We start from the raw sequence: 52,329 nt of genomic DNA on the forward strand, positions 1-52,329 counted from the left end.
TCCTGGTAGATGTGGGGCTCAACTACCTAACTCTGAATCGCAGCGCAGAAACTCTATCTGGCGGTGAGGCACAGCGGATTCGCCTGGCCAGCCAGATCGGGGCCGGCCTGGTGGGCGTAATGTATATCCTCGACGAGCCTTCTATTGGCTTACACCAACGGGACAACGAACGCCTACTTAACACTCTTACCCATCTACGCGATATCGGTAACACAGTCATTGTCGTTGAGCACGATGAGGACGCTATCCGCAGTGCCGACTTTATTGTCGATATAGGCCCCGGTGCCGGTGTTCACGGTGGCGAAGTAGTCGCGGCTGGTACCGCGGATAAAATCACCAAGTGTAAAAAATCTCTCACCGGACAGTACCTGTCCGGAAAAAAGAAAATTGCTGTACCGGAAGAGCGCTACATCCCCAACGAGGACTATATGCTGCGCCTCGAAGGTGCCAGCGGCAACAATTTGCAAAACGTAGACCTGGAAATCCCCGTAGGCCTCTTTACCTGTGTCACTGGTGTCTCGGGCTCTGGTAAATCTACCCTAATCAATACCACCCTCTACCCTCTTGCAGCCACAGCACTCAATAAAGCCACCACCTTGAAGGCCTCCCCATATGAGTCCGTTCATGGGTTAGAGCATTTCGATAAATGTGTGGATATCGATCAGAGCCCTATAGGCCGCACCCCAAGGTCTAATCCGGCCACCTACACAGGTATTTTTACCCCGATTCGAGAGCTATTTGCCGGTACCCAGGAAGCGCGCTCACGTGGCTACAAGCCAGGCCGTTTCAGCTTTAATGTAAAAGGCGGTCGCTGTGAGGCTTGTCAGGGCGACGGTGTGATCAAAGTCGAAATGCATTTTCTACCGGATATCTATGTGCCCTGCGACACCTGCCATGGTAAACGGTACAACCGCGAAACCCTGGAAGTACATTACAAAGGCAAAAATATCCACGAGGTATTGGAAATGACAGTGGAAGATGCGCGAGAGTTTTTTGACCCCGTGCCCGCAATTGCCAAGAAATTACAAACCTTGATGGATGTCGGTCTCTCCTATATCAAACTTGGCCAGGCGGCCACCACACTTTCCGGTGGCGAAGCGCAGCGAGTAAAACTCTCTCGTGAACTGTCCAAGCGCGACACCGGCCAAACCTTGTATATCCTTGACGAACCCACCACTGGCCTGCATTTTGCCGACATCCAATTATTACTGGATGTCTTACATCGCCTGCGCGATCACGGCAATACCATCGTGGTTATCGAACACAATCTGGACGTCATTAAAACTGCCGACTGGATTGTGGACCTGGGCCCGGAAGGCGGCTCCGGTGGAGGACAGATTATTGCAGCAGGGACTCCAGAGGATGTGGCAGAAATGAAAGTTTCCCATACCGGCCGCTTCCTAAAGCCGATGCTTGGGTAATCAATAGTACGGAGCTGGATCGCAATCTGGCTCCTATATCAATAAAACCACCGAATACATGCCGCGACGGAACGTGGGAAATGATAAAAAAATTGGATCAAGAAAAGTTAAACTTAATTATTGCACTATGCGCAATGATGGTTTCCCTTGCCTCCTTCTATGCAACTTATCTGCAGGCCGAAGCAGCAAATAAACAAGTCAAAATAATGACCATGCCTGTAATTCAATTTTCACAGAGCAATTACGACCTTGAGGATAACAAACCATCAATTTACTTTGAACTTCACAATGTGGGGGCAAGCCCAGCTCTGTTGAAGAGTTTCAGCATCAACTATGAGCAAACTACCTATCATACCGCCAGGGAATTTCTGAATGCTTGCTGCCAACAGGAATATCAGGAATTCACAAAAAAATTGACAGGTGATGACGACACCACCAGCCTAGATAAAGGAAATATACTCACCTCAACTTTATCCAACAGCTTAATCCCAGCGAACTCCAAGCGCCGAATATTTGCATTATTTTATGGTGAGCGATCTTACAACCTTTGGGAAAAGCTAGACAAAGAAAGAGGGAAAATATCAGTCGACTTCTGCTTCTGCTCACCCTTGGGTGGATGCTATCGTTCAGAGGACGAGGGAACCTCTATGGAGGTTGAAGCATGTACAACAAACCGCACTTAGTCAATTTTCATTAGATAGAATTCTAACAGAGTTTTCCCTAATCGTGAGCTGCGACGAATGAAAATCGATATCAACTGCGATCTAGGTGAAGGTAGCGATCTAAAAAGCTGTATTAGAGACACGCAAATCATGCCCTTTATTTCCCGCTGCAATATCGCCTGTGGCGCTCACGCAGGAAATCGGGACATTATGCGCCTTTCCATTTTCAACGCACAAAAACATCATTTAAAAATTGGAGCACACCCCGGCTACCCAGATCGGGAAAATTTTGGAAGAAAGTCTATCAAACTCCCAACAAATCTATTACTTGACTCATTGTTTCAACAGATCGAGCAGCTGCAATTCCTGACTACTGAAGCAGGTGTACTGCTGGATCACGTTAAACTACATGGCGCTTTATATAACGATGCCGAAGCAGATAGGTTACTCGCTAAAGAAATTATCTCACTCTTCGCCAAAGAGTATCCCTCTCTGAAAATTATCGGTTTAGCCAACGGTGCGATGGAGTCTGTAGCAATAGAGAAGCAGTGCACCTTTTATCGGGAGGGTTTTATAGATAGGCACTACTTAAACAAAGACAAATTAGCCCCACGTAATCTACCTGGCTCAGTGCTAAACAATATTGAAAACTGCCTAGAACGAGCTGTCGCATTGGCAAAGGGTACAGACTTCACAAGCTATTATGGCACACCGCTGAAATTCTCTGTGGATACGATTTGTTTACATGGTGACAATCCTGCCGCTCTAAAAATCGCAAAAGCACTAGTCAAGCACCTACAACATCATGGCCTGAACATACAATCGTGACATCCTCCAAACAAAGAAATCACTCGACTATGCTCGATTTTAGTGTTTACCCAAATGGAGATAGTGCGTTAGATATCCGTTTCAACTCAGAGCCAAGTGAAAACCTTAGCCGTTATATTATTGGGCTTAAAGAATATCTCCTTAATAAAAACCCCAATAACTTTATTGAATTAATTCCTGCCTATCAATGTCTGACTCTGATTTTTAACCCTGCTTTATTTGATAGCGAGATGCTCTCACAGAAAGTTCAACAATCAATTCAAGACTTCCTTAAAGCCCACAAAAACATCTCACGAAAACCCCGTACTATTCGCATTCCTGTGTGCTATGAATCAATTTTTGCTCCAGATATTTCAATATTGAGCAAACACACTGGCTTATCCAGCAAAGAAATTATTAAGCTGCATACAGCACCCTCTTATCTCGTACATATGTTGGGCTTTACTCCCGGATTTTTGTATCTCGGCGGTCTCAACCCTAGACTGGAATGTCCTCGCAAAAAAAATCCACGGGTGCGCATTCCTGCAGGAGCTGTTGGCATCGGCGGCAGCCAGACAGGAGTTTACCCACAGGCCACACCAGGAGGGTGGCAAATTATCGGCCAGACTCCCATTCAATTATTCCAACCCTACAGCAGCCATCCATTTATTGCAGATCCATTAGATATCATTAAGTTCTATTCGATCAATCAAGCAGAATTTGACGATATTCATCAGTCTATAATGTGAAACTGATCTAACTATGAGTATCTATTTTATTCGTCCAGGACTACAAACAAGCATTCAAGACTTTGGACGCCCAGGTCTAATGCACTGTGGAATTCCCCAGGGGGGCGCAGCCGACATCCTGTCCATGCAACTTGCCAATCTGCTATTGGGTAACTGCCTTAACAACCCTGTATTGGAATTAACGTTAACTGGTCCAGTTATTAGGTTCGAATGTGATATCTCAATAGCTATCACAGGAGCACAATTCAATGTTCTGTTAAATAAAATAACTGTAGAAAATTACAAGGTCATCAAAGTTAAGCGGGGAGATATTTTAGAGTTTGGTCGACTACTAAGTGGCACCAGAGCATATATTGGCTTATCCGCCAAAATTTCTACCCCCCAGGCTTTCAACAGCGTATCAACACACTTAATCAGTCACTTTGGAGGCAACAAAGGAAAGGCTATCAGTTACGAAGAACGCTTTAATTTGAAAAATATTCGCATCGCAAAATCCGCTCACATAGATCGAAGCCTACAACCCTGCTATCAATCTCGACCACTTTTGAGAGTCATCTACGGACCAGAAAAAAAGCGATTTACAGAGTTAACATTAAATAATTTTTTTAGAAAAACCTTTCAAGTATCCGCCCAGAGCAATCGTATGGGGATTCGCCTATCCCCATCAATCATTGTAGACTCTAAAGCTATTACGGACAGTTCGGATGAAATGATTTCCTCCGGACTTTACCCAGGCAGTATTCAGATACCTAACAATGGCGAACCCATTATTTCTTTTATTGAGGGGCAAACTATCGGCGGATATCCTCGTATTGCCCATATCATTCGAGCCGACCTGCATAGATTAGGACAACTCAAGGCTCAGGATAAAATTAATTTTCAACTAGTCAATCAAGCACAGGCAAGAGAGATACTATTAAAAAAAATGAAGTATCTTGAGAACCTTAAAAATTATCTAGCACCAGAAAATAATGAGTCTTTCATCCTCTAAAGCAAGGCTTAGGTTAACGTTTTTCACTTTATGTAAGAAAAACAATTAAACTACGAAAGTCGCCCCCTTATGTAGCAGCCTGGTCACACATTGTGACTAAGCAATATTTATCCAAACCAACCAACGCGCACTCCAAAAACCATCGACACTCCCAACTTAATAAAATATTTTTCACGAAATCTGTCAGACCAATTGGTCCAGCATGACTTAGTAGTTTTAATTAGTCTTTAGCTAGACCAAAAGTCCATTATTAACTAGTCTTCTTGGGTTTTACCTAAAGCGCGATTTGGACGAGTGTCCTACTTAGCTAACTGCAAGCGTTGAAGTGACGTTATTTTCTACAACTTGTGTTCGCGATGCGGCCTGGTCCAGAGAGAAAACACCAATTACCGAAAGGGGATTAATAATGATAAAAATTCTCCGTGGTTTAACTATGGCATTTATTGCCAGCTCACTCCTTATCACCTCATATGCACAAGCAGAACCAGGTGATTACAATTTTTGGAAAACCCTCAAACACCTCTTTGACCCTCCCAACGCTGATGCACCGGTCTCTACCCAGCAAGCTCAGGGGATGTATCCTCTGACCATGCACGACCCAAGCTTTAACGATGACTTCGAGCCTAAAGATTTTAATACTTGGCAAAAAGTAGATGTTCCTGCCAGTACCGGCGCCATGTGTGGCAATGGCTCCCCCTATAAATTTTTTGTTTATCGGGTGCCCGATACCAGCAATACCATTTTTTATTTTGAAGGTGGCGGTGCCTGTTGGGACTACGAAAGCTGCTCCGGCCAGGCTGGTATTCGCGGGGCACGCAACCCTAATGGCATCCCTGATGACTATCTCAGTAATGTACACCTCCTAGATTTCACAAATTTCGATAATCTCACTACCGCAGGTGTTTCACCCCTTATTTATACTCACCATCCTTACAACCAGTATAAAACTGGCGAGTGGAACATGGTTTACGTTCCATACTGTACTGGTGATATTTATGTTGGTGATAAGACAGAGATATATAAGGATAAGACTGGACAGAATTCGGATCTAATTTGGCATCATAATGGCCTGCGCAATGTGCAGGCAGTAACCTCATGGGTAAAGAATAATTTGCAGAAACCCAAGCAAATGCTTGCCGCTGGTTGCAGTGCAGGCAGCGTAGGGGCTCTGTTAAATTACACGAAGCTTCGTGAGGATATGGATGTCGAATACGGCTATCTGATAGATGATTCCGGCCCGCTTTACAAAGCGCCTCTGGACAGTGAAAACAACACTCAATACCCATCCTTACCGTTACACAACGAAGTGCTTCATTCCTGGACTACTTATACAACTGATGGGGATCCCAATGAAGAGAACCCTATTAATGCGATAAAATCTTTTACTCCAGGATTTGACAGCAATCAGTTGGCTTCGATATACCGCGCACTGTCAGATAAATTCCCTACAGATCGCCTGGGTATCACGCACTTCCTGGCGGATGGTAACTTTTCTTCATACTCCTATGAGCGCTTCTACGAAGATATTTACAACGACCCAGATGCCAACTCTCGTTTAGATAAACTACGCCAGCGCTGGCAAAAGGACACCCATGAAAATCTAATACCACTCTTGGATCAAACCAGTAATTGGGGCTACTACTTCCCAATGTTTCGCAACCTAAATGAGAGCCACTGCACCACTATTATTGACCTCAAGTACGGTGAAATTGCTGAGCATGGATTGGAGTTAGAGGACTTCCTAAACAACATCGTGAACCACAACGGTGGTGGAATGATTCGCGCCTATGAGACAGATAAAGTATCTGACTTTGATAACAACAGTAATTGGTTCTATGACTTGATTGGCTTATTTATGTAAGAGAGCTAAGCGGAAGACAGTGCTGCTGACTAACAGCAGCACTGTTATTTGATTAGCTACCGTACACTGTTTCCCGAGCTTCCTGTAAGCGTTGTCGCAAATATTCTTGCTTATTCATTCCATTGGGAAAAGATGTCATTTGCTGAACCTCTTCAACAATAGAGCGCTCTAGATCTTTATAGGTAGAGAAGCCTGGCACTTGAGTATGTGGGTCATAGCGGCTAATCACTGACTGAGCCTTTTCTCGATAAATATTAAAAAGTTCTTCGGCGCGCTGCTTGAAATCGGCTTCGTTAAGGCTATTTTTTTCTAACCAGGCTAGTTTCATCGACAGTGCTTCATAACCCGTTACTCGTTTCTCACTCTCCACCTGCTCAATTGCGTCCCAGGCCTCAGCACTGGATAAGTTCCCAAGGTCGGCAAAGTAATCTTTTAACTCCTGCTTTAACTTCTCACGATCGAGATAGGCCTTCACCCTAGGATGGTCCAGTAGTTCCACCATCTCCGTTGTATCCAGCTCTGACCAAGGTATTTTTTCAGAGATATCCTGTGCCAACCCATTATTTTCCTTTAATGGCTGCACAAACTGTTGCACTCTCGCCACACTTTCTTTGACATTAATATCGTAATGATCAATGCCGACAACAGCTAGGCTTACTGCACCGGCAAGCAATATCAGTTTTTTCATATCCAATTACCGAGCAAATTTAAATTTATATTTCGTTATGTCGGTAACTATATAAGCAGAGAAAAGCGGGGGGATGAATGGGAAGGGCGTCCCAGCTGAAGAGATATGCGCCAATATCTATTAAACAGCTGGAAAGTAAGTAAATCAGCTAAAGCGACTTATACCCAGCTCAAAGGTTGTTCATCACCTTTTTTAGCAGAACAGGGGTCTTTGGAGGTCTTTGGTGCGACATAGCCTAGCTGCTGCTCTTTAGGCAGATTTTGGGCCTCCCAGCTGGCAACCGCCTCTGCACAGAGAATACGTTGCTCTGCAGTAATCACAACACCACTGGGCCATTTGCCCAACTCAATTGCTCGCCGCAGGCTGGCAACAATTTGCGGGTTCAAATTATTTAACAACTGCTCAAAAGACATACAAAATTCTCCTGTATATACAAAAAAGGCCGGTCTATGACCGGCCTTCCGTAGCAAAATTGCTAGTGCAACTTATGCTTCAGCAGCTTCGTCTTCAACTTGTGGACGATCCACCAGTTCTACGTAAGCCATCGGTGCTTTGTCACCAGCGCGGAAACCACACTTCAGGATACGGATATATCCACCTGGACGGGCTTCGTAACGAGGACCCAGCTCATCGAACAACTTGCGCACAGCATCCTTATCACGGATACGAGCGAAAGCCAGACGACGGTTGGCAACACTGTCTTTCTTAGCCAGGGTAATCAGCGGCTCGGCGACGCGACGCAGCTCCTTGGCTTTTGGCAGTGTAGTTTTGATCAGTTCGTGCTCTACCAGAGAAGCGGTCATGTTCTTGAACATGGCCTTGCGGTGAGCGCTGGTACGGCTGAATTTACGGCCACTATAGCGATGACGCATGACTCAATTCCTTACGACCACAGTTGCTGTCTCAGCAGGTCGTTCTGGAGCGGTGTCGCGCTAAGCTGTGGCACCGCTCGGGTTCTTTCTACTAGTCGCGACATCGCCGCGACTACCAAATGCTTACAGGGGGCTTAATTTGCTATCGCCTTTAAGGCTGGCCGGTGGCCAGTTTTCCAGACGCATACCCAGTGACAAACCACGGGAAGCCAGTACATCCTTGATTTCAGTCAGAGACTTCTTGCCAAGGTTCGGAGTCTTCAGCAGCTCTACTTCAGTGCGCTGAATCAGGTCACCGATGTAGTAGATGTTTTCCGCTTTCAGACAGTTAGCCGAACGTACGGTGAGTTCCAGGTCGTCAACCGGGCGCAGCAATACTGGGTCAACTTCGGGCTCTTCCGCCTTCGGTTGCGCATCTTTCTCGCCTTCCAGGTCCACAAATACTGCCAGCTGTTGCTGCAGAATAGTGGCTGCACGACGAATAGCTTCTTCTGGGTCCAGGGTACCATTGGTCTCCAGGTCCAAAACCAGCTTATCCAGATCGGTACGCTGCTCTACACGCGCGCTTTCCACGCTGTAAGATACACGGCGAACCGGGCTGTAAGATGCGTCCAGTTGCAGACGGCCAATCGCGCGGCTTTCCTCTTCCTCATCACGGCGAGCGTCGGCGGGCTGATAACCACGCCCACGCGCAACAGTGAGTCGCAGGTTGAGTTCTACATCACCTGTGATATTGGCAATCACGTGTTCAGGATTCACAATCTCGATATCGTGATCTACCTGGATATCTCCAGCGGTCACTGCACCCGGGCCCTTCTTGCTCAGGCTTAATACCGCCTGATCTTTGCCGTGCATAACAACCGCGATTTCTTTCAGGTTGAGCAAGATTTCAATAACATCTTCTTGCACACCTTCAATCGCGCTGTACTCGTGCTCGACACCGTCGATTTCTACTTCGGTGACGGCGCAGCCCGGCATGGAGGACAGCAGGATGCGACGCAGCGCATTGCCAAGAGTGTGGCCGAAACCACGCTCCAGGGGCTCCAGAACCACTTTGGCGTGATTCGGATTGTACTCGGTGACGTCAATACGACGCGGTGTCAAAAACTCGTTGACAGCAGTCTGCATAGCCATACCTGTTTACAGTTGCATTCCTTAAAGTGGACTAATTGTTACTTGGAGTACAGTTCCACAATAAGGTTTTCGTTGATCTCTGCCGGCAGATCGACACGATCCGGAGTGCGCTTAAAAGTGCCTTCCAGTTTGCTCGCGTTTACGTCTACCCACTCGACATCGCCACGCTGGGCAGCGAGGGAAACGGAATTCTGGATACGCAGCTGCTTCTTGGCTTTCTCACGTACAGCGATAACGTCGCCTTCTTTAACTTGGAAAGAAGGAATGTTAACGGTAGTGCCGTTTACAAGAATTGCTTTGTGGGAAACCAGCTGACGCGCTTCAGAGCGAGTTGAGCCGAAGCCCATGCGGTAAACCACGTTGTCCAGACGCTGCTCGAGAAGTTGCAGCAGGTTTTCACCTGTAGCGCCCTTCAGACGTGCTGCTTCCTTATAGTAGTTACGGAACTGCTTTTCCAGTACGCCGTAGATACGACGAACTTTTTGCTTTTCACGCAGCTGGATGCCGTAGTCGGACAGACGGCCGCGACCAGCGCCATGCTGGCCGGGCTTAGATTCTGCGCGACACTTGGAGTCGTGCGGACGTACACCACTCTTCAGCTGCAGGTCAGTCCCTTCACGACGGGACAGTTTACATTTTGGTCCAATATAACGTGCCATTCTATCAGCCCCCTCTTACACGCGACGTTTCTTGGGCGGACGACATCCGTTATGCGGGATAGGCGTCACGTCGGTGATGTTGGTGATTTTGTAGCCGCAGTTGTTCAGTGCGCGAACAGCGGATTCGCGACCGGGGCCAGGGCCCTTCACTTCTACGTCGAGGTTTTTCAGGCCGTATTCCTGAGCTGCAGTACCTGCGCGCTCAGCGGCAACCTGGGCTGCAAACGGGGTGCTCTTACGTGAGCCACGGAAGCCAGATCCACCTGCGGTGGCCCAGCTGAGGGTATTACCCTGGCGATCAGTGATCGTCACGATCGTGTTGTTGAACGATGCGTGGATGTGGGCAATACCGTCGACAACGGTCTTTTTGACCTTTTTGCGAACAGTAGTTTTTGGCTTAGCCATACCAGTATCCTAAATCCTGTATCAAATCCCCGCGGCGATTAGCCGGCCGGGGCATCTTGAACCGCGATTTCGCGCCTTAGTTAAGGCTTACTTGCGAATCGGCTTGCGCGGACCCTTACGGGTACGAGCATTGGTCTTGGTGCGCTGACCACGCAGCGGCAAGCTGCGACGGTGACGCAGACCGCGATAGCAACCCAGGTCCATCAAACGCTTGATGTTCATGGATACTTCACGGCGCAGGTCGCCTTCTACGGTAAGCTTTGCAACTTCACCGCGGATGGTTTCGATCTGCTCTTCAGACAGGTCGCGGATTTTGGTGGATTCAGCGATACCAACCGCTGCCAAAATAGACTTAGCCGTAGTAAGACCTACCCCATAAATGTGGGTCAGGGAGATCACGGCGTGCTTGTGGTCTGGTACATTGACACCAGCAATACGTGCCATAGAGGCGTACTCCACGTATTGGGAGCCACTGCTTTATATTAAGTATGTGACTCTACTTTGATTTCGGCGCTGACAGCGACTAAAAAACCGACAGCGCCACCAAAAAGGCGCGCAAGAATAGCTTTTCAGACACCAAATTGCAATAGCCCACGGCCACCACGACCTCCCGCAGCGGATGTGGACGACAGTCAACGCCCCCTAGCGGAGGTCCAACCTTTAGGCTGACCTCCCACCACAAAGAAATTCTTTATGGTGTTGCCATTCATTACGGGGCTGTAACAAATAGCGAATTTTTCCAGCTTTTACAGAGGCGCCCAACGGACGCTCTCTGTAAGGGGCTGGCCCCTATTAGCCTTGACGCTGCTTGTGACGTGGCTCAGCGCTGCAGATTACCCGCAGAACGCCCTTGCGACGCACGATTTTGCAGTTACGGCAGATCTTTTTTACAGAAGCGCGTACTTTCATGACCTTACCTCAATTCAATCAAACTGCGAGCAGGTGACGCACTAGCGACGACCGTAGCCTTGCAGGTTCGCTTTTTTCATCAAGCCCTCGTACTGGTGTGACAACAGATGCGATTGTACCTGTGCCATAAAGTCCATCACTACTACTACAACGATCAGCAGTGAGGTACCCCCCAGATAGAAGGGAACGTTAAACCCAACCACCAGGAACTGCGGCAGCAGGGATACCAGTGCGATATACACAGCACCTACCAGAGTGAGTCGGGTCAACACACTATCGATATAGCGGGCTGTCTGCTCACCTGGACGAATACCAGGTACATAGGCACCAGACTTTTTCAGGTTATCTGCAACTTCATTCGGGTTGAACATCAACGCCGTATAGAAGAAACAGAAGAAACCAATCAGCAGTGCGAACAGAATAATGTTCAGCGGCTGCCCTGGCCCCAGCTGCAATGCCATCCACTGCAGAATTTGGGCACCGACACCTTCACCACCCTGTCCAAACCACTGTGCCAGCGTCGCTGGGAACAGCAGGATACTGCTGGCGAAGATCACCGGAATAACACCGGCCATATTCACCTTCAGAGGCAGGTGGCTCGCCTGCGCAGCTGGTGCTGCGGAGTAGCGACCGGCTTGTCGCCTAGCGTGGTTGATCGTAATTCGGCGCTGACCGCGCTCCATTACTACAACAAAGAACACCACAGCTAAAGCGATAACACCGATGATAAGCAGCATAAGAATATGCAACTCACCCTGTCGGGCCTGCTCGAACGCCTGTCCGATAGCGCCGGGTAACCCAGCAACGATACCGGCAAAAATCAGCATGGAAATGCCGTTGCCCACACCGCGCTCAGTGATCTGCTCACCGAGCCACATCATGAATACGGCACCGGTCACCAGCGACGTTACCGCCACAAAGTAAAAACCAAACGCAGGCTCAGATGAGTAAGCCAGATTTTGCCCTGCCAACCCAAAGGTCATGCCGATACCCTGAATCAGGGCCAACACCACCGTCAGATAACGGGTGTACTGGTTGATCTTACGCCTTCCGGCCTCCCCTTCTTTCTTCAATGCTTCCAGAGAGGGAGTCACCGCACTCATCAACTGCATAATGATGGATGCGGAGATGTAGGGCATGATGCCCAGAGCCAGAATACTCATCCTTTCCAGGGCGCCGCCTGAAAACATGTTAAACAGACCAAGGATGGTTCCCTGATTCTGATTAAACAGATTTGACAGCTTTTCCGGATCAATGCCGGGCACCGGAATATGTGTTCCCAAGCGATAAACAAGTATCGCTAGAAACAGAAAACGAAGGCGAGCCCAGAGCTCGCCCAATCCCTTGCTGTTGCCCAGGGGATTTCCACCGGATCCTGGTCGTGCCATTGGCGCCTCGATTAGTCTTCTATTTTACCGCCAGCAGCTTCGATAGCCGCCTTTGCACCTTTGGTCACTCCCAGCCCCTTTACGGTTACAGCTTTAGTCAGCTCACCTGAGAGAAACACTTTGGCGCGTTTAATATGGCTGCCGATGATATCGGCATTCTTCAGCGCTGCCAAATCGATTACGTCACTTTCTACCTTGGCCAGCTCTGCCAGACGTACTTCTGCGGTGAAGCGAGAAACACGAGCGGTGAAACCGTACTTAGGCAGACGCTTCTGCAAAGGCATCTGACCGCCTTCGAAGCCCGGACGAACGCTGCCGCCGGAGCGCGCTTTTTGACCTTTGTGGCCGCGGCCACCGGTCTTACCTAAACCACTACCAATACCACGGCCAACGCGCTTGGCGCTGTGCTTGTGGCCTTGTGCGGGAGACAGGTCATTCAAACGCATGTTATTCCCCCTCAACCTTAACCAGGTAGTTTACTTTGTTGATCATGCCGCGCACGGAAGGAGTATCTTCCACTTCCACTGTGTGGCCGATGCGGCGCAGGCCCAGACCCGCAACGCACGCCTGATGACTTTTCAGGCGTCCGTTGATGCTTTTGGTCTGGGTGACTTTAATGGTCTTCTTAGCCATGGTCTTAACCCACCAATAACCTTAAATCTGGGCTGTGATTAGCCCAGAATCTCTTCGACTGATTTACCGCGCTTGGCAGCTACATCTTCCGGGCTCTGCATTTGATCCAGAGCTTTGAAAGTTGCACGTACTACGTTCACCGGATTGGTAGAGCCGTAGCACTTAGCCAGTACGTTGTGTACACCAGCCATTTCCAGTACGGAGCGCATGGCACCGCCGGCAATTACACCGGTACCCTGGGAGGCGGGCTGCATGTAAACCTTGGAACCGCCGTGGCGACCATTGGTAGCGTACTGGATGGTGTCACCATTCAGCTCTACCTGGATCATATTGCGGCGTGCAGCTTCCATCGCTTTCTGGATCGCAACAGGCACTTCACGCGCCTTGCCACGTCCGAAACCGACACGACCATTGCCGTCGCCAACTACGGTCAGTGCGGTAAAGGCGAAGATACGACCACCTTTAACAGTCTTGGCAACGCGGTTGACCTGGACCAGCTTCTCCTGCAGGCCTTCGTCGTTGCTTTTGTCTTTCTCTCTAGCCATAACTCAACCCTTAGAATTTCAGACCGGCTTCGCGGGCAGCGTCAGCCAGAGCCTTTACACGGCCATGGAACTTGAAGCCACTGCGATCGAAGGCAACTTCTTCAACGCCAGCGGCTTTCGCGCGCTCAGCGATCAGTTTGCCAACCGCAGAAGCGGCGTCGACGTTACCGGTTTTACCTTCGCGCAGGTCCTTGTCCAGGGTAGAGGCAGAAGCCAATACCGCATTGCCTTCGGCAGACAGGATCTGTGCGTAAATGTGACGCGGTGTGCGGTTCACGGTGAGGCGAACGGCGCCCAGCTCACGGATCTTGGCGCGGGCACGACGTGCACGACGCAAGCGAGATGCTTTCTTAACGTTCATATCTATGCCCTATTTACTTCTTCTTGGCCTCTTTGCGATACACGCGTTCATCGGCATAACGGACACCCTTACCTTTGTAGGGCTCCGGCGGACGGAACGCACGGATCTCAGCGGCCACTTGGCCCAGCAGCTGTTTATTGCTGCTCTTAAGTACGATTTCAGTCTGGGATGGCGTTTCCGCAGTCACACCTTCCGGCAACTGATAATCGATCGGATGGGAGAAGCCCAGGGTCAGGTTAACCGCTTTACCGGCGGCTTTCGCACGATAACCAACACCCAGCAACTGCAGCTTCTTCTCGAAGCCCTTGCTTACGCCTATCACCATGTTATTGACCAGAGCACGGGTAGTACCCGCCAGCGCTTTGGCCTGTTTGGAGTTATTGCGCGCGGCAAAAGTCAGCTGGCTTTCAGCCTGGCTTACTTCTACATCACCGTGAATAACCATATCCAGGTTACCGATACCGCCTTTAACAGCGATGTTCTGACCTTTCAGGTCTACGGTAACACCTGCGGGGAGAACTACCGGACTATTTGCTACTCGAGACATTGCAACCCCCGCTTAGAATACGGTGCAAAGCACTTCGCCACCAACACCAGCCTGGCGTGCAGCGCGATCAGTCATCACACCATTAGAGGTGGAAACGATCGCGATACCCAGGCCACCGCGTACGGTAGGCAGAGCTTTTTTACCAGTGTAAGCGCGCAGGCCCGGACGGGAAACGCGATTCAGCTCGGCAATAACCGGCTTGCCCTGGAAGTATTTCAGAGCAATGGTCAGTTCCGGCTTTGCGCCTTCGCTTACATTTAAATCAGTAACGTAACCTTCGTCTTTCAGGACTTTGGCCACTGCTACTTTCAGTTTGGATGATGGCAGGGTGACTTCCGCCTTTCCGCGTGCCAGGGCATTGCGGATGCGAGTCAGCATATCTGCCAACGGATCTTGCATACTCATCTTATGAGACTCCTCAAATCTGCCTTAAACCAGCTGGTAATTACCAGCTGGACTTCACGAGGCCAGGAACATCACCACGCATCGCAGCTTCGCGAAGCTTGTTACGGCACAGGCCGAACTTGCGGTATACAGCGTGGGGGCGACCAGTAATACGACAGCGGCGTTGCTGACGTACCGGGCTTGCATCGCGCGGCATTTTCTGCAGCTTGAGTTGAGCCTCCCACTGCTCCTCTTCGGAAGCAGTGGAACTGGCGATGATCGCCTTCAGCTCTTGACGCTTTTCGGCGTACTTAGCTGCGGTTCGAGCGCGCTTGTTTTCGCGCGCAATCATGGATTTCTTCGCCATGGAATCCTCTTAACCCTTAAAAGGGAAGTTGAACGCTTTCAGCAGCGCACGACCTTGATCGTCGTTTGCAGCTGTAGTGGTAATACAAATATCCAGACCGCGGAGCTTGTCTACTTTGTCGTAGTCAATTTCCGGGAAGATGATTTGCTCAGTCACGCCCATAGAGAAGTTACCGCGGCCGTCGAACTGCTTCGGGCTAATGCCACGGAAGTCGCGGATACGCGGAATCGCGATATCAACCAAACGCTCCAGGAACTCATACATGCGCTCACCGCGCAGAGTTACCTTGCAGCCGATCGGCCAACCGTCGCGAATCTTAAAGCCCGCAATAGACTTGCGCGCTTTAGTAACGATGGGCTTTTGACCAGTAATTGCTGTCATATCGTTGACAGCGTGCTCCAGCACCTTCTTATCACCAATCGCTTCACCAACACCCATGTTGATGGTGATCTTGGTGATGCGCGGCACTGCCATCACATTCTCGAGACCAAGCTCTTCTTTTAGCTTGGCCACGAGGTCCTTAGTGTAGAGCTCTTTAAGCTTTGCCATGATCTACCAACCTGCTTTTGCGTCAAGAGCCTTAGATGGCTTCGCCGCTGGATTTGAAGACGCGAATCTTAGTGCCGTCTTCCAGTACTTTAAAGCCCACCCGGTCAGCCTTCTGGGTGTTAGGGTTGAAGATGGCTACGTTGGAAGCTTGGATAGCAGCTTCTTTCTCAACGATGCCACCAGCAATACCCATCTGTGGGTTTGGCTTTTGGTGCTTTTTGATCATCTGTATGCCGGAGACAATCAGGCGGCCGTCGTTCAGTACTTTACGTACTGAACCACGTTTGCCCTTGTCACGACCGGCGATAACGATCACTTCGTCGTCACGCTTGATCTTGCGCATAACTCTTCTCCGCTCGAGGCCTAGATAACTTCGGGAGCGAGGGAGATGATCTTCATGAACTTCTCACCGCGCAATTCGCGAGTTACCGGACCAAAAATACGGGTGCCAACCGGCGCCAGTTGCTGGTTCAGCAGCACCGCTGCGTTATCGTCAAATTTAATCAGGGAACCGTCCGCGCGACGCACACCTTTTTTGGTGCGAACCACAACGGCGTTCATTACCTGACCTTTCTTCACTTTACCGCGGGGAATGGCTTCCTTAACGGTTACCTTAATAATGTCGCCCACGCCGGCATAACGACGATGGGAGCCGCCCAGCACCTTGATGCACATGACGCGGCGAGCCCCACTGTTGTCAGCTACTTCTAAGTAGGATTCCGCTTGAATCATTGTCTCTCTCCGAAACCTTTCAATTCGGCAGTCAATGCGCTAGGGGTTATACCTTCGCCGCACGCTCTACAATTTTCTGCAAAGCCCAAGATTTGCTCTTGGACAGCGGACGAGATTCCTCGATGGTTACAACATCGCCGATGCTGCAATCATTGTTCTCGTCATGTGCCTTAAGCTTTGTGGACTTGTTTACAATTTTGCCGTAGATCGGGTGCTTAACACGGCGCTCGATCAAAACGGTGATGGTTTTATCCATCTTGTCACTCACGACCTTACCGGTCAGAGTACGCTTCAGTTTTGCTTCAGCCATGATTAGTTACCTGCCTTCTCGGTCAACACAGTCTTTATGCGAGCAATGTCGCGACGAGTCTGCTTCAGCAGATGAGTCTGAGCCAGCTGACCGGTGGACTTTTGCATACGAAGCTTGAATTGAGCTTCGAGCTGGTTCAGCAGTTCCTGGTTCAGCTCTTCAACTGACTTTTCGCGTAGATCTGCAGTCTTCATTACATCACCGAACGCTTAACGAAAGTTGTTTTTACAGGCAGCTTGGCCGCAGCAAGTGCGAAAGCCTCACGAGCCAGCTCTTCGGACACACCCTCCATCTCATAGAGGACTTTGCCCGGCTGGATCTGAGCTACCCAGTATTCAACGCCACCTTTACCTTTACCCATACGGACTTCGAGGGGCTTATTGGTAATTGGCTTGTCCGGAAACACGCGAATCCAGATTTTGCCGCCACGTTTAACGTGACGAGTCATTGCGCGACGAGCCGCTTCGATCTGGCGCGCAGTAATGCGACCGCGACCGATGGCCTTGAGGCCAAACTCGCCAAAGCTCACTTTAGAGCCGCGCTGAGAAAGACCGCGGTTGCGACCCTTCTGTACCTTGCGAAATTTTGTACGCTTTGGTTGCAGCATCTGCGTACCCCTTATTTAGCAGCTTTCTTGCGGGTCTTAGCCGGCTTCTCATCGGGCATTTCGTCACCGATGACTTCGCCTTTAAAGATCCACACCTTGATACCGATGATGCCGTAGGTAGTCATCGCTTCAGCAGTGGCGTAGTCGATGTTGGCACGCAGGGTGTGCAGAGGCACACGACCTTCGCGGTACCATTCGGTACGTGCGATTTCCGCACCACCGAGACGACCACTTACCTGAATTTTGATACCTTCAGCGCCCTGACGCATAGCGTTCTGTACGGCACGCTTCATCGCGCGACGGAACATTACGCGGCGTTCCAGCTGCTGGGCAACGTTCTGGCCAACCAGAGCGGCGTCCATATCAGGCTTGCGCACTTCTTCGATGTCGATGTGCACAGGTACGCCCATCTGCGCACTTACGTCGTTGCGCAGACGTTCTACGTCTTCACCTTTTTTACCGATCACGATACCCGGACGCGCAGTGTGAATAGTCACACGAGCGGTGTTCGCCGGACGTTCGATCTCGATACGGCTCACAGAAGCGTGGGCCAGTTTTTTGCGAATAAATTCGCGAACTTTCAGATCCGTGTACAGCTTGTCTGCGTACTCGTCGCTGCCGGCATACCAAACAGAGGTATGCTTTTTAACGATACCCAGACGAATGCCGGTAGGATGTACTTTTTGTCCCATGGTTTTCTCGCCTGCTCTCTTATTTCTCGGCCACTTTCACAGTGATGTGACAAGTACGCTTAAGAATGCGATCTGCACGACCTTTCGCACGCGGTTTAATGCGCTTCATGGTCATACCTTCGTCCACAAAAATTGTGGAAACCTTCAGCTCGTCAACGTCAGCACCTTCGTTGTGCTCAGCGTTGGCAATGGCCGATTCCAGTACTTTCTTGACGATCGCCGCACCCTTTTTATTGCTAAATGCAAGAATATCCAGGGCTTCTTCAACGCCTTTGCCGCGAACCTGATCAGCTACCAGTCGCGCCTTTTGCGCCGATAGACGTGCGCCGCGTAATTTTGCTGCTACTTCCATCTTTTTAACCTCGGCTTAGCGCTTCTTCGCTTTCTTGTCCGCAGCGTGACCGCGGTAAGTGCGGGTAGCAGCGAACTCGCCCAGTTTATGGCCAACCATTTCTTCGTTAACCAAAACGGGCACGTGTTGACGACCGTTGTGAACGGCAATCGTCAGTCCAACCATTTCCGGCATAATCATGGAACGGCGGGACCAGGTTTTAATCGGTCGACGATCGTTTGCTTCAATCGCCGCCTCCACCTTCTTGATCAAGTGCAGATCAATAAAGGGACCTTTTTTTAATGAGCGTGGCACTGTCGATTCCTCTCTAGCTGCTCAGACATCGCGCGGCTTACTTGCCGCGACGACGTACAATCATCTTATCGGTGCGCTTGTTCTTGCGCGTTTTCTTACCCTTGGTCGGAACGCCCCACGGAGTAACAGGGTGACGGCCACCAGAGGTACGACCTTCACCACCACCGTGCGGGTGATCTACCGGGTTCATCGCCACACCGCGAACGGTAGGACGAACACCACGCCAGCGTGCAGCACCAGCTTTACCCAGCTTGCGCAGGCTGTGCTCGGAGTTGCTCACTTCACCCAGGGTTGCGCGGCACTCAGCGAGAACCTTGCGCATTTCGCCGGAACGCAGACGAATAGTCGCGTACTGGCCTTCACGGGCTACCAGCTGTACAGAAGCACCCGCAGAACGGGCCAACTGAGCGCCTTTACCAGGCTTCAGCTCGATACCGTGAATTACAGAACCCACCGGAACGTTGCGCAGAGGCAGGGTGTTGCCCACAGCAATCGGTGCGGCATCGCCGGACTGAATGGTGGCGCCAGCCTTGAGGCCTTTCGGTGCGATAATGTAACGACGCTCACCATCCGCGTAACAAACCAGAGCGATATGTGCGCTGCGGTTGGGATCGTACTCCAGACGCTCAACTTTAGCCGGGATACCGTCTTTGTTGCGCTTGAAGTCGATTACGCGGTAGTGCTGCTTGTGACCACCGCCGATATGACGAGTGGTGATACGACCGTTGTTGTTACGGCCACCGCTTTTACTCTTGCTCTCTAAAAGAGGAGCGTAAGGAGCACCCTTGTGCAGGTCGGGGTTAACAACCTTAACCAGGTGTCGACGGCCGGCGGAGGTCGGTTTTGTTTTTACAATTGCCATTGTAACAGTCCCCTTTACTCAGCAGCTTCAAAGTTGATGTCGCTGCCTTCGGCCAGGCGAACGTAGGCTTTTTTCCAATCGCTGCGACGGCCCATGCCGTAGCGGGTACGCTTGGTTTTACCTTTAACGTTCACGGTGCGAACCTGCTCAACAGAAACGTTAAACAGCTTTTCAACCGCGGCCTTGATCTCAGCTTTTTCGGCATCGGTGGAAACCTTGAAAACTACCTGGTTGGCGCTATCGGCCAGCACAGCAGCTTTTTCGGAAATTACCGGGCCCAGCAGTACTTTGTAGAGTCGCTCTTGGTTCATCCCAGCACCTCTTCAATTTTCTTGAGCGCAGAAACGGTAACCACGACCTTATCAAAGCGAATCAGGCTTACTGGATCGATCGCCTGCACATCACGAACATCGATTTTGTGCAAGTTGCGAGCGGCCAGGTACAGGTTTTCGCTAACCTCTTCAGTCACGATCAGCGCATCGGACAGGTCAAACTGAGCCAGTTTGCTAACCAGTTGCTTGGTCTTGGGCGCGTCCACATCGAAGGACTCAACCACTATCAAGCGCTCCTGACGAGCCAGCTCAGACAGGATGCAGCGCAGTGCAGCGCGGTACATCTTTTTGTTCAGCTTAACGCTGTGATCACGCGGGTCAGCGGCGAAAGTTACACCACCGGAGCGCCACAGCGGGCTGCGGATAGTACCGGCACGTGCGCGGCCAGTACCTTTTTGGCGCCAGGGCTTTTTACCACCACCGGAAACATCAGAACGGTTCTTCTGCGCCTTGGTACCCTGACGAGCGCCAGCCATGTAGGCGACAACTGCCTGGTGTACCAGATCTTGGTTGAACTCACGTCCGAAAGTCACTTCAGAGACAGCTACTGTGCCTTTAGCGCCTTCGGGAGTAGCGATATTCAGTTCCATATCTAATTCCCCTCAGACTTAGGCTTTTACTGCCGGACGAACGATAACGTTGCCACCGGGAGCACCGGGAACAGCGCCTTTAACCAGCAGCAGGTTGCGTTCGGCATCGACACGAACTACTTCCAGGTTCTGCACGGTTACACGCTCAGCACCCATGTGTCCGGCCATTTTCTTGCCTTTCCATACGCGGCCAGGAGTCTGGCACTGACCGATAGAACCGGGAGCGCGGTGAGACAGAGAGTTACCGTGGGTTGCGTCCTGAGTACGGAAGTTCCAGCGCTTAACGCCACCCTGGAAGCCTTTACCCTTGGAAGTGCCGGTTACGTCGATCTTCTGGCCAGCTTCAAAGCTGCTTACAGTGATTTCAGAACCGATTTCGAAAGTCTCTTCGGAAGCGTCAGTACGCAGTTCGAAAAGATTAGTGCCAGCCTCTACATTGGCTTTGGCGAAGTGGCCCGCTTCGGGCTTGGAGACACGGGAAGCCTTACGGTTACCCACTGCTACTTGAACAGCGGCATAGCCATCGGTTTCCACAGTTTTCACCTGGGTGACGCGATTCGGAGCAACCTCAACAACGGTTACCGGAATGGATACGCCATCTTCAGTGAAGACGCGAGTCATGCCGCTCTTGCGGCCGACAATACCTATAGTCATCTTATTAACCTCTCAGTGCACGGGGCTTTAACCCACTGCGGCCGCCCAATTTCAGAGCGTTACACTACCCAGACCTTTTTCGCCTGGGGTTCGGTAGTTAGTTAAAAGTGTTTAGCCGAGACTAATTTGGACCTCAACACCGGCCGCCAGATCGAGCTTCATCAGCGCGTCGACGGTTTTCTCGGTAGGCTCAACGATGTCCAGCAAACGCTTGTGAGTACGGATCTCATACTGGTCGCGAGCGTCTTTATTAACGTGCGGGGAAATCAGTACGGTGTACTTCTCTTTGCGAGTCGGCAGCGGGATAGGACCGCGAACTTGTGCGCCAGTGCGCTTAGCCGTCTCTACGATCTCCTGAGTAGACGCGTCGATCAGCTTGTGATCGAAGGCCTTCAGGCGAATTCGGATACGTTGACCCTGCATGGAATCAAACTCCAACTTATGAACTAAAGAACGTCCTTTCTCGCAACCCCGAGGGCGGGCGAAAAGGAGCGCGAATTCTACGGGGCGTACAAGAGGCTGTCAACTGTACAGCATGATCAAATTTCAATCGGCTCAAACTACAATGGAGTACCTTAGGTAAATCGAGGGTAACGACATGACTATTGCTGCGAGATTGAGTCAATACTTGAATGACCAGTCAGTTGACTACCACCTAATACAGCATCCCCACACTCGCACCAGTCGAGAAAGCGCCCACGCTGCTCATGTGCGCGAAGACCAGGTAGCCAAGGCAATCCTGTTGCGCGATAAGGAGGGGTTCGTGATGGCGGTAATACCCGCCAGCAGCAGCCTGGATCTACGCGCAGTGCACACTGAAACTGGCCGCAACGACCTGGAGATGGTCGCAGAAAATGAGCTGGGATCGGTCTTCCCAGACTGCGAGCTGGGCGCCCTACCCCCTGTCGGCCAGGCTTATGGCATTACTACTCTGATAGACAGCGGGCTCAGCCGCTGTGAGACGATCTTTTTTGAGGCGGGTGACCACGAAGAACTGGTAGAAATGAATGGACCACAATTCAATAAACTGTTTGCCGGGTGTCGAAGCGCTGATCTTAGTAAGGACTGGCCATAAGCAACCCTAGAAGCAGAAGGATTTGAAATATCAGCCTGAATAAGGCGCCACAAAGAAATGTAATCCTGTGGTGCTGCTCAAGCCAGAGCCACAGGATTCTGACCAGCAAACACTGCCTTCCACCAACCTATCCAATTAGATAAGCACCCCACCAGCTACCAGGCTAGACCAGCAAATCGCTGGGCACAGGGATATTTGTTTTAACTACCACAAACATCTCTGCAAAACACAAAACAAATACATACCCTGAAGAGGTTTTAGCTTGTAAAGCAGGACACCTACGCTACTTAAAGCCCTGCAGAGCCACAATGAGAACACAGCAAATGCTAACGCTCAAAAAGCTATACACAAGATAAAACAACCCCCAATTTAACTCTCTCCAATACGCTATCGCGAATAAATATCCCTCAAATAAAGCCTTTATAAATCTTTATCAAATTGCACAACTACAGCTACGCTCATCATAAATTACGAGGCTAAACTTGAACCTCTCCGACAACCTTTTTTACGGTTTTTCTTTGCAAGCACTTGCCCACAAAACTCTCCCGAGCAGCCAATTCAAATAAACACTTAACAGGCTGCATTGGCGAGAAAAAACAAAAAAATATCGGCAAAAAAAAACCGCAGCGCGTCCGCTGCGGTTTTTTATTTAGATCAAAAGTAACTATTACTCAATGATCTTGGCAACAACGCCCGCACCTACGGTACGACCACCTTCGCGGATAGCGAAGCGCAGGCCGTCTTCCATGGCGATCGGAGCGATCAGGGTAACAACCATTTGAATGTTGTCGCCCGGCATTACCATTTCAGTGCCTTCCGGCAGCTCAACCGCACCAGTTACGTCGGTAGTACGGAAGTAGAACTGAGGACGGTAGCCTTTAAAGAACGGGGTGTGACGACCACCTTCGTCCTTGGACAGGATGTACACTTCCGCTTCAAACTTGGTGTGCGGAGTGATGGAGCCCGGCTTAGCCAGTACCTGACCACGCTCTACTTCGTCACGCTTGGTGCCACGCAGCAGCGCACCGATGTTCTCACCAGCACGACCTTCGTCGAGCAGCTTGCGGAACATTTCAACACCAGTACAGGTAGTGGTGGTGGTTTCTTTAATACCAACGATCTCAACTTCGTCGCCAGTGTTGATTACACCACGCTCTACACGACCGGTTACTACGGTACCACGACCAGAGATGGAGAATACGTCTTCGATCGGCATCAGGAACGGCTGATCTACTGCACGCTCCGGCTCAGGGATGTACTCGTCCAGAGTTTCTACCAGCTTCTTAACAGCGGTAGTACCCATTTCGTTGTCGTCTTCGCCGTTCAGGGCCATCAGAGCGGAACCAACGATGATCGGAGTGTCGTCACCTGGGAACTCGTACTGGTCCAGAAGTTCGCGAACTTCCATTTCTACCAGCTCGAGCAGCTCTTCGTCGTCTACCATGTCCGCTTTGTTCAGGAATACAACGATGTAAGGTACACCTACCTGACGGGACAGCAGGATGTGCTCACGAGTCTGCGGCATGGGGCCGTCAGCAGCGGAACATACCAGGATAGCGCCGTCCATCTGAGCAGCACCGGTGATCATGTTCTTAACGTAGTCGGCGTGTCCCGGGCAGTCTACGTGCGCGTAGTGGCGAGTCGGGGACTCGTACTCAACGTGAGAAGTAGCGATGGTGATACCGCGCTCACGCTCTTCCGGAGCATTGTCGATACCGTCAAAAGCAACAGCGTCACCGCCCCATACTTCCGCACATACGCGGGTCAGAGCAGCGGTCAGGGTGGTTTTACCGTGGTCAACGTGACCGATGGTGCCCACGTTCACGTGGGGCTTGGAACGTTCAAACTTTTCTTTTGCCATCTTTAGATGTCCTCTAGCTAAAAGTTTGCCAAAGGGGCCCCAGCTGTTGGCCCGGCCCCCTTTGAGCAGAAGTTAATTAGGCTTTGTTCTTGGCGATGATCTCATCGGCAACGTTTTTCGGCGCTTCGGAGTACTTCAGGAATTCCATGGTGTAGGTAGCACGGCCCTGAGTAGCAGAACGCAGGTCGGTTGCGTAACCGAACATCTCTGCCAGAGGCACTTCTGCGTTTACCACCTTACCAGCGGGGTTGTCTTCCATACCCTGGATAAGGCCGCGACGACGGTTGAGGTCGCCAACTACGTCACCCATGTTCTCTTCTGGAGTTACTACTTCCACCTTCATCATCGGCTCAAGCAATACCGCGCCACCCACAGAGGAGAGCTTCTTGGTCGCCATAGAACCGGCGATTTTAAACGCCATTTCACTGGAGTCCACATCGTGGTAGGAACCGTCATACAGAGTCGCTTTCAGGCCTAGCAGCGGGTAGCCAGCCAGAACACCGTTTTGCATCTGCTCTTCGATACCTTTTGATACCGCAGGGATATATTCCTTAGGTACTGCACCGCCCACGATTTCGTTAACGAATTCCAGGCCTTCTGCGGACTCATCCTCAGCGGGCTCGAATTTCACCCAAACGTGTCCGAACTGACCGCGACCACCGGACTGACGAACGAACTTACCTTCGATCTCAGAGGTGTTACGGATCGCTTCGCGGTAGGCCACCTGAGGCTTACCGATGTTCGCTTCAACATTGAACTCGCGACGCATACGGTCGACGATGATGTCCAGGTGCAGCTCACCCATACCAGAGATAATGGTCTGGCCAGTTTCTTCGTCGGTCTTCACGCGGAAAGACGGGTCTTCCTGGGCCAGCTTGCCGAGGGCAATACCCATTTTTTCCTGGTCCGGCTTGGACTTGGGCTCAACCGCTACGGAGATTACCGGCTCTGGGAATTCCATGCGCTCCAGAACAATTTTGTTGCTCTCGGCACACAGGGTGTCACCAGTGGTCACGTCTTTCAGACCAATCGCAGCTGCGATGTCACCCGCCAGTACTTCTTTAATCTCTTTACGATCGTTGGAGTGCATCTGCACCATACGACCAACGCGCTCTTTCTTCATTTTTACGGAGTTGTATACCGCAGTACCGCTCTCCAGCTTACCGGAGTAAACGCGGAAGAAAGTCAGGGTACCAACGAAGGGGTCGGTAGCAATTTTGAACGCCAGAGCGGCGAACGGAGCATCATCGTCGGCTTCGCGAGTCTCAACGGTTTCGCCGTCTTCCAGCGTACCTTCGATCGCCTTTACTTCAGTCGGCGCCGGCAGGTATTCGATAACCGCGTCCAGCATGGCCTGCACGCCCTTGTTCTTGAACGCAGAGCCGCCCAGAACCGGTACGATTTCATTGGCCAGGGTACGCTGACGGATAGCTGCCTTGATCTCTTCTTCGGTCAGCTCACCCTCTTCCAGGTACTTTTCCATCAGCTCTTCGCTGGCTTCAGCGGCCGCTTCTACCAGGTACTCGCGCATTTCGTCGCACTCGTCCTGCAGCTCAGCGGGGATGTCAGCGTAGTCGAAGGTCATGCCCTGATCGGCTTCATTCCACAGAATGGCCTTCATTTTCACCAGGTCAACAACACCCTTAAACTCGTCCTCAGCACCGATGGTCATTTGCAGCGGTACGGCGTTCGCGTTCAAACGATCTTTCAGCTGGTCCACAACGTTGCGGAAGTTCGCACCGGCGCGGTCCATTTTGTTCACGAATACCATACGCGGCACGTGGTATTTGTTGGCCTGGCGCCAAACGGTTTCAGTTTGCGGCTGAACACCAGAGGAACCACACAGTACAACAACCGCGCCGTCGAGTACGCGCAAGGAGCGCTCTACTTCAATGGTAAAGTCAACGTGTCCTGGGGTGTCGATGATGTTTACGCGGTGCTGATCGAACTGCTGCTGCATGCCAGCCCAGAAACAGGTGGTTGCAGCGGAGGTGATAGTAATACCACGCTCCTGCTCCTGCTCCATCCAGTCCATGGTTGCGGCGCCTTCGTGCACCTCACCAATTTTGTGGGACAGACCAGTGTAGAAAAGTACGCGCTCAGTAGTGGTGGTTTTACCGGCGTCTACGTGGGCACAGATACCGATGTTACGGTAGCGTGCGATAGGCGTTTTACGTGCCACAGTTGTATCCTCGATATAACGGCAAAAGGCAGCCTGGAAATTTCCGTGCTGCCTTTCGGTATTAATTTCCGATGTTGGTAATCATCAGACTTAGAAGCGGTAGTGAGAGAACGCCTTGTTGGCTTCCGCCATGCGGTGTACATCTTCACGCTTCTTGACCGCGCCGCCCTTGTTCTGAGCTGCATCGATCATTTCATTGGCCAGGCGCTGAGCCATAGACTTCTCGCCGCGTTTGCGGGAGAACTCTACCAGCCAACGCATTGCCAGAGCCGTACGGCGCGAGGGGCGCACTTCTACAGGCACCTGATAGGTCGCACCACCAACACGGCGGGATTTAACTTCCACCATAGGCGCGATGTTTTCCAAAGACTCTTCAAACACTTCGATCGGGTCTTTGTTCAATTTTTCAGAAATAGTATCAAGGGCACCGTATACAATGCGCTCTGCTACTGATTTCTTGCCGCTGATCATGACGTGGTTCATGAACTTGGCTAGGGTGACGTTCCCGAACTTGGGGTCGGGCAGTACTTCGCGCTTAGCGACTACTCGTCTTCTCGGCATGGGAATTGCCTCTCTTCAGGGTTATTCTGAGACGCCGCCGTAAAACCTTACAATCCGGCGAGCTCAGCCTTACTCCGGTTGGAAACCGAAACGCAAATCGTTAAAGGCGATTAACCTTTAGGACGCTTGGCGCCGTATTTAGAACGGCCCTGCTTGCGATCGTTTACGCCGGCACAGTCAAGTGCACCGCGTACAGTGTGGTAGCGCACACCCGGCAGGTCTTTTACACGACCGCCGCGAATCAGTACCACGCTGTGCTCCTGCAGGTTGTGGCCTTCACCACCGATGTACGAAGTTACTTCGTAACCGTTGGTCAGACGCACACGGCAAACTTTGCGCAGTGCGGAGTTCGGCTTTTTCGGTGTAGTGGTGTACACGCGAGTGCAAACTCCACGACGCTGCGGGCTAGCCTGCAGAGCGGGAACGTCGCTTTTTTCGACTTTGCGTTTTCTCGGCTTACGAACCAACTGGTTGATCGTTGCCATTAAAAATCACTCCAAAAATAAAATGCCCCCACCTCTAAAAGTGAGGGCCTGTCGTCTGTGTGTAGCGCCGACCCAGAGGTCGAACGAAACACCCCACATCAGCGGGGGCCGCATTCTATAAGCGACAACCCGCCTAGTCAATCGGCGACAGAAGTAAGTGCTTACATCACAGACAGTCGCCAATATCAGATTGAGCACCGAAGTGCCCCGACCTACCCCACTCCATCATCGGATGGAGTGGAATACGCCTTATTCGCCAGAGGACTTGAGGGCCTCGGTCAGTGCCGCTTCTACCTCTGCTGCAGAAGGACCTTCGCCGAAGGTTTCTTCCAGCTGCAGGTTGCGCTTGCGCTTGCGTTCTGCGTGGTAGGCCAGACCGGTACCGGCCGGAATCAAGCGGCCCACAACCACGTTCTCTTTCAAACCGCGCAGGCTATCTTCTTTACCGGTTACCGCCGCCTCGGTCAGAACGCGGGTAGTCTCCTGGAACGAAGCCGCAGACAGGAAGGACTCAGTGGCCAGAGACGCTTTGGTAATACCCAGCAACAGGCGCTCGAACTGAGCGGGCTGTTTGCCTTCGGCGCGCAACTGCTCGTTCTCTTCGATCACGCGCTGGTATTCCACCTGGTCGCCCTTAATTAAGCTGGAATCGCCCATCTCGAGGATTTCCACCTTGCGCAGCATCTGGCGCACAATAGTCTCGATGTGCTTATCGTTAATACCTACACCCTGGAGACGGTAAACTTCCTGGATCTCGTTAGTGATGTAGCGCGCTAGTTCTTCAACGCCTTTCAGACGCAGAATATCGTGCGGGTTGGACGGGCCATCAGAGATAACCTCACCCTTTTCTACAGTTTCACCCTCGAACACAGTCAGCTGACGGTGCTTCGGAATCAGAACCTCGTAGTGGTCCTTACCGTTGGCCAGCGGCTTGCCATCACGCGGGGTGATCTGCAGACGCACCTTGCCTTTGGTCTCTTTACCGAAGGAAACGGTACCGGAGATCTCCGCCAGGATGGACGGTTCTTTCGGTTTACGCGCTTCAAACAAGTCGGCAACACGGGGCAGACCACCGGTGATGTCCTTGGTACCGCCAGATTCCTGCGGGATACGTGCGATTACGTCACCCACGTTCACCTTGTCACCATTCTTCAGGCTGAGAATTGCACGTGCCGGCAGTGCGTAGTGCGCGGGGGCATTACTGTTGGCCAGAGTCAGTTCTTCACCGTTCTCATCCAACAGAGTTACCGCTGGACGCAGGTCTTTACCTGCCGCCGGACGCTCGGCTGGATCGATAATTTCGATCGAGGACAGACCGGTAATTTCATCGGTCTGCTTGCGGATGGAGAGACCCTCTTCCATACCGGACAGTTTCACCCAACCGGCAACTTCGGTGATGATCGGGTGGGTGTGCGGATCCCACTTGGCCACAATCTGGCCACCATCAACCTCAGCACCCTCATAGACACTGATTACAGCACCGTAAGGCAGCTTGTAGCGCTCGCGCTCGCGCCCAGCGCTATCGGCAATTGCCAACTCACCGGAGCGGGAAACCGCTACCAAGTTGCCAGCTTCGGTCTTAACGGTCTTCACATTGTGCAGACGAACGGTACCGCCCAGCTTCACCTGGATACTGTCTGCGGCAGAAGCGCGGCTCGCAGCACCACCGATGTGGAAGGTACGCATGGTCAGCTGGGTGCCCGGCTCACCGATGGACTGTGCGGCAACAACGCCCACAGATTCACCCGGGTTGGCGCGGTGGCCTCGGGCCAGGTCGCGGCCGTAACACTGGGCACAGATACCGTGTGCAGTAGTACAGGTGATCGGGGAGCGAACCAGAACCTCATCGATACCCATGGCTTCGATGCGCTCTACCCACTTCTCGTCGATCATGGTGCCGGCGGAAACGGCGATTTCATCGCTGCCGGGCTTCAATACATCGCGAGCCACAACACGACCTAGGATACGGTCACCGAGAGATTCGATAACGTCACCACCCTCGATTACCGGCGCCATGGTCAGGCCGTCGTCAGTGCCACAATCCAGTTCGGTAATTACCACGTCCTGAGCAACGTCCACCAGGCGACGGGTCAGATAACCAGAGTTCGCGGTTTTCAGTGCGGTATCCGCCAGACCTTTACGAGCACCGTGTGTCGAGATGAAGTACTGCTGTACGGTCAGACCTTCACGGAAGTTCGCGGTAATGGCGTTCTCGATAATGGAGCCGTCTGGACGGGCCATCAGACCACGCATACCAGCGAGCTGACGAATCTGTGCTTCGGAGCCCCGTGCACCGGAGTCTGCATACATGAAAACAGAGTTGAAAGAGTCCTGCTGGGTCTCTTTGCCCTCTCGGTCAATCACCCTCTCTTTCTTAATGCCCGCCATCATCGCCTGGGTCACCTTATCGTTGGTACGGGACCAAACATCGATGACCTTGTTGTATTTTTCACCCTGGGTTACCAGACCAGAGGCAAACTGGCTTTCAATTTCCTTCACTTCCGCTTCCGCGGATTCGATCAACTGAGCTTTCTCGGCCGGGATTTCGAAGTCGTTCACACCAATGGAGGAACCGGACTTGGTAGAGAAATCAAAACCGGTGTACATCAGCTGGTCGGCGAAGATAACGGTCGCCTTCAGGCCCACCTTACGGTAGCACTCGTTCAGTACACGGGAAATAGACTTCTTCTTCATCGGCTGGTTAACCAGCTCGAAGGGCAGGCCTTCCGGGACAATATTCCACAGCAGCGCGCGGCCTACAGTGGTGTCCTGTACAGAGATGGTTTCGTGTTTCTCACCATCTTCACCCACAATATTTTCGCGGATACGCACTTTAACCTTCGCCTGTAAGCCAACCTGCTTGGCATAAAAGGCACGGCTCACCTCTTTGATATCGGAGAAGGACATACCCTCGCCTTTATCGTTGACGCGCTCGCGGGTCATCCAGTACAGGCCCAGTACCACGTCCTGGGACGGTACGATGATCGGCTCACCATTGGCGGGCGACAGGATGTTGTTGGTGGACATCATCAGCGCGCGGGATTCCAGCTGCGCTTCGATGGTCAAAGGTACGTGTACCGCCATCTGGTCGCCGTCGAAGTCGGCGTTATAGGCAGCACAAACCAGCGGATGTAGCTGGATCGCTTTACCTTCAATCAGTACCGGCTCGAACGCCTGAATACCCAGACGGTGCAGGGTCGGTGCTCGGTTGAGCAGTACCGGGTGCTCGCGGATCACCTCGTCGAGGATATCCCAAACGATGGCCTCTTCGCGCTCCACCATTTTCTTGGCGGCTTTGATGGTAGTGGCCAGACCGCGAGTTTCGAGCTTGCCGAAAATAAACGGTTTGAACAGCTCCAGAGCCATTTTCTTGGGCAGACCACACTGGTGCAGGCGCAGGGTCGGGCCAACCACGATCACGGAACGACCGGAGTAGTCCACACGCTTACCCAGCAGGTTCTGACGGAAGCGGCCCTGTTTACCTTTAATCATGTCAGCCAGGGACTTCAGCGGGCGCTTGTTGGAGCCGGTGATAGCGCGGCCGCGACGGCCGTTATCCAACAGTGCATCGACAGATTCCTGCAACATACGCTTTTCGTTACGCACGATAATATCCGGCGCATTCAACTCGAGCAGACGCTTCAGACGGTTGTTACGGTTGATCACACGACGGTAGAGATCGTTCAGATCGGAGGTCGCAAAGCGGCCACCATCCAGCGGTACCAGCGGACGCAGATCCGGTGGCAGAACCGGCAGAGCCTTCATCACCATCCACTCCGGGTTGTTACCGGATTTGTAGAAGGCTTCCAGCAGCTTCAGGCGCTTGGACAGTTTCTTGATCTTGGTTTCGGAATTGGTCGCTGGGATCTCTTCCCGCAGGCGCTGGATCTCAACCGGCAGCTCAATATCTGCCATCAACTCCTGGATTGCCTCGGCACCCATTTTCGCTTCAAACTCATCGGCGAACTCTTCCATCGCCTCAAAGTACTGCTCATCGTTCAGCAGCTGGCCGCGCTCCAGGGTAGTCATGCCGGGCTCGGTTACCACGTAGGATTCGAAGTACAGCACGCGCTCAATATCGCGCAGGGTCATATCCAGCAACAGGCCGATACGGGACGGCAGGGATTTCAGGAACCAGATGTGCGCAACCGGGCTGGCCAGTTCAATGTGGCCCATACGCTCACGGCGCACCTTGGCTTTGGTGACCTCAACGCCGCACTTCTCACAGATAATACCGCGGTGCTTCATGCGCTTGTACTTACCGCACAAGCACTCGTAGTCTTTTACCGGGCCGAAGATCTTGGCGCAGAACAAGCCTTCACGCTCAGGCTTGAAGGTACGGTAGTTGATGGTCTCCGGCTTCTTCACTTCGCCGTAGGACCAGGAGCGGATCATGTCCGGCGAGGCCAGACCGATACGAATCGCATCAAACTCTTCCAGGTGCTCCTGGGACTTCACCAGATTTAATAAATCTTTCAAGGCCTTTCCTCCACTAGGGGGTAGTCAACCCGGCCGTTACGCCGGGCCGGGCGGGCCGGCAACCCCACTGCTTCCAGGGTGCCGGCGCTTGTCTCAATTCACCTGCGAACAGGCTTTTGCACCAATCGGTCTTACTCGTGCTCGAGCTCGAAGTTCATACCGAGAGAGCGGATTTCCTTAACCAGTACGTTGAAGGACTCCGGCATGCCAGGCTCCATACGGTGGTCGGAATCCACGATGTTTTTGTACATCTTGGTCCGCCCTTCCACGTCGTCTGATTTGACCGTGAGCATTTCCTGCAGGGTGTATGCGGCGCCGTAGGCTTCCAGCGCCCACACTTCCATCTCCCCGAAACGCTGACCACCGAACTGTGCCTTACCACCCAGCGGCTGCTGAGTAACCAGGCTGTAGGAGCCAGTGGAACGCGCGTGCATCTTGTCGTCCACCAGGTGGTTCAGCTTCAGCATGTACATGTAGCCCACGGTAACCGGACGCTCGAAAGCATCACCGGTACGACCGTCGTGCAGAGTGATCTGGCCGGAATCAGGGATATCGGCGAGGCGCAGCAATTGCTTGATCTCGCTCTCATCGGCACCGTCGAATACCGGGGTCGCCATGGGTACACCGCGACGCAGGTTTTGCGCCATGGTCATGACTTCCTGATCGGAGAACTGATCCAGTTCTTCCTTGCGACCGCCTGTGGAGTTGTAGACCTCTTCCAGGAATCCGCGCACCTTGGCGACTTCCTGCTGCTCCTTGATCATCTTGTCGATTTTGACGCCAAGACCTTTAGCAGCCATACCCAGGTGCATTTCCAGAACCTGACCAACGTTCATCCGCGAGGGAACACCCAGTGGGTTCAGAACGATGTCTACCGGCTCACCGTTTTGGTCGTAAGGCATGTCTTCAACGGGCTTGATTACGGAGATCACACCCTTGTTACCGTGGCGACCGGCCATCTTGTCGCCCGGCTGGATGCGGCGTTTGATCGCTAGGTAGACCTTGACGATTTTCAATACGCCCGGAGCCAGGTCATCGCCGGACTCCAGTTTTTTCTTCTTGTCTTCAAAGGCTTCGTCGAGCAGCTTGCGACGCTCTTTCAGCTGTACTTCTGCCTTCTCCAGCTGCTCGTTGAGACCCTCGTCTTCCATGCGCAGCTTGAACCAGTCTTCACGCGGCAGAGTGGCGAGTACTTCAGTAGTGAGCTCCTGGCCCTTGCTGATACCTTTACCACCGGCAGCCTTCTGGCCCAGCAGTGCTTGCTGCAGACGCTCAAAGGTAGCGCCTTCGACAATGCGGTATTCCTCATTCAGGTCCTTGCGAACCTCATCCAGCTGCGCCTTCTCAATATCGATGGAACGCTGATCTTTCTGCAGGCCGTCACGGGTGAACACCTGAACGTCAATCACGGTACCACGGGTGCCACTGGGCGCGCGCAGGGAAGTGTCTTTAACGTCGGAAGCTTTTTCACCGAAGATTGCACGCAGCAGCTTCTCTTCTGGGGTCAGCTGTGCTTCGCCTTTAGGAGTAACCTTACCGACCAGGATATCGCCGGCACCTACTTCCGCACCGATATATACAATGCCGGACTCGTCCAACTTATTCAGCGCAGACTCGCCCACATTGGGGATATCCGCAGTGATCTCCTCACTACCCAGTTTGGTATCTCTGGCAATACAGGTCAGTTCCTGGATGTGAATAGTGGTGAAGCGGTCTTCCTGTACAACGCGCTCACTAATGAGGATGGAGTCCTCAAAGTTGTAACCATTCCAGGGCATAAAGGCGATGCGCATATTCTGGCCTAGAGCCAGCTCACCCAGGTCAACAGAAGGACCATCGGCAAGGATATCGCCGCGGGTTACGCGATCACCAGTGTTAACAATCGGACGCTGATTGATACAGGTATTCTGGTTGGAGCGGATGTATTTGGTCAGGTTATAAATATCTACACCTGCATCACCGGCTTCCACCTCAGCGTCCGCCACGCGGACTACCACACGGCTGGAATCAACACGCTCAATCACACCGCCACGCTTGGCTACCACACATACCCCGGAGTCGCGCGCTACTGTGCGCTCCATACCGGTGCCTACTAGCGGCTTTTCAGCACGCAGGGTCGGTACCGCCTGACGCTGCATGTTCGAGCCCATCAATGCACGGTTGGCGTCATCGTGCTCAAGGAACGGGATCATCGCCGCAGCGACAGAAACCACCTGCTTGGCGGAAACATCCATATACTGGATTTCACCCGGTGCTTTCAGGGTAAATTCGCCATGGTGACGCACGCTGATCAGGTCATCAATGAAGTTGCCGTTGTCATCTACTTCCGCAGACGCCTGGGCAATAATGTAATTTGCTTCATTGATCGCTGACAGGTAAGCGATTTCGTCGGTTACCTTGCCATCAACCACTTTGCGATAAGCACTCTCGAGGAAACCGTAGTGGTTAGCGCGAGCGTAAGTGGCCAGGGAGTTGATCAGACCGATGTTCGGTCCTTCCGGCGTCTCAATCGGACATACGCGGCCGTAGTGCGTCGGGTGCACGTCGCGCACCTCAAAGCCAGCGCGCTCACGGGTCAAACCACCTGGGCCCAGTGCGGAAACACGACGCTTGTGAGTCACTTCCGACAGCGGGTTGTTCTGGTCCATAAACTGGGACAGCTGCGAGGAACCGAAGAATTCCTTCACGGCAGCGGCAACCGGCTTGGCATTGATCAGGTCCTGCGGCATCAGGCCTTCGGACTCCGCCATGGACAGGCGCTCTTTGACCGCGCGCTCCACACGTACCAGACCAACGCGGAACTGGTTCTCGGCCATCTCACCAACGGAGCGCACGCGGCGGTTCCCCAGGTGATCGATATCGTCCACCATGCCCTGACCGTTACGGATATCGATCAAGGTCTTCAGTACATCGACGATATCTTCTTTGCTCAGGGTACCTTCGCCAGTCTCGTCTTCACGGCCCAGGCGACGATTGAACTTCATGCGACCAACGGCGGACAGATCGTAGCGCTCGTCGGTGAAGAACAGGTTTTCAAACAGGGATTCCGCAGATTCCTTGGTGGGCGGCTCGCCTGGGCGCATCATGCGGTAGATCTCTACCAGCGCTTCCAGCTGAGTGCGGGAAGGCTCTGCACGCAGGGTATCGGAGATAAACGGTCCACGGTCTAGATCATTGGTGTACAGCGTTTCGAAAGTCTTAATATTGAGCGTGCGTAACTGGGCGATTACTTCAGCGGTAATCTCAGCATTACACTCAACTGCAATTTCACCAGTAGACTCATCGACAATATCGTGAGCCAGAATACGGCCAAACAGGTATTCCAGTGGCGCGTCCAGCTTTTCTACGCCGGCTTTCTCCAGCTGGCGAATATGACGCGGGGTGATACGACGCCCCTCTTCCACAATCACCTTGCCCTGGCCATCTTTAATATCAAAAGAGGCCACGTCACCGCGCAAGCGGGAGGGAATCAGTTCCAGGCTAACGCGGTCTTCCTGCAGTTCAAACTTGCTGGTCTCGAAGAACATCTCCAGCATTTCCTGGGAGCTATATCCCAGTGCACGCAACAGAATTGTCGCAGGCAGTTTGCGGCGGCGGTCGATACGAACGAATACCAAGTCCTTTGGATCGAATTCGAAGTCCAGCCAGGAGCCACGATAAGGAATTACACGCGCGGCGTACAGCAGCTTACCGGAGGAATGGGTCTTGCCTTTGTCGTGATCGAAAAATACACCTGGGGAACGGTGTAGCTGGGATACGATAACACGCTCAGTACCATTAATTACAAAGGTACCGTTGTCGGTCATGAGCGGGATTTCGCCCATGTAAACTTCCTGCTCTTTGATGTCCTTAATGGACTTATTCGCAGACTCTTTATCGTAAATAATCAGGCGCACACGTACACGCAGCGGACAGGCGTAGGTCACGCCGCGCAGAGTACATTCCTTAACATCGAAAGCGGGCTTACCCAGTGTGTAGCTCACGTACTCCAGAGCGGCATTGCCTGAATAGCTGACAATCGGAAATACGGATTTAAACGCCGCCTGCAGGCCGACATCTAAGCGATCGTCGGGGCGCTTGTCGGCCTGTGTAAAATTGCGATATGAATCCAGCTGTATCGCAAGCAGGAAGGGCACATCCATGACCTTAGGCAGTTTGCCAAAATCCTTGCGGATACGTTTTTTCTCAGTATATGAGTAAGCCATTCAAATTCCCCAGCTTGATCAGTGACAAGACTTCGTGGGACTCCATTCGGGAGCCCCTCCGGGCGAGAAGCCTCTGAACAACACAGATTGCCTGCGCTGTTCAGAAACCTCTCCGCTTGCTTTCGGGCAGCGCAACTGCGCTATGGTTAAATGAGGTTTGCCACGGTTTTATACCGCCGGCACCGCTAAAACCTCAGTACCGCAAACGGCAAAAAGGCCGGCGGACAAAAGTCCACCAGCCTTACCGCTATGTGTCGTTTTAGGCGACCAATAGCGGGAATCGCAACAACCGAATTACTTCAGTTCTACAGTTGCGCCAGCTTCTTCCAGCTCTTTCTTAGCGGCTTCAGCTTCGTCTTTGGTTGCGCCTTCTTTCAGCGGGCTTGGAGCGCCGTCAACCAGTGCCTTGGCTTCTTTCAAGCCCAGGCCGGTGATGCCGCGAACAACCTTGATCACGTTCACTTTCTTGTCGCCTGCAGAAGTCAGAACTACGTCGAAAGAGTCTTTCTCTTCAGCGGCAGCTTCGCCACCAGCCGGGCCGGCTACAACTGCTGCTGCAGCAGTTACACCGAACTTCTCTTCCATTGCTTCGATCAGCTCAACAACGTCTTTAACAGACATTTCGGCAACAGCGTTGATGATATCTTCTTTAGTCAGAGACATGAGTCATTACCTGAATTGGTTTGAGCAGTAGCTGCTCGTATTTCGTTTTGAAACCGCGATTCGCTAAAGCGAATACAATTACGCAGCTTCCTGCTCTTTTTGGTCGCGAACGGCCGCAATAGTGCGGACCAGCTTGCCAGCAGATGCTTCTTTCAACACGCTCATCAGCTTGGCGATCGCCTCGTCGTAAGTCGGCAGGCTTGCCAACAATGCGACGTCGGTGATCGCGCCTTCGAAGGCAGCACCTTTCAGTTCCAGCTTGTCATTGCCCTTGGCGAACTGGCTCAGGATGCGCGCGCCGGCACCTGGGTGTTCGTTAGAGAATGCAATGATGCTAGGACCTACGAATTTGTCAGTCAGACATTCGTAATCGGTTCCTGCCAGAGCGCGACGCGCCAGAGTATTGCGGACGACTTTCAACCAAACGCCGTTCTCGCGAGCCTCTTTGCGCAGGGCAGTCATGTCATTTACGGTAACGCCGCGGGAATCCGCAACTACCGCAGACAGAGCACCCTCAGCAGCTTGCTGGACATCTGCGACAATCGCTTTCTTGTCTTCGAGTCCAATAGCCATAGTGTCACTCCTGGATTTGAAAAAAACCGGGCTCAAAGCCCGATCCGTTCCGGTGCATAAAGCTCAAATCCAGTAAAAATACTGGTTTGGGCGACACCGTCTGCGTAGGCTCAAACCTCTCAACGACCAACCTGGCCGAGATTTGGATTAAGCCGGACACGTTAAACCTCAACGCATCTGGCACCTACGGTCTTTGACGGCCCACATTTCTGCCTAAGCATCAAGTGGACCCCAAAGTTCGATTTACCATACGCCAACAGTGTCAGCGCACAGCTTCAATTAGATGTTCAGGGAAGACTGGTCGATAACCAGACCTGGGCCCATAGTGGTGCTCAGGGTGATCTTCTTCAGGTACACACCTTTTGCAGAAGCCGGCTTGGCCTTCTTCAGGTCTGCTACCAGAGCTTCCAGGTTCTCTTTCAGCAAGTTCGCATCGAAAGCAACTTTGCCGATACCACCGTGGATGATGCCGCCTTTGTCAGCGCGGAAACGCACCTGACCAGCTTTGGCATTTTTAACTGCGGTAGCAACGTCTGGAGTTACAGTGCCAGTCTTCGGGTTCGGCATCAGGCCGCGCGGGCCGAGGATTTGACCCAGCTGACCTACAACGCGCATCGCATCGGGAGAAGCGATTACTACGTCGAAGTCCATCTTGCCCGCTTTAACGTCGGCAGCCAGCTCGTCCATACCGATCAGGTCAGCGCCCGCTTCTTTAGCGGCATCAGCGTTTGCACCCTGGGTGAAAACAGCTACGCGAACTTCTTTACCAGTACCGTGCGGCAGAGTGGTCGCACCGCGAACAGCCTGGTCGGATTTACGCGGATCGATACCCAGGTTTACAGAAGCGTCTACAGTCTCTGCAAACTTAACGTTGGACAGCTCTTTCAGCAGAGCTACGGCTTCTTCGATGCCGTATGCTTTACCAGCTTCAACTTTCTCAGCGATTACGCGCTGACGCTTGCTCAATTTAGCCACTTAGAGACCCTCCACTTCGATACCGGCACTGCGTGCGGAACCGGCGATGGTGCGCACGGCCGCGTCCATATCGGATGCAGTCAGGTCAGCCTTTTTCATTTCTACGATCTCTTCGATCTGAGCGCGGGTAACCTTACCGACCTTGTCGGTATTCGGGCGACCGGAACCACTCTTGATCTTGGCGGCCTTGCGCAGCAGTACTGCGGCGGGCGGAGATTTCATGATGAAGGTGAAGGAGCGATCGCTGTATACAGAGATCACAACCGGCACCGGCAGACCCGGCTCAAGGCCTTGAGTCTGGGCGTTGAACGCCTTACAGAATTCCATGATGTTCACGCCGTGCTGACCCAGTGCAGGACCAACGGGCGGACTTGGGTTGGCCTGACCGGCCTTAACTTGCAGCTTGATATAAGCTTCTACTTTCTTAGCCATTACAGCTCTCCTCTAGATGGGTGGTAACGCCCGCTACACCTAACCGTTAATGGTTACTGCAACTGGCTCCCCGCCCCGACCAATAAAATCTATTTTCCGGGGACGCGAAAACCCCCTTCCACCTTGCGGCGAAAGAGGGCAAAAAATTTATACTGGAATCAGGTTTTCTCTACCTGACTGAACTCCAGTTCAACTGGGGTGGAGCGTCCAAAGATCAACACAGCCACTCGCAAGCGACTCTTCTCGTAGTTGACCTCTTCGACCACACCGTTGAAATCATTAAACGGACCATCGATAACCCGAACCATTTCACCTGGCTCAAATAGGGTCTTGGGCTTGGGCTTATCGGCGGAATCGTCGATTCGATTCAGGATAGCCTGCGCTTCGCGATCAGTGATCGGGGCCGGCCTATCCGCCTTGCCTCCGATAAAACCGAGCACTCGAGGAGTTTCTTTTACCAAGTGCCAAGTATCGTCATTCAGTTCCATTTCCACCAGGACATAACCGGGGAAGAACTTGCGCTCACTCTTGCGCTTTTGCCCTGCTCGCATCTCCACCACTTCTTCGGTGGGAACCAGCACTTCACCAAACAGGTGATCCATTTCGTGCAGCTCAATTCGCTCCTTGAGAGAGCTAGCTACACGCTTCTCATAGCCCGAGTAAGCCTGGACCACATACCAATGCTTTGACATGTATCAACCTTTAGCCGATGAGTTTGGATGCCGCCCAACCTAAAGCGGAGTCCAGCGCCCAGAGAATTAGCGCCATAATCAACACAAAAACCACCACAATCACAGTCGTCTGGGTGGCCTCTTGACGAGTCGGCCAAACCACGCGCCTGACTTCCGTTTGCGCTTCGCGCAACAGTTGCCAGAGTGCATTACCCTTCGCAGTATTCACCGCGACAACCAGGGCAGCCAGGCAGATTGCAGTCACTGCCAGCACGCGGTAAATCAGGGGGAATTCGGCATAATAAGAATTGCCCGCCACAGCACCACCAACCAGCAGCACTATTAGCAGCCATTTCAGGCCGTCAAGACGAAAGGTTTTCGCTTCTGCTTTAGCATTCATATATGAAGCCCTTAGCGCACTACAGATAAGCCCTTAGTGCTCAAAAACACAAAAGCCCCACTGACAAGTAGGGTCTTGCGACACCCCTAAACTTATTTCAAGTGGAGTGTTTAAAATGGCAGGCCAGGAGGGACTCGAACCCCCAACACCCGGTTTTGGAGACCGGTGCTCTACCAATTGAACTACTGGCCTGTACAGCTTGGGTGCATTAGCACCCGAAGATAAAGAGGGCTACAGACCACCCTCTTATCTACTGCGCCACCAGGGAACCCTGGCGACACGAAGATCAAAGATTACTCAATGATCTTAGCAACAACGCCCGCACCTACGGTACGACCACCTTCGCGGATAGCGAAGCGCAGGCCGTCTTCCATGGCGATCGGAGCGATCAGGGTAACAACCATTTGAATGTTGTCACCCGGCATTACCATTTCAGTGCCTTCCGGCAGCTCAACCGCACCAGTTACGTCGGTAGTACGGAAGTAGAACTGAGGACGGTAGCCTTTAAAGAACGGGGTGTGACGACCACCTTCGTCCTTGGACAGGATGTACACTTCCGCTTCGAACTTGGTGTGCGGAGTGATGGAGCCCGGCTTAGCCAGTACCTGACCACGCTCTACTTCGTCACGCTTGGTGCCACGCAGCAGCGCACCGATGTTCTCACCAGCACGACCTTCGTCGAGCAGCTTGCGGAACATTTCAACACCAGTACAGGTAGTGGTGGTGGTTTCTTTAATACCAACGATCTCAACTTCGTCGCCAGTGTTGATTACACCACGCTCTACACGACCAGTTACTACGGTACCACGGCCAGAAATGGAGAATACGTCTTCGATCGGCATCAGGAACGGCTGATCTACTGCACGCTCCGGCTCAGGGATGTACTCGTCCAGAGTTTCTACCAGCTTCTTAACAGCGGTAGTACCCATTTCGTTGTCGTCTTCGCCGTTCAGGGCCATCAGAGCGGAACCAACGATGATCGGAGTGTCGTCACCTGGGAACTCGTACTGGTCCAGAAGTTCGCGAACTTCCATTTCTACCAGCTCGAGCAGCTCTTCGTCGTCTACCATGTCCGCTTTGTTCAGGAATACAACGATGTAAGGTACACCTACCTGACGGGAAAGCAGGATGTGCTCACGAGTCTGCGGCATGGGGCCGTCAGCTGCGGAACATACCAGGATAGCGCCGTCCATCTGAGCAGCACCGGTGATCATGTTCTTAACGTAGTCGGCGTGTCCCGGGCAATCTACGTGCGCGTAGTGGCGAGTCGGGGACTCGTACTCAACGTGAGAAGTAGCGATGGTGATACCGCGCTCACGCTCTTCCGGAGCATTGTCGATACCATCAAAAGCAACAGCGTCACCGCCCCATACTTCCGCACATACGCGGGTCAGAGCAGCGGTCAGGGTGGTTTTACCGTGGTCAACGTGACCGATGGTGCCCACGTTCACGTGGGGCTTGGAACGTTCAAACTTTTCTTTTGCCATTGCAGCCTCCTAATATAGATGAGCCGCTAACGGCACCACCCACGTACAGAACATGCGCATCCGACCCGGAAAAGCCCGACCCCGGACACAAACAACCGCAAGAGCTCTCACTCTTGCGGCTATTAAAAAATGGAGCTCATGGGCGGATTTGAACCGCCGACCTCACCCTTACCAAGGGTGTGCTCTACCCCTGAGCTACATGAGCAAATCAACGCCTTCCTAGGCGACCACAAGGCTTGCCATTTTGGAGAGCATTCCAGCCGAACCCATAATTGGAGCGGGCAGCGGGAATCGAACCCGCATCATCAGCTTGGAAGGCTGAGGTTCTACCATTGAACTATGCCCGCTTGCGGGAGCCTCCAGACAAAACTACCTGTCTTGCCGGCAACACCTTACGGTGTAAAAAAATGGTGCAGGGGGGTGGATTCGAACCACCGAAGCTTTCGCGTCAGATTTACAGTCTGATCCCTTTGGCCACTCGGGAACCCCTGCCTCAATGCGGGGTGCATTTTCTACACCTTCCGCCGCGCTGTCAACATTTTTTTCTTTAAATTTCACAGACTTAGCTGAAAAATCTAATGTCGAGCAGCGCCGGGATAAAAATGGAGCTGGCGAGAGGAGTCGAACCCCCGACCGGCTGATTACAAGTCAGCTGCTCTACCAACTGAGCTACGCCAGCCCTATCCCGTCCATTGCCGAAGTTGAATAGTCACCCTCGTCAATGGAGGCGGGATTCTATGGGAAGTTATCCCGACACGCAACACCCTTCTTGCAGAAAAATCAGAATTTTTATGTCGCCTGTTGCCACGTATAGAAAAATACGGTGAACCTTGTTTCACGGCTGGGGACCTAGACCTCTAGCCCAACCCCATCAACCGGACACTTCTGCACAAAGATTACGGCGACGATCCAGCTCGGGATGCTCTTGCTGCAACTGCAACCAAAAATCCGGGGCTAAACTATCTGAGGCGCCTGGCGCCAATACGATCCAGCGTTCGGCGTGGGTCTGAGGCTCCTCGCGGAATTGAGCCCGTATGCCTTTCTCAATCAACTCACCTGTCAGAGATTCAGCACGCGAACGCTTGCTGAAAATGCCAAAGGAAATACCATCAGCCAACGCACCTTTGGGGATCACATAACTATCTATTCCCTGTGCCTGCAATTCTCGTAAACGGTTGTAGGCTTCTCGCCTGGAATTCAATGGTGGCAGAAAAACCCAGTAACGCATCTGCCCTTGCATCTCCACATCTCGCAATACGGCAGAAACCTGCAGGGACTTTAAGCGCTGTACTATCGCCTCTCCAAGTGACTCCTCCGCAAATGGGCCAAGCAAAGTGCAGAGCTGCTCAGTAGAGCTTGCCTTTGCGGGCGACATGGGAGCCACCGGCAGAGGAGACAGCTCCTGCGGAGATATTTCATTGACCAGGGCAATACTCTGGACCTGTACCTCCGCCCTTTTATCGGCAACCCTTATTCTCTCTTTATCAGAGGTTGAAGTACCAACAAACCAAGCAAAGACACCGAAATTCAACAGTATTAAGAAAAGAGCTATCCAGCGCATAGGGTGTTATTTGTTTCAGGGATTACTTAACGCCAAGCCATCCATTACCAGCTCAGGAACCAAATGGTGCTCCCGCTGATAAAGAGCTGACAGCACTGGGGCATCGCCGCCTGTCAACCACAACAGCGGTTCTTCAGCACAGTATTCACGCAACTCTTCCAGTGCACGATCGATGGCACCAAGCACCATAAGCAGGAGGCCGCGGTTTATGGCTTCATCGGTACTGCGGCCTGCACCGAGGGACTCCGTTAGAGCAATATCCTGCGCACTTTTAGCCGCATGAGTATCCAGATACAAAGAACGTTGCATAAGGCCGACACCAGGGACAATGTAGCCCCCTAAGTGACGCCCGCTATTGTCGACCAAATCCAGAGTGACCGCGCTGCCACAGTCGACAATTAGGGCCGCCCGCCGCTCTCGATCATAGGCAGCCAGCATAGCCAGCCAGCGATCAGTGCCGAGCAGGCGGTGATTATCATAGCCACAAGCTACACCAGCGCATTCCAGCAGAACCTGGGAAAACTCCACCTCAAGTGAAAACAACTTCTGAATATGCCCGATCAGCGTCTCCGCAACTTGCGGTCCCGCCACATTGACCACGCGTACTCTCCGCGGGTCCAACAGATCCCACCCATCGGGCAAATGCCCATCGCGCAGATCAGCAGTCATAAAGCTACCCCTGGCGCTCACCTGTAATTCATCTAACAGGCGCCACTTGCCCCGGGTATTACCGATATCCAGTTCGAGAATCAAACCTGCCCCCGTAAAGAAATCTCACCACCATGGAAGTGTTGCACTTGCCCGTCCATATTTAACTTCAAAGCACCCTTTTCACTAACGCCAACTGCAACTCCGCGCCAGGTTTGACTACCTGCCTGCAGAGTAACCTTTTGCCCAGCAAACTGATCCAGCTTCATCCAGGCTTCACGGTAAGCAACAAAACCTTGTTCGGTATAGCTGTATAAAAGCGGTAGCAGCTCAGTCAGAATCGCTGCCACCAATTGATTGCGAGATATTCCGGGCTTCACTTGTTGCAAGTCTGCCCATGGCTGATCTATTGCCGTGGCAATCTCACTTCGCAGGCCACTATTTAAGCCAATACCAATCACCACAGCACAGCGATCCGTAAGATCGCCTTTAAGCTCCAGTAAAACACCAGATAACTTTCGACCGCGACACCAAACATCATTTGGCCATTTGAGGCGAACATCTGGCACCGAAAAGCGCTCCAATGCCCGGGCAATAGCCACCCCAACGGCGAGGCTCAACCCTTCGAGGCATTGCACCCCCCCATTGAACTCCCACCCAATGGATAGGCTGATGCCCGTCCCATAGGGGCTAACCCATTGCCGACCACGACGACCGCGGCCGGCACTCTGCCGCTCGGAGAGCAGTGCAACCCCGTGCCCTCTTCCCTCCTCCATGAGTGATAGCAACTGGGTATTGGTCGAGTCCACCTCATCAAATAGCATCAACTCTCGCAATAGCGCCCCGGCTTGCTCACCCAATGTGCTGTAAATTTTTTCTGAGGACAGGAGCTCCAAACCACCAGGCAAGCGATAGCCTTGCCCCTTAATGGACTCCAAAGCCAATCCGTACTGCTCTAGCTTCTGTAACTGCTTCCAAACCGCAGCCCGGCTTACTCCTAGAGCCAATCCGAGCGCCTCGCCAGAGTGCGTCTCGCCATCAGCCAATAATTCCAATACTGGGCGCAATGGTTCCAGTGGACTTTTCTTAATAGTGTCTAGCAAGGTAATTAACTTTTTAAATAGCGACGGAAATAGCGGTGCCCTAAGCTGGTCAGCACTTCATAACCTATGGTGCCAGCGTATTCAGCCACCTCATCTACGGTCAGGTCTTTATTCAGTATCTCAATTGATAGGAGGGATTCCCGCTCCTCTTGAGAGAGAGCAGAAATATCAAAAGTTGTGGAATCCATGGAAATCCGGCCAATTATCGGCAGTTGGCGGCCATAGGCCCAGCCACAACCGCGCCCTCCCTGAGCCCGGATTATCCCATCGGCATATCCACCACGGGCTACCGCCAACCAGCTGCCCGCTGCTATTTGTTGGGTAGCTCCATAGCCTACCCATTGTTCACGACTGACAAATCGCTTTTGCACGATAGGCAGACTGAGTGCCACAGCTGAGCGCATAGGGTTTGTGGTCCCGGGTATTGGATTGACGCCATAAAGCGCAGAGCCCGGCCGCGCAATATCAAAGTGATACTCTTCACCTAGGAAAATACCCGATGAATTGGCGAGACTCAGCTGAACCTCAGGGCACAGGGCCCTCAATCTTTCCCCAGCCGCTTTAAAGCTACGCAACTGAATATTGTTTTGTGGATGCTGAGGTTCATCCGCACAGGCAAGGTGGCTCAGCAAAATACGAATATCCGCCGAGCGCAACAACTGACTATCTCTTAGCAGTAGGTCAAACTCTTCGGGAGACATACCCAGGCGAGTCATACCCGAATCTATCTTTACCGCACAAGGCGCCTTAATCCCCTCGCTAACGGAAATATCCACCCAGTTGCGCAACTGCTCTAGTGTGAAAAGTGTCGGCATTAATCCTGCACGTGCACATTCCAGCTCTGCCCCGGTGCGCACCCCAGTCAAGATAACAATGCGAACGCTATTACCCAGCTCTTTACGCAGGCGCTCCCCTTCCGTTTGCGTTGCCACAAAAAAGTCTCGGCAACCCTGTCTATACAGAACCGGCACTACCTGATTCATACCAAGGCCATAGGCATCCGCTTTGACTACTGCGCCACAGCGAGTACCCGCTGCCAGTCGCTTAGTCAGATCCAGGTAGTTGTCAGCAATGGACTGCAAATTGATACTCAGCAGACCCTCGCGAAAATCGTTCATGCCATTACAACTCTCAGTTCACCAGCTAGGTTGCCCCAAGTAAGCTTTCACGCCGTAAAGCACGGGCACCTACTAATATACACAGCCCGACCAAAGAAAGGGTGACCAGGGAACCAGCTATCACCAGGGAGACAGAAACGGACTCCCCAGCCATTAATGCACTCAACCACTGCTGCTGCCCGATAAGTGGAGTCAACTGCCACAAGGGCGAGTCCAGTTCAATATTGGACAATTTCAATACAATTAACAGTGTGACAGGTAGAGCCTGTAAAATACTCAGCTGAATCTGGGCATCTTTAAAAGAACGGGAACGCAGAGATAGCAGAATCTGCAATACCGCAACCAGAAGTGCTAAGGGCAGTAAAATAAGACTTATCCCCATCAGTTCATTGATGCCAGCTGAAAAGTGGACACCAATCTCAGCCAAGGGAAGCAAGCTCAGTGATACAGTTAAAACTGCCAGAGAAAGAAGTGCACCAAACCAACCGATACTGGTAACGGCTACAGCTTTCGCCACCACAAGTTGCCAGCTGTTTATAGGCTGCTGTAATAATACCTCGATGGTCATGCGCTCACGCTCCCCAGCAGAAGTATCAATAGAAGGGGCCGCACTACACACTAGCAGTGCCATTATCAGTAACAAGGGAACCATCAGTCCCCAAATTGCCAATCCTCGACTGGACGGCGTACTGACATCCCGCACCTCAAGCTGCCACGGTGCTAAAACCTGAGTTGCTAAACCTCTGGCCGCTAAACGCTGCCGCACAATCACCTGCTGAAATAGCGCCAACTGCTGCTGCACCAGCTGCCCAGCACGCCCCGCAGACTGATCTGCACTATTTACATACAGATAAATCTTGGGAGACAACAGGCTTCGATAATCTTCAGTAAAGTTTTGCTCTATTCGCAAAACCACATCATATGTATCTGCTAAAAGCGCTTGAGGAGCCCCATCTTGTAAGCGCTCAATTCGCAAGTCCCCTGTCTGTAACTGCTCCTCCAACAGCGGCGCATACTCAGCCCCAATAATAGCTACATCAAAGGAGGTATCAGACATTACTTTCAAAGATAAAGCGCCACTACTAATGATCAACACAGGGAACAATAAGGTGAAACCTAGCGTGATCATTAGGGCGCGTCGATCACGCCAAACTTCGCGTAACTCTTTAAGAAGTAATGCTCGCATCTGCAGAGAAAATAGATTTTTAAAAATCATCCTACCGGCTCACCGCATTTGTCTTTTTCTAACAAATTCCCATAGGCAAGCTCCACAAAGCTATCCTCAAGGCTTGCGGAGCCAGTCTGTTGTATAAGTTCATCCGGGGTCCCGTTCCCCACTATCGAACCTCCCGCCATAACTAGAACTCTGTCGGATAGCTCGAGCACTTCAGCCATAATATGGCTGGAAAATAAAACAGCAGTTCCCTCTGCCCTCAAGCGCAAAATCGTCTTACGTAACAGGCGAGCAGCAAGTATATCCAACCCCCGGGTTGGCTCATCGAGCACCAAGTGACTCGGACGATGCACCAATGCTCTAGCGAGAGAAACTTTCATCCGCTCTCCCTGAGAAAACCCCTTGGTTCGGCGATTCCACAGGTTCGATAGCTCTAATTCTTCCTTAACCGATTGCAGTGCAAATTCTAATTCTGACCCAGTCAGCCCTTGAGCACAGGCAAAAAAGGATAAATATTCTGCAACAGTGAGCCGCTCATAAAGCCCCTCCCTATCACCTACAATACCAAGCTGCCTACGAGCACCTTTTGGATTTTTACAAGGGTCTATATCACCAACAAAAACTTTACCGTTATCTGCCTTCAAAAGACCGGCAATAATTCTCAGGCACGTGGTCTTCCCTGCACCGTTAGCACCAAGCAAGGCCGTTATCTGGCTATTCGGCACAGAAAAGCTAAGATTGCGCAGTATAGAAACCCCAGAAAATTGCTTATTTACCCCCTCAACCTTAATCACGGTGCATTCTCCCCAAGCTTTCCGCTCGCAGTTGTAGTCGTTACACCCTGCATTATCTCTGGCCCATAAATTCCACTCACAAACGGTGGCCTGTGAATTTCATCAACACAGGTCGTTGCCAACTCTTCCCCTGAAGAGTCCAGGAACTCTTCGATTAATCGCGGTACACAACCTCTCATGGAATTAATATGACCACCGCTAGTAATGATTAAATGCTGTTTATTGGTCAAGTAGCCAAGTTGTTTTTCGGCATACCTGGGAGGTGTTATTGGATCGGCTTCCCCGGAAATTAGTAACACTGGGTGCTCTCGATGTTGTGGTTTAGCATAGGAGCGATCGGCTACAGGCCAAACTTCACAACCACGTTCAAATATCTCAAGAAAAGCATTTCCCGCAAAAGACCCATTAGTATCAGCTAAAATCTCCTCCTCACTGATACGGGATAATTCTTCCGCACAAGCAATAGAAAGCGTTAAGCCAAGGGACATACCTAACGCTGACTCGGGAAATAAACCAGTAATACCCGCAAGCGGATAATGATTCCCCAAGCCAGCCTGCTGAATAGCAAAGGGTAATTGCGCAGCAGCTTCTGGAGAGTAAAGGGCGGCACGTATGGTATTTTGTAGCACCCAACGAGACATTGAGTGCTTCATTGGCTTTCCTGTCACAGGATCAGGGAAATCCATGGATTTAGACTCATCCCATTGACTTAATAATTTATCCAATACCTCCCTCCAGTTTCCAAACTTAGAGCAGCTAAACTCTAAGCTGCAATCACGCATCAGTATTTGAATAGCGTCTTCCGCAGCTGCCGCACTCAGAAAGACTTTAGTATCGATAGGTGCAACCGCATCGAGCACCAATGTTTTCAAACTGTTCGGATGCCACTGTTGATAAAGAAGCGCTGTTCGGGTCCCCCAAGATCCCCCCCAAAGAGATATTTGCTTGTGATTAAAATACTTTCGTACCTTTTCCAGGTCCTCAACCGCTTGTCGACTACTCAATGAATTAGCAAAATTAGCCTGCTGTAGATAACACTGCTCCAATTCTTTGGAAATCAGTGATAAATCCATTGGTGTATGCCGATCTATACCACAACCAAATGACCGAGAGTGCCCGGTTCCCCTCCGATCAACCATGACTATTGCCCGCTTCTGATTAATTTTTCGGAATGTGTGCAATAGCGGAATCAAACCACTCGCGGCCTGACCTGGACCACCAGCGAGAAGATATAAAGGCTCTCGCTGCGTCTCATCTAGAGCCGGTGACACAAATACTACTAAATTTACCTTGCTATCTCCGTGCCCCACTGAAATTCGCTCGCACCTTAATGGGTGCCGCCAACCATCCAAATAGCATTCCTGCGTATTAGATAATTCCTTTGCAGTTATTACCGGCGCTAATAACAAGACGCTTAATATGGCGACAGCAGTTCGAAGACTGTTTACCCCTAACACGTTATTATTCTCCTTAACCTATGGTGCCAAGCATCGCAGTGTATCCAACTTCCAACATCTCTGTCCTTAGCCACTCAATCTCGAAGAATTGCATTAGCACCCATCTGCTCTGAGTGGTAAGGTTTCAGTTTTAGCTTGCCCATGACTGCACCCATGAGCTTTTCAGACCGTGAAAAACACTTAATTCGAGCCGCTTTTGCCTGGGGCCAGATCACCCAGCAGGAGGGCTATACACTTTCTGACCTTGAAATTGAGAAGTCTGTACTTTTCCGTCGCTTACTTGGTGGCCGACCAGCACTGGCTTTTCCTCCCCCTCTGCGCCACGGTTTTCCCTGGTATGAAGTTATTGAGGGGCGTGCTGAGCATATCGTCAGTGCTTCTGAAGCATCTCCCGAGTGCAGCATCATCGCGCCAGGATGTAAAATTGGTGAAACTTGCATACTGATTGATGGCGCTTTTTGGCGAGTGGTTGAAACCATTTCTGAGCGGGAAGAATATATCGTTGAGTGGGGACAATACCCCATGCAATGGCGATTAAAAAAACACTGGGAAGTCAATTATGAGATGACCCAACAACTACACAGCTTCCGCAGAGACAACCCCACCGCCAAAGTCTCCTTTGACAATTACCTTAGCCAAAGAGACTATCGAGAATTCCGTATTGATGACGATCAAACTGTCTGGTTGTGTGAGTGGCAGCTTAGCCGTATAAGCCTCCCTGGCTGGGTTTGGGTAGGTACCTTACTATCCCCAACCGACACAGATTTTGCTCCTGTTGACGAAGACTCTCTCGGCCCTATAGTCTTTGGAGAACCTGGAAAGGAAGCCGGTATTGCCTGGCTCCGTATAGAAGAAGCTGGCGCCGAAGCTCGTTTTGTCAGGCTCAATGGCACACATGATTACCAATCCCTCTCCAATGCCAGTGCAACCCACCTGAAGGGCTTGTTACATAGTCTGCAGGAGACACAGGAAGATATTGAGATAATAGACTGCCAGGCAGGTACAGTTATTCGGCACTTTACTCTTCCCTCAGCTCTTGTTCCTCTCGATGAATTACGCTTGAAAGAAATGCAGTATGATCTAGTTCCGGACAATGCCTATGAGCAGGTCAATTAATTCAAGTTTTAAGTACTTTCAGAAGCCCCTCTCTAGGGGCTTTTTATTACTCCCCTTTTACACACAGCCAAATATCCTTCCAAGTTACCCACAACAGCAAGGCATATTTCTGTTTCCTGCTGATGACCATTCCATTAACAGGCTGTTACTAACAGAATCCATGGATAGAGCTGTGTATAACTCAGGGATATCCACGCTCAGGCCCCTGTTTCCGCGAGGGCCTTTTCAACGGGTAAAAAAACACCAGCCATTTATCCACTTTCCACCGCTTGGCGTTATTAACAGAAAGCCTGGATAGACTTGTGCATAACTGCGGTATATCCGCGCCAGGCCCCGTGGTTGCACAGGTTCATTAAAACGTGCAAAAAATCACCGGTACTTTTATTGGTATTTCTGCGCCGTTTTTTTCAACGCAATAATTTTTCTAGGCTAAAGAGCACTTTTTAATTTCAGGTGTTTTTGTGGTGGTGCTTGGGGTGCAGATTAAATAAAGCGCGTTATTTTTTGTATTTCCATTTTTTCCTTACAGAAAAAATCTAAGAAAGCGCTTTATTTATAGGAGGGAAGGCTCCTCAGAACTTTTTAGAGCCTGCGCTTGTTTAATTGGCTTTTACCGAGTTGGATTTTTCGGCGGGAGTGTTGCGAGTAAAAATTCGATTCGGCTTTTTATTTTTTCTGTATTTTGAATTTATTTTTTTATTCTCTGTTTTTATTTTTTGATGCATTCAATATTTTTTTTGCCCATAAAAAAAGGGCCACCCTATTGGGTGGCCCTTTCGGATTAGAAGCCTGACGATGACCTACTCTCACATGGGGAAGCCCCACACTACCATCGGCGATGTTGCGTTTCACTTCTGAGTTCGGCAAGGGATCAGGTGGTTCCACAACTCTATTGTCGTCAGGCAAACTGGCTTGGGTTGGCGTTGGTCTTATAAGCAATCTGCTTGGCCTGCCGTGTTATCGCTGTTTGCCTCGGTCTGTTGACCGGCGATAACCCCAAATAAGTCGGTAAAACAATCTGTAGTAATACACCGCAAGCGATCATTGTGTGTCTTTCATTCCACAATCCGCTAGCTTAGCTAGTCGTTAGTAACCATCTCTGTTGTATGGTCAAGCCGCACGGGCAATTAGTACTGGTTAGCTCAACGCCTCACAACGCTTCCACACCCAGCCTATCAACGTGGTAGTCTTCCACGGCCCTTTAGGACTCTCAAGGAGTCAGGGAAATCTAATCTTGAAGGAGGCTTCCCGCTTAGATGCTTTCAGCGGTTATCCCGTCCGAACATAGCTACCGGGCAATGCCACTGGCGTGACAACCCGAACACCAGAGGTTCGTTCACTCCGGTCCTCTCGTACTAGGAGCAACTCTTCTCAAATTTCCAACGCCCACGGCAGATAGGGACCGAACTGTCTCACGACGTTCTAAACCCAGCTCGCGTACCACTTTAAATGGCGAACAGCCATACCCTTGGGACCGGCTTCAGCCCCAGGATGTGATGAGCCGACATCGAGGTGCCAAACACCGCCGTCGATGTGAACTCTTGGGCGGTATCAGCCTGTTATCCCCGGAGTACCTTTTATCCGTTGAGCGATGGCCCTTCCATACAGAACCACCGGATCACTATGACCTACTTTCGTACCTGCTCGACATGTCTGTCTCGCAGTCAAGCGCACTTATACCATTATGCTCATTGCATGATTTCCGACCATGCTGAGTGCACCTTCGTACTCCTCCGTTACTCTTTGGGAGGAGACCGCCCCAGTCAAACTACCCACCATACACTGTCCTCGATCCGGATAACGGACCAGAGTTAGAACCTCAAACATACCAGGGTGGTATTTCAAGGACGGCTCCACAGTAACTAGCGTTACTGCTTCAAAGCCTCCCACCTATCCTACACAAGTAGGCTCAAAGTTCAGTGCAAAGCTGTAGTAAAGGTTCACGGGGTCTT

58 protein-coding genes, 5 tRNA genes and 2 rRNA genes (2 of these 65 running past the window's edge) are annotated in these 52,329 nt (G+C 51.7%); 8 read left to right on the forward strand and 57 right to left on the reverse strand.

Annotated elements, in window-relative coordinates; translation table 11 throughout:
• The 6 genes from uvrA to ACJJIC_RS00300 form a co-directional block, all read left to right on the forward strand.
• Window positions 1-1,421 carry the 3' portion of an excinuclease ABC subunit UvrA gene (gene uvrA, locus ACJJIC_RS00275; RefSeq protein WP_445357798.1) on the forward strand. Its footprint begins 1,405 nt before the window's first position, so only the last 1,421 of its 2,826 coding nucleotides appear in the window; the start codon falls outside the window, past its left edge; it ends in the stop codon at window positions 1,419-1,421.
• A gap of 80 nt (window positions 1,422-1,501) precedes the next feature.
• Window positions 1,502-2,104, forward strand: a complete 603-nt coding sequence (locus ACJJIC_RS00280) for a hypothetical protein (RefSeq protein ID WP_444908650.1) — start codon at window positions 1,502-1,504, stop codon at window positions 2,102-2,104.
• Window positions 2,105-2,161: 57 nt separating this feature from the next.
• Window positions 2,162-2,911, forward strand: a complete 750-nt coding sequence (gene pxpA, locus ACJJIC_RS00285; protein ID WP_445357799.1) for a 5-oxoprolinase subunit PxpA — start codon at window positions 2,162-2,164, stop codon at window positions 2,909-2,911.
• Window positions 2,912-2,940: 29 nt separating this feature from the next.
• Window positions 2,941-3,639 (forward strand): 5-oxoprolinase subunit PxpB, encoded by a 699-nt coding sequence (gene pxpB / locus ACJJIC_RS00290; RefSeq protein ID WP_444908648.1) that lies wholly within the window; start codon window positions 2,941-2,943, stop codon window positions 3,637-3,639.
• A gap of 13 nt (window positions 3,640-3,652) precedes the next feature.
• Window positions 3,653-4,630, forward strand: a complete 978-nt coding sequence (locus tag ACJJIC_RS00295; RefSeq protein WP_444908647.1) for a 5-oxoprolinase subunit C family protein — start codon at window positions 3,653-3,655, stop codon at window positions 4,628-4,630.
• 406 nt (window positions 4,631-5,036) lie between these two features.
• Window positions 5,037-6,491 carry a pectin acetylesterase-family hydrolase gene (locus tag ACJJIC_RS00300; protein WP_444887955.1) on the forward strand — a complete coding sequence of 485 codons (1,455 nt, stop codon included), beginning with the start codon at window positions 5,037-5,039 and terminating at the stop codon, window positions 6,489-6,491.
• Between the two features lie 52 nt (window positions 6,492-6,543).
• Here ACJJIC_RS00300 and ACJJIC_RS00305 read toward each other — a convergent pair whose 3' ends face one another.
• The 30 genes from ACJJIC_RS00305 to rpsJ form a co-directional block, all read right to left on the reverse strand.
• Entirely contained in the window at window positions 6,544-7,179 is a 636-nt protein-coding gene (locus ACJJIC_RS00305; RefSeq protein WP_444887954.1) for a hypothetical protein, read from the reverse strand.
• Between the two features lie 158 nt (window positions 7,180-7,337).
• Window positions 7,338-7,592, reverse strand: a complete 255-nt coding sequence (locus ACJJIC_RS00310) for a YeaC family protein (RefSeq protein WP_444908646.1) — start codon at window positions 7,590-7,592, stop codon at window positions 7,338-7,340.
• A gap of 72 nt (window positions 7,593-7,664) precedes the next feature.
• Window positions 7,665-8,051 (reverse strand): 50S ribosomal protein L17, encoded by a 387-nt coding sequence (rplQ, locus tag ACJJIC_RS00315; protein ID WP_152451171.1) that lies wholly within the window; start codon window positions 8,049-8,051, stop codon window positions 7,665-7,667.
• Between the two features lie 123 nt (window positions 8,052-8,174).
• Complete coding sequence (locus ACJJIC_RS00320; RefSeq protein WP_252084420.1) at window positions 8,175-9,179, reverse strand: DNA-directed RNA polymerase subunit alpha; 1,005 nt, start codon at window positions 9,177-9,179, stop codon at window positions 8,175-8,177.
• A gap of 44 nt (window positions 9,180-9,223) precedes the next feature.
• On the reverse strand, window positions 9,224-9,844 hold the full coding sequence (rpsD, locus tag ACJJIC_RS00325; RefSeq protein ID WP_108731669.1) for a 30S ribosomal protein S4: 621 nt from the start codon (window positions 9,842-9,844) through the stop codon (window positions 9,224-9,226).
• Between the two features lie 15 nt (window positions 9,845-9,859).
• Window positions 9,860-10,249, reverse strand: a complete 390-nt coding sequence (gene rpsK, locus ACJJIC_RS00330; RefSeq protein WP_020411406.1) for a 30S ribosomal protein S11 — start codon at window positions 10,247-10,249, stop codon at window positions 9,860-9,862.
• A gap of 87 nt (window positions 10,250-10,336) precedes the next feature.
• Complete coding sequence (gene rpsM, locus ACJJIC_RS00335) at window positions 10,337-10,693, reverse strand: 30S ribosomal protein S13 (protein ID WP_152451165.1); 357 nt, start codon at window positions 10,691-10,693, stop codon at window positions 10,337-10,339.
• A 348-nt stretch (window positions 10,694-11,041) separates the two neighbouring features.
• A complete protein-coding gene (gene rpmJ / locus ACJJIC_RS00340) occupies window positions 11,042-11,158 on the reverse strand; it encodes a 50S ribosomal protein L36 (protein ID WP_010133825.1) in 117 nt (38 codons plus the stop codon).
• A 41-nt stretch (window positions 11,159-11,199) separates the two neighbouring features.
• Window positions 11,200-12,546 carry a preprotein translocase subunit SecY gene (secY, locus tag ACJJIC_RS00345; RefSeq protein WP_444883684.1) on the reverse strand — a complete coding sequence of 449 codons (1,347 nt, stop codon included), beginning with the start codon at window positions 12,544-12,546 and terminating at the stop codon, window positions 11,200-11,202.
• An 11-nt stretch (window positions 12,547-12,557) separates the two neighbouring features.
• A complete protein-coding gene (rplO, locus tag ACJJIC_RS00350; RefSeq protein WP_020411403.1) occupies window positions 12,558-12,992 on the reverse strand; it encodes a 50S ribosomal protein L15 in 435 nt (144 codons plus the stop codon).
• A gap of 1 nt (window position 12,993) precedes the next feature.
• The gene (gene rpmD / locus ACJJIC_RS00355; RefSeq protein ID WP_020411402.1) at window positions 12,994-13,179 is read right to left on the reverse strand and encodes a 50S ribosomal protein L30; all 186 of its coding nucleotides are present in this window, start codon (window positions 13,177-13,179) and stop codon (window positions 12,994-12,996) included.
• Window positions 13,180-13,217: 38 nt separating this feature from the next.
• Entirely contained in the window at window positions 13,218-13,724 is a 507-nt protein-coding gene (gene rpsE, locus ACJJIC_RS00360; RefSeq protein ID WP_252084418.1) for a 30S ribosomal protein S5, read from the reverse strand.
• Between the two features lie 10 nt (window positions 13,725-13,734).
• Complete coding sequence (rplR, locus tag ACJJIC_RS00365; protein WP_252084417.1) at window positions 13,735-14,085, reverse strand: 50S ribosomal protein L18; 351 nt, start codon at window positions 14,083-14,085, stop codon at window positions 13,735-13,737.
• A gap of 13 nt (window positions 14,086-14,098) precedes the next feature.
• Window positions 14,099-14,632, reverse strand: coding sequence for a 50S ribosomal protein L6 (gene rplF, locus ACJJIC_RS00370; protein WP_252084416.1), 534 nt, complete (start codon window positions 14,630-14,632; stop codon window positions 14,099-14,101).
• Window positions 14,633-14,644: 12 nt separating this feature from the next.
• The gene (rpsH, locus tag ACJJIC_RS00375) at window positions 14,645-15,037 is read right to left on the reverse strand and encodes a 30S ribosomal protein S8 (RefSeq protein ID WP_252084415.1); all 393 of its coding nucleotides are present in this window, start codon (window positions 15,035-15,037) and stop codon (window positions 14,645-14,647) included.
• A 40-nt stretch (window positions 15,038-15,077) separates the two neighbouring features.
• The gene (gene rpsN, locus ACJJIC_RS00380) at window positions 15,078-15,383 is read right to left on the reverse strand and encodes a 30S ribosomal protein S14 (RefSeq protein ID WP_020411397.1); all 306 of its coding nucleotides are present in this window, start codon (window positions 15,381-15,383) and stop codon (window positions 15,078-15,080) included.
• 9 nt (window positions 15,384-15,392) lie between these two features.
• A complete protein-coding gene (gene rplE, locus ACJJIC_RS00385; protein ID WP_020411396.1) occupies window positions 15,393-15,932 on the reverse strand; it encodes a 50S ribosomal protein L5 in 540 nt (179 codons plus the stop codon).
• A 31-nt stretch (window positions 15,933-15,963) separates the two neighbouring features.
• On the reverse strand, window positions 15,964-16,275 hold the full coding sequence (gene rplX / locus ACJJIC_RS00390) for a 50S ribosomal protein L24 (protein ID WP_108731661.1): 312 nt from the start codon (window positions 16,273-16,275) through the stop codon (window positions 15,964-15,966).
• A 20-nt stretch (window positions 16,276-16,295) separates the two neighbouring features.
• The gene (rplN, locus tag ACJJIC_RS00395; RefSeq protein WP_067151032.1) at window positions 16,296-16,664 is read right to left on the reverse strand and encodes a 50S ribosomal protein L14; all 369 of its coding nucleotides are present in this window, start codon (window positions 16,662-16,664) and stop codon (window positions 16,296-16,298) included.
• A 46-nt stretch (window positions 16,665-16,710) separates the two neighbouring features.
• Entirely contained in the window at window positions 16,711-16,974 is a 264-nt protein-coding gene (rpsQ, locus tag ACJJIC_RS00400; protein WP_108731660.1) for a 30S ribosomal protein S17, read from the reverse strand.
• A 2-nt stretch (window positions 16,975-16,976) separates the two neighbouring features.
• Complete coding sequence (gene rpmC / locus ACJJIC_RS00405; protein WP_020411392.1) at window positions 16,977-17,168, reverse strand: 50S ribosomal protein L29; 192 nt, start codon at window positions 17,166-17,168, stop codon at window positions 16,977-16,979.
• Window positions 17,168-17,581, reverse strand: coding sequence for a 50S ribosomal protein L16 (gene rplP / locus ACJJIC_RS00410; protein ID WP_020411391.1), 414 nt, complete (start codon window positions 17,579-17,581; stop codon window positions 17,168-17,170). The genes rpmC and rplP overlap by 1 nt, the downstream gene beginning before the upstream one ends.
• Before the next feature lie 11 nt (window positions 17,582-17,592).
• Window positions 17,593-18,273 (reverse strand): 30S ribosomal protein S3, encoded by a 681-nt coding sequence (gene rpsC / locus ACJJIC_RS00415; RefSeq protein ID WP_444887952.1) that lies wholly within the window; start codon window positions 18,271-18,273, stop codon window positions 17,593-17,595.
• Between the two features lie 19 nt (window positions 18,274-18,292).
• Window positions 18,293-18,625: a 50S ribosomal protein L22 gene (gene rplV / locus ACJJIC_RS00420; RefSeq protein ID WP_020411389.1), complete on the reverse strand. Its 333-nt coding sequence runs from the start codon at window positions 18,623-18,625 to the stop codon at window positions 18,293-18,295.
• A 15-nt stretch (window positions 18,626-18,640) separates the two neighbouring features.
• A complete protein-coding gene (gene rpsS / locus ACJJIC_RS00425) occupies window positions 18,641-18,919 on the reverse strand; it encodes a 30S ribosomal protein S19 (RefSeq protein WP_020411388.1) in 279 nt (92 codons plus the stop codon).
• A gap of 37 nt (window positions 18,920-18,956) precedes the next feature.
• Complete coding sequence (gene rplB / locus ACJJIC_RS00430; protein ID WP_020411387.1) at window positions 18,957-19,781, reverse strand: 50S ribosomal protein L2; 825 nt, start codon at window positions 19,779-19,781, stop codon at window positions 18,957-18,959.
• Window positions 19,782-19,795: 14 nt separating this feature from the next.
• A complete protein-coding gene (gene rplW / locus ACJJIC_RS00435) occupies window positions 19,796-20,092 on the reverse strand; it encodes a 50S ribosomal protein L23 (protein ID WP_152451143.1) in 297 nt (98 codons plus the stop codon).
• Entirely contained in the window at window positions 20,089-20,703 is a 615-nt protein-coding gene (rplD, locus tag ACJJIC_RS00440) for a 50S ribosomal protein L4 (protein WP_252084413.1), read from the reverse strand. Before rplD ends, rplW begins: the two co-directional genes overlap by 4 nt.
• Before the next feature lie 18 nt (window positions 20,704-20,721).
• Entirely contained in the window at window positions 20,722-21,357 is a 636-nt protein-coding gene (gene rplC, locus ACJJIC_RS00445; protein WP_252084412.1) for a 50S ribosomal protein L3, read from the reverse strand.
• A gap of 111 nt (window positions 21,358-21,468) precedes the next feature.
• Complete coding sequence (gene rpsJ, locus ACJJIC_RS00450; RefSeq protein WP_010133849.1) at window positions 21,469-21,780, reverse strand: 30S ribosomal protein S10; 312 nt, start codon at window positions 21,778-21,780, stop codon at window positions 21,469-21,471.
• A gap of 175 nt (window positions 21,781-21,955) precedes the next feature.
• Here rpsJ and ACJJIC_RS00455 point away from each other — a divergent pair, with 175 nt between their 5' ends.
• The gene (locus ACJJIC_RS00455; protein ID WP_444883681.1) at window positions 21,956-22,432 is read left to right on the forward strand and encodes an aminoacyl-tRNA deacylase; all 477 of its coding nucleotides are present in this window, start codon (window positions 21,956-21,958) and stop codon (window positions 22,430-22,432) included.
• 667 nt (window positions 22,433-23,099) lie between these two features.
• Here the strand turns inward: ACJJIC_RS00455 and tuf (ACJJIC_RS00460) are convergent.
• The 25 genes from tuf (ACJJIC_RS00460) to ACJJIC_RS00580 all read right to left on the reverse strand — a co-directional run bounded on the left by tuf (ACJJIC_RS00460) (window position 23,100) and on the right by ACJJIC_RS00580 (window position 49,261).
• The gene (tuf, locus tag ACJJIC_RS00460) at window positions 23,100-24,293 is read right to left on the reverse strand and encodes an elongation factor Tu (protein ID WP_252084404.1); all 1,194 of its coding nucleotides are present in this window, start codon (window positions 24,291-24,293) and stop codon (window positions 23,100-23,102) included.
• Between the two features lie 76 nt (window positions 24,294-24,369).
• Window positions 24,370-26,475: an elongation factor G gene (gene fusA, locus ACJJIC_RS00465; RefSeq protein WP_252084410.1), complete on the reverse strand. Its 2,106-nt coding sequence runs from the start codon at window positions 26,473-26,475 to the stop codon at window positions 24,370-24,372.
• Between the two features lie 90 nt (window positions 26,476-26,565).
• Window positions 26,566-27,036: a 30S ribosomal protein S7 gene (gene rpsG / locus ACJJIC_RS00470; protein ID WP_143729448.1), complete on the reverse strand. Its 471-nt coding sequence runs from the start codon at window positions 27,034-27,036 to the stop codon at window positions 26,566-26,568.
• A gap of 110 nt (window positions 27,037-27,146) precedes the next feature.
• Window positions 27,147-27,521 (reverse strand): 30S ribosomal protein S12, encoded by a 375-nt coding sequence (rpsL, locus tag ACJJIC_RS00475; protein ID WP_067150990.1) that lies wholly within the window; start codon window positions 27,519-27,521, stop codon window positions 27,147-27,149.
• A gap of 249 nt (window positions 27,522-27,770) precedes the next feature.
• Window positions 27,771-32,000, reverse strand: coding sequence for a DNA-directed RNA polymerase subunit beta' (rpoC, locus tag ACJJIC_RS00480; protein ID WP_444891418.1), 4,230 nt, complete (start codon window positions 31,998-32,000; stop codon window positions 27,771-27,773).
• Between the two features lie 131 nt (window positions 32,001-32,131).
• A complete protein-coding gene (gene rpoB, locus ACJJIC_RS00485; protein WP_444887950.1) occupies window positions 32,132-36,205 on the reverse strand; it encodes a DNA-directed RNA polymerase subunit beta in 4,074 nt (1,357 codons plus the stop codon).
• A 294-nt stretch (window positions 36,206-36,499) separates the two neighbouring features.
• Entirely contained in the window at window positions 36,500-36,868 is a 369-nt protein-coding gene (rplL, locus tag ACJJIC_RS00490; protein WP_252084407.1) for a 50S ribosomal protein L7/L12, read from the reverse strand.
• A 78-nt stretch (window positions 36,869-36,946) separates the two neighbouring features.
• Window positions 36,947-37,441, reverse strand: coding sequence for a 50S ribosomal protein L10 (gene rplJ / locus ACJJIC_RS00495; protein ID WP_020411124.1), 495 nt, complete (start codon window positions 37,439-37,441; stop codon window positions 36,947-36,949).
• Between the two features lie 279 nt (window positions 37,442-37,720).
• A complete protein-coding gene (rplA, locus tag ACJJIC_RS00500; protein ID WP_152451120.1) occupies window positions 37,721-38,416 on the reverse strand; it encodes a 50S ribosomal protein L1 in 696 nt (231 codons plus the stop codon).
• A complete protein-coding gene (gene rplK / locus ACJJIC_RS00505; RefSeq protein ID WP_252084406.1) occupies window positions 38,417-38,848 on the reverse strand; it encodes a 50S ribosomal protein L11 in 432 nt (143 codons plus the stop codon).
• 158 nt (window positions 38,849-39,006) lie between these two features.
• Entirely contained in the window at window positions 39,007-39,540 is a 534-nt protein-coding gene (gene nusG, locus ACJJIC_RS00510; protein WP_252084405.1) for a transcription termination/antitermination protein NusG, read from the reverse strand.
• 10 nt (window positions 39,541-39,550) lie between these two features.
• Window positions 39,551-39,919: a preprotein translocase subunit SecE gene (gene secE / locus ACJJIC_RS00515; RefSeq protein ID WP_152451114.1), complete on the reverse strand. Its 369-nt coding sequence runs from the start codon at window positions 39,917-39,919 to the stop codon at window positions 39,551-39,553.
• A gap of 116 nt (window positions 39,920-40,035) precedes the next feature.
• Window positions 40,036-40,111: transfer RNA gene (locus ACJJIC_RS00520), tRNA-Trp, on the reverse strand.
• 101 nt (window positions 40,112-40,212) lie between these two features.
• Window positions 40,213-41,406 carry an elongation factor Tu gene (gene tuf / locus ACJJIC_RS00525; protein ID WP_252084404.1) on the reverse strand — a complete coding sequence of 398 codons (1,194 nt, stop codon included), beginning with the start codon at window positions 41,404-41,406 and terminating at the stop codon, window positions 40,213-40,215.
• A 130-nt stretch (window positions 41,407-41,536) separates the two neighbouring features.
• A tRNA-Thr gene (locus ACJJIC_RS00530) sits at window positions 41,537-41,611 on the reverse strand.
• 68 nt (window positions 41,612-41,679) lie between these two features.
• A tRNA-Gly gene (locus tag ACJJIC_RS00535) sits at window positions 41,680-41,753 on the reverse strand.
• A gap of 61 nt (window positions 41,754-41,814) precedes the next feature.
• Window positions 41,815-41,898, reverse strand: a tRNA-Tyr gene (locus ACJJIC_RS00540).
• Window positions 41,899-42,009: 111 nt separating this feature from the next.
• Window positions 42,010-42,085, reverse strand: a tRNA-Thr gene (locus tag ACJJIC_RS00545).
• Window positions 42,086-42,277: 192 nt separating this feature from the next.
• Window positions 42,278-42,967 (reverse strand): SPOR domain-containing protein, encoded by a 690-nt coding sequence (locus ACJJIC_RS00550; RefSeq protein ID WP_445357800.1) that lies wholly within the window; start codon window positions 42,965-42,967, stop codon window positions 42,278-42,280.
• A 15-nt stretch (window positions 42,968-42,982) separates the two neighbouring features.
• Window positions 42,983-43,720 carry a type III pantothenate kinase gene (locus ACJJIC_RS00555; RefSeq protein ID WP_445357801.1) on the reverse strand — a complete coding sequence of 246 codons (738 nt, stop codon included), beginning with the start codon at window positions 43,718-43,720 and terminating at the stop codon, window positions 42,983-42,985.
• Window positions 43,717-44,718: a bifunctional biotin--[acetyl-CoA-carboxylase] ligase/biotin operon repressor BirA gene (birA, locus tag ACJJIC_RS00560; RefSeq protein ID WP_444908641.1), complete on the reverse strand. Its 1,002-nt coding sequence runs from the start codon at window positions 44,716-44,718 to the stop codon at window positions 43,717-43,719. The genes ACJJIC_RS00555 and birA overlap by 4 nt, the downstream gene beginning before the upstream one ends.
• A 5-nt stretch (window positions 44,719-44,723) precedes the next feature.
• Window positions 44,724-45,836: an alanine racemase gene (alr, locus tag ACJJIC_RS00565; protein ID WP_444908640.1), complete on the reverse strand. Its 1,113-nt coding sequence runs from the start codon at window positions 45,834-45,836 to the stop codon at window positions 44,724-44,726.
• 25 nt (window positions 45,837-45,861) lie between these two features.
• Complete coding sequence (locus ACJJIC_RS00570; RefSeq protein ID WP_444908639.1) at window positions 45,862-47,052, reverse strand: ABC transporter permease; 1,191 nt, start codon at window positions 47,050-47,052, stop codon at window positions 45,862-45,864.
• Entirely contained in the window at window positions 47,049-47,804 is a 756-nt protein-coding gene (locus ACJJIC_RS00575; RefSeq protein WP_444908638.1) for an ABC transporter ATP-binding protein, read from the reverse strand. The genes ACJJIC_RS00570 and ACJJIC_RS00575 overlap by 4 nt, the downstream gene beginning before the upstream one ends.
• Window positions 47,801-49,261, reverse strand: a complete 1,461-nt coding sequence (locus ACJJIC_RS00580) for an alpha/beta hydrolase (protein ID WP_445357802.1) — start codon at window positions 49,259-49,261, stop codon at window positions 47,801-47,803. Before ACJJIC_RS00580 ends, ACJJIC_RS00575 begins: the two co-directional genes overlap by 4 nt.
• 153 nt (window positions 49,262-49,414) lie before the next feature.
• On the opposite strand from ACJJIC_RS00580, the gene ACJJIC_RS00585 reads away from it, so the two are divergent.
• Complete coding sequence (locus ACJJIC_RS00585; protein ID WP_252084396.1) at window positions 49,415-50,377, forward strand: hypothetical protein; 963 nt, start codon at window positions 49,415-49,417, stop codon at window positions 50,375-50,377.
• Window positions 50,378-51,164: 787 nt separating this feature from the next.
• Here the strand turns inward: ACJJIC_RS00585 and rrf are convergent.
• Window positions 51,165-51,280 (reverse strand): 5S ribosomal RNA (gene rrf / locus ACJJIC_RS00590).
• A 203-nt stretch (window positions 51,281-51,483) separates the two neighbouring features.
• Window positions 51,484-52,329 (reverse strand): 23S ribosomal RNA (locus tag ACJJIC_RS00595) (it continues 2,035 nt past the right edge of the window).

The sequence above is a fragment of the Microbulbifer mixtoriginis (SeqCode) genome (genome assembly GCF_052468275.1).

Bases quoted from the DNA above. Each gene is read 5' to 3' on its own strand.
- rpsD (WP_108731669.1), bottom strand. From the start codon at position 9,844: ATGGCACGTTATATTGGACCAAAATGTAAACTGTCCCGTCGTGAAGGG.
- secY (WP_444883684.1), bottom strand. From the start codon at position 12,546: ATGGCACGACCAGGATCCGGTGGAAATCCCCTGGGCAACAGCAAGGGA.
- rpsM (WP_152451165.1), bottom strand. From the start codon at position 10,693: ATGGCACGTATTGCTGGTGTCAATGTACCAGACCACAAGCACGCCGTG.
- secE (WP_152451114.1), bottom strand. From the start codon at position 39,919: ATGAATGCTAAAGCAGAAGCGAAAACCTTTCGTCTTGACGGCCTGAAA.
- rplK (WP_252084406.1), bottom strand. From the start codon at position 38,848: ATGGCTAAGAAAGTAGAAGCTTATATCAAGCTGCAAGTTAAGGCCGGT.
- rplE (WP_020411396.1), bottom strand. From the start codon at position 15,932: ATGGCAAAGCTTAAAGAGCTCTACACTAAGGACCTCGTGGCCAAGCTA.
- ACJJIC_RS00295 (WP_444908647.1), top strand. From the start codon at position 3,653: ATGAGTATCTATTTTATTCGTCCAGGACTACAAACAAGCATTCAAGAC.
- rpsL (WP_067150990.1), bottom strand. From the start codon at position 27,521: ATGGCAACGATCAACCAGTTGGTTCGTAAGCCGAGAAAACGCAAAGTC.
- rpsG (WP_143729448.1), bottom strand. From the start codon at position 27,036: ATGCCGAGAAGACGAGTAGTCGCTAAGCGCGAAGTACTGCCCGACCCC.
- rpsN (WP_020411397.1), bottom strand. From the start codon at position 15,383: ATGGCGAAGAAATCCATGATTGCGCGCGAAAACAAGCGCGCTCGAACC.
- ACJJIC_RS00280 (WP_444908650.1), top strand. From the start codon at position 1,502: ATGATAAAAAAATTGGATCAAGAAAAGTTAAACTTAATTATTGCACTA.
- rplD (WP_252084413.1), bottom strand. From the start codon at position 20,703: ATGGAACTGAATATCGCTACTCCCGAAGGCGCTAAAGGCACAGTAGCT.
- nusG (WP_252084405.1), bottom strand. From the start codon at position 39,540: ATGTCAAAGCATTGGTATGTGGTCCAGGCTTACTCGGGCTATGAGAAG.
- rpsJ (WP_010133849.1), bottom strand. From the start codon at position 21,780: ATGCAGGGTCAACGTATCCGAATTCGCCTGAAGGCCTTCGATCACAAG.
- rplX (WP_108731661.1), bottom strand. From the start codon at position 16,275: ATGCGCAAGATCAAGCGTGACGACGAAGTGATCGTTATCGCCGGTCGT.
- tuf (WP_252084404.1), bottom strand. From the start codon at position 41,406: ATGGCAAAAGAAAAGTTTGAACGTTCCAAGCCCCACGTGAACGTGGGC.
- rplF (WP_252084416.1), bottom strand. From the start codon at position 14,632: ATGTCTCGAGTAGCAAATAGTCCGGTAGTTCTCCCCGCAGGTGTTACC.
- rpsQ (WP_108731660.1), bottom strand. From the start codon at position 16,974: ATGGCTGAAGCAAAACTGAAGCGTACTCTGACCGGTAAGGTCGTGAGT.
- ACJJIC_RS00310 (WP_444908646.1), bottom strand. From the start codon at position 7,592: ATGTCTTTTGAGCAGTTGTTAAATAATTTGAACCCGCAAATTGTTGCC.
- pxpA (WP_445357799.1), top strand. From the start codon at position 2,162: ATGAAAATCGATATCAACTGCGATCTAGGTGAAGGTAGCGATCTAAAA.
- rplV (WP_020411389.1), bottom strand. From the start codon at position 18,625: ATGGAAGTAGCAGCAAAATTACGCGGCGCACGTCTATCGGCGCAAAAG.
- ACJJIC_RS00300 (WP_444887955.1), top strand. From the start codon at position 5,037: ATGATAAAAATTCTCCGTGGTTTAACTATGGCATTTATTGCCAGCTCA.
- rplP (WP_020411391.1), bottom strand. From the start codon at position 17,581: ATGCTGCAACCAAAGCGTACAAAATTTCGCAAGGTACAGAAGGGTCGC.
- tuf (WP_252084404.1), bottom strand. From the start codon at position 24,293: ATGGCAAAAGAAAAGTTTGAACGTTCCAAGCCCCACGTGAACGTGGGC.
- rpsK (WP_020411406.1), bottom strand. From the start codon at position 10,249: ATGGCTAAGCCAAAAACTACTGTTCGCAAAAAGGTCAAAAAGACCGTT.
- ACJJIC_RS00570 (WP_444908639.1), bottom strand. From the start codon at position 47,052: ATGATTTTTAAAAATCTATTTTCTCTGCAGATGCGAGCATTACTTCTT.
- rplB (WP_020411387.1), bottom strand. From the start codon at position 19,781: ATGGCAATTGTAAAAACAAAACCGACCTCCGCCGGCCGTCGACACCTG.
- rplN (WP_067151032.1), bottom strand. From the start codon at position 16,664: ATGATTCAAGCGGAATCCTACTTAGAAGTAGCTGACAACAGTGGGGCT.
- rplC (WP_252084412.1), bottom strand. From the start codon at position 21,357: ATGACTATAGGTATTGTCGGCCGCAAGAGCGGCATGACTCGCGTCTTC.
- pxpB (WP_444908648.1), top strand. From the start codon at position 2,941: ATGCTCGATTTTAGTGTTTACCCAAATGGAGATAGTGCGTTAGATATC.
- rpmD (WP_020411402.1), bottom strand. From the start codon at position 13,179: ATGGCTAAGAAGACCATTAAAGTCACCCAGACCAAAAGCATCAACGGA.
- rplQ (WP_152451171.1), bottom strand. From the start codon at position 8,051: ATGCGTCATCGCTATAGTGGCCGTAAATTCAGCCGTACCAGCGCTCAC.
- rpsE (WP_252084418.1), bottom strand. From the start codon at position 13,724: ATGGCTAGAGAGAAAGACAAAAGCAACGACGAAGGCCTGCAGGAGAAG.
- rpoB (WP_444887950.1), bottom strand. From the start codon at position 36,205: ATGGCTTACTCATATACTGAGAAAAAACGTATCCGCAAGGATTTTGGC.
- ACJJIC_RS00305 (WP_444887954.1), bottom strand. From the start codon at position 7,179: ATGAAAAAACTGATATTGCTTGCCGGTGCAGTAAGCCTAGCTGTTGTC.
- rplL (WP_252084407.1), bottom strand. From the start codon at position 36,868: ATGTCTCTGACTAAAGAAGATATCATCAACGCTGTTGCCGAAATGTCT.
- rplW (WP_152451143.1), bottom strand. From the start codon at position 20,092: ATGAACCAAGAGCGACTCTACAAAGTACTGCTGGGCCCGGTAATTTCC.
- alr (WP_444908640.1), bottom strand. From the start codon at position 45,836: ATGAACGATTTTCGCGAGGGTCTGCTGAGTATCAATTTGCAGTCCATT.
- ACJJIC_RS00585 (WP_252084396.1), top strand. From the start codon at position 49,415: ATGAGCTTTTCAGACCGTGAAAAACACTTAATTCGAGCCGCTTTTGCC.
- rpmC (WP_020411392.1), bottom strand. From the start codon at position 17,168: ATGAAGACTGCAGATCTACGCGAAAAGTCAGTTGAAGAGCTGAACCAG.
- rplR (WP_252084417.1), bottom strand. From the start codon at position 14,085: ATGAACGTTAAGAAAGCATCTCGCTTGCGTCGTGCACGTCGTGCCCGC.
- rpmJ (WP_010133825.1), bottom strand. From the start codon at position 11,158: ATGAAAGTACGCGCTTCTGTAAAAAAGATCTGCCGTAACTGCAAAATC.
- ACJJIC_RS00455 (WP_444883681.1), top strand. From the start codon at position 21,956: ATGACTATTGCTGCGAGATTGAGTCAATACTTGAATGACCAGTCAGTT.
- ACJJIC_RS00550 (WP_445357800.1), bottom strand. From the start codon at position 42,967: ATGCGCTGGATAGCTCTTTTCTTAATACTGTTGAATTTCGGTGTCTTT.
- rpsH (WP_252084415.1), bottom strand. From the start codon at position 15,037: ATGAGTATGCAAGATCCGTTGGCAGATATGCTGACTCGCATCCGCAAT.
- rplO (WP_020411403.1), bottom strand. From the start codon at position 12,992: ATGCGTTTGAATGACCTGTCTCCCGCACAAGGCCACAAGCACAGCGCC.
- ACJJIC_RS00320 (WP_252084420.1), bottom strand. From the start codon at position 9,179: ATGCAGACTGCTGTCAACGAGTTTTTGACACCGCGTCGTATTGACGTC.
- rpsC (WP_444887952.1), bottom strand. From the start codon at position 18,273: ATGGGACAAAAAGTACATCCTACCGGCATTCGTCTGGGTATCGTTAAA.
- rplJ (WP_020411124.1), bottom strand. From the start codon at position 37,441: ATGGCTATTGGACTCGAAGACAAGAAAGCGATTGTCGCAGATGTCCAG.